This window comes from Gardnerella sp. DNF00571G, from assembly GCF_049262695.1.
GTDB lineage: Bacteria > Actinomycetota > Actinomycetes > Actinomycetales > Bifidobacteriaceae > Bifidobacterium > Bifidobacterium piotii.
Genome location: NZ_CP058396.1, coordinates 1,211,101 through 1,268,771, shown reverse-complemented (window position 1 = coordinate 1,268,771; position 57,671 = coordinate 1,211,101). Strand labels below are relative to the sequence as shown.

At 46.4% G+C, this 57,671-nt stretch carries 32 protein-coding genes, 3 rRNA genes and 1 other RNA gene (1 of these 36 running past the window's edge); 30 read left to right on the top strand and 6 right to left on the bottom strand.

Annotation, left to right across the window (positions count from 1 at the left end; all coding sequences use genetic code 11):
- The 6 genes from HXT30_RS05000 to HXT30_RS04975 all read left to right on the top strand — a co-directional run.
- Window positions 1-6,557 carry the 3' portion of a peptidase gene (locus tag HXT30_RS05000; RefSeq protein WP_422111445.1) on the top strand. It extends 730 nt beyond the left edge of the window, so 6,557 of the gene's 7,287 nt are visible here — the last part of the coding sequence; its start codon lies beyond the left edge, outside the window; its stop codon occupies window positions 6,555-6,557.
- A gap of 1,197 nt (window positions 6,558-7,754) precedes the next feature.
- Window positions 7,755-9,650 carry a molecular chaperone DnaK gene (gene dnaK, locus HXT30_RS04995; protein ID WP_422111444.1) on the top strand — a complete coding sequence of 632 codons (1,896 nt, stop codon included), beginning with the start codon at window positions 7,755-7,757 and terminating at the stop codon, window positions 9,648-9,650.
- A complete protein-coding gene (grpE, locus tag HXT30_RS04990) occupies window positions 9,650-10,393 on the top strand; it encodes a nucleotide exchange factor GrpE (RefSeq protein WP_422111443.1) in 744 nt (247 codons plus the stop codon). Before dnaK ends, grpE begins: the two co-directional genes overlap by 1 nt.
- 234 nt (window positions 10,394-10,627) lie before the next feature.
- The gene (locus tag HXT30_RS04985) at window positions 10,628-11,659 is read left to right on the top strand and encodes a J domain-containing protein (RefSeq protein ID WP_346284457.1); all 1,032 of its coding nucleotides are present in this window, start codon (window positions 10,628-10,630) and stop codon (window positions 11,657-11,659) included.
- A gap of 95 nt (window positions 11,660-11,754) precedes the next feature.
- On the top strand, window positions 11,755-12,363 hold the full coding sequence (locus HXT30_RS04980; RefSeq protein WP_016789920.1) for a heat shock protein transcriptional repressor HspR: 609 nt from the start codon (window positions 11,755-11,757) through the stop codon (window positions 12,361-12,363).
- 132 nt (window positions 12,364-12,495) lie between these two features.
- The gene (locus HXT30_RS04975) at window positions 12,496-13,209 is read left to right on the top strand and encodes an HAD family hydrolase (protein WP_016789918.1); all 714 of its coding nucleotides are present in this window, start codon (window positions 12,496-12,498) and stop codon (window positions 13,207-13,209) included.
- Window positions 13,210-13,285: 76 nt separating this feature from the next.
- On the opposite strand, the gene HXT30_RS04970 is transcribed toward HXT30_RS04975, so the two are convergent.
- Complete coding sequence (locus tag HXT30_RS04970) at window positions 13,286-15,682, bottom strand: transglycosylase domain-containing protein (protein ID WP_422111442.1); 2,397 nt, start codon at window positions 15,680-15,682, stop codon at window positions 13,286-13,288.
- 178 nt (window positions 15,683-15,860) lie between these two features.
- Between HXT30_RS04970 and HXT30_RS04965 the strand changes: the two genes are divergently transcribed.
- Both HXT30_RS04965 and ffs read left to right on the top strand, forming a co-directional pair.
- The gene (locus tag HXT30_RS04965) at window positions 15,861-17,003 is read left to right on the top strand and encodes an inositol-3-phosphate synthase (protein WP_116438774.1); all 1,143 of its coding nucleotides are present in this window, start codon (window positions 15,861-15,863) and stop codon (window positions 17,001-17,003) included.
- Between the two features lie 136 nt (window positions 17,004-17,139).
- Window positions 17,140-17,236: signal recognition particle sRNA small type (ffs, locus tag HXT30_RS04960), an RNA gene on the top strand.
- 258 nt (window positions 17,237-17,494) lie between these two features.
- On the opposite strand, the gene HXT30_RS04955 is transcribed toward ffs, so the two are convergent.
- Window positions 17,495-17,779, bottom strand: a complete 285-nt coding sequence (locus tag HXT30_RS04955; protein WP_422111441.1) for a hypothetical protein — start codon at window positions 17,777-17,779, stop codon at window positions 17,495-17,497.
- A gap of 43 nt (window positions 17,780-17,822) precedes the next feature.
- Between HXT30_RS04955 and HXT30_RS04950 the strand changes: the two genes are divergently transcribed.
- From HXT30_RS04950 to HXT30_RS04920, 7 genes are all read left to right on the top strand, one after another.
- Complete coding sequence (locus tag HXT30_RS04950; protein ID WP_422111440.1) at window positions 17,823-18,515, top strand: phosphatase PAP2 family protein; 693 nt, start codon at window positions 17,823-17,825, stop codon at window positions 18,513-18,515.
- A gap of 192 nt (window positions 18,516-18,707) precedes the next feature.
- On the top strand, window positions 18,708-21,566 hold the full coding sequence (gene topA, locus HXT30_RS04945; protein WP_422111439.1) for a type I DNA topoisomerase: 2,859 nt from the start codon (window positions 18,708-18,710) through the stop codon (window positions 21,564-21,566).
- A 20-nt stretch (window positions 21,567-21,586) separates the two neighbouring features.
- On the top strand, window positions 21,587-22,306 hold the full coding sequence (gene tmk, locus HXT30_RS04940) for a dTMP kinase (RefSeq protein WP_422111438.1): 720 nt from the start codon (window positions 21,587-21,589) through the stop codon (window positions 22,304-22,306).
- A gap of 18 nt (window positions 22,307-22,324) precedes the next feature.
- A complete protein-coding gene (locus tag HXT30_RS04935; protein WP_422111437.1) occupies window positions 22,325-23,512 on the top strand; it encodes a DNA polymerase III subunit delta' in 1,188 nt (395 codons plus the stop codon).
- Window positions 23,513-23,995: 483 nt separating this feature from the next.
- Window positions 23,996-24,547 carry a YbhB/YbcL family Raf kinase inhibitor-like protein gene (locus tag HXT30_RS04930; RefSeq protein WP_009994261.1) on the top strand — a complete coding sequence of 184 codons (552 nt, stop codon included), beginning with the start codon at window positions 23,996-23,998 and terminating at the stop codon, window positions 24,545-24,547.
- A 194-nt stretch (window positions 24,548-24,741) separates the two neighbouring features.
- Window positions 24,742-26,361: a C69 family dipeptidase gene (locus HXT30_RS04925; RefSeq protein WP_422111436.1), complete on the top strand. Its 1,620-nt coding sequence runs from the start codon at window positions 24,742-24,744 to the stop codon at window positions 26,359-26,361.
- Between the two features lie 214 nt (window positions 26,362-26,575).
- Window positions 26,576-28,093: a formate--tetrahydrofolate ligase gene (locus HXT30_RS04920; RefSeq protein WP_415701151.1), complete on the top strand. Its 1,518-nt coding sequence runs from the start codon at window positions 26,576-26,578 to the stop codon at window positions 28,091-28,093.
- A 172-nt stretch (window positions 28,094-28,265) separates the two neighbouring features.
- On the opposite strand, the gene HXT30_RS04915 is transcribed toward HXT30_RS04920, so the two are convergent.
- On the bottom strand, window positions 28,266-29,108 hold the full coding sequence (locus tag HXT30_RS04915; RefSeq protein WP_422111435.1) for an alpha/beta hydrolase: 843 nt from the start codon (window positions 29,106-29,108) through the stop codon (window positions 28,266-28,268).
- Between the two features lie 185 nt (window positions 29,109-29,293).
- Here HXT30_RS04915 and rsmI point away from each other — a divergent pair, with 185 nt between their 5' ends.
- Window positions 29,294-30,199: a 16S rRNA (cytidine(1402)-2'-O)-methyltransferase gene (rsmI, locus tag HXT30_RS04910; RefSeq protein WP_020757443.1), complete on the top strand. Its 906-nt coding sequence runs from the start codon at window positions 29,294-29,296 to the stop codon at window positions 30,197-30,199.
- Window positions 30,200-30,287: 88 nt separating this feature from the next.
- Here rsmI and HXT30_RS04905 read toward each other — a convergent pair whose 3' ends face one another.
- Together HXT30_RS04905 and HXT30_RS04900 are read right to left on the bottom strand one after the other, a co-directional pair.
- The gene (locus tag HXT30_RS04905; RefSeq protein WP_016783934.1) at window positions 30,288-30,578 is read right to left on the bottom strand and encodes a hypothetical protein; all 291 of its coding nucleotides are present in this window, start codon (window positions 30,576-30,578) and stop codon (window positions 30,288-30,290) included.
- Window positions 30,568-31,329, bottom strand: a complete 762-nt coding sequence (locus HXT30_RS04900) for a hypothetical protein (protein ID WP_422111434.1) — start codon at window positions 31,327-31,329, stop codon at window positions 30,568-30,570. The genes HXT30_RS04905 and HXT30_RS04900 overlap by 11 nt, the downstream gene beginning before the upstream one ends.
- Before the next feature lie 415 nt (window positions 31,330-31,744).
- Between HXT30_RS04900 and metG the strand changes: the two genes are divergently transcribed.
- Window positions 31,745-33,610: a methionine--tRNA ligase gene (metG, locus tag HXT30_RS04895; RefSeq protein WP_422111433.1), complete on the top strand. Its 1,866-nt coding sequence runs from the start codon at window positions 31,745-31,747 to the stop codon at window positions 33,608-33,610.
- Window positions 33,611-34,453: 843 nt separating this feature from the next.
- Here the strand turns inward: metG and HXT30_RS04890 are convergent.
- Window positions 34,454-35,908 (bottom strand): aminopeptidase C, encoded by a 1,455-nt coding sequence (locus HXT30_RS04890; RefSeq protein ID WP_422111432.1) that lies wholly within the window; start codon window positions 35,906-35,908, stop codon window positions 34,454-34,456.
- A gap of 464 nt (window positions 35,909-36,372) precedes the next feature.
- Here HXT30_RS04890 and HXT30_RS04885 point away from each other — a divergent pair, with 464 nt between their 5' ends.
- From HXT30_RS04885 to HXT30_RS04825, 13 genes are all read left to right on the top strand, one after another.
- A complete protein-coding gene (locus HXT30_RS04885; protein ID WP_032815600.1) occupies window positions 36,373-37,356 on the top strand; it encodes an ABC transporter permease in 984 nt (327 codons plus the stop codon).
- A gap of 26 nt (window positions 37,357-37,382) precedes the next feature.
- Entirely contained in the window at window positions 37,383-38,330 is a 948-nt protein-coding gene (locus tag HXT30_RS04880; protein WP_422111431.1) for an ABC transporter permease, read from the top strand.
- Window positions 38,331-38,350: 20 nt separating this feature from the next.
- On the top strand, window positions 38,351-40,246 hold the full coding sequence (locus HXT30_RS04875; protein ID WP_116438792.1) for an ABC transporter ATP-binding protein: 1,896 nt from the start codon (window positions 38,351-38,353) through the stop codon (window positions 40,244-40,246).
- 325 nt (window positions 40,247-40,571) lie between these two features.
- Complete coding sequence (locus tag HXT30_RS04870) at window positions 40,572-42,320, top strand: ABC transporter family substrate-binding protein (RefSeq protein WP_415701158.1); 1,749 nt, start codon at window positions 40,572-40,574, stop codon at window positions 42,318-42,320.
- 238 nt (window positions 42,321-42,558) lie between these two features.
- Entirely contained in the window at window positions 42,559-44,385 is a 1,827-nt protein-coding gene (locus HXT30_RS04865; RefSeq protein WP_410310077.1) for an ABC transporter ATP-binding protein, read from the top strand.
- A 1-nt stretch (window position 44,386) separates the two neighbouring features.
- Window positions 44,387-46,183: an ABC transporter ATP-binding protein gene (locus tag HXT30_RS04860; RefSeq protein WP_415680586.1), complete on the top strand. Its 1,797-nt coding sequence runs from the start codon at window positions 44,387-44,389 to the stop codon at window positions 46,181-46,183.
- A gap of 65 nt (window positions 46,184-46,248) precedes the next feature.
- Window positions 46,249-47,229 carry a TatD family hydrolase gene (locus HXT30_RS04855; protein ID WP_422111430.1) on the top strand — a complete coding sequence of 327 codons (981 nt, stop codon included), beginning with the start codon at window positions 46,249-46,251 and terminating at the stop codon, window positions 47,227-47,229.
- Between the two features lie 197 nt (window positions 47,230-47,426).
- Window positions 47,427-49,958: a KUP/HAK/KT family potassium transporter gene (locus tag HXT30_RS04850; RefSeq protein ID WP_020757431.1), complete on the top strand. Its 2,532-nt coding sequence runs from the start codon at window positions 47,427-47,429 to the stop codon at window positions 49,956-49,958.
- Window positions 49,959-50,089: 131 nt separating this feature from the next.
- Complete coding sequence (locus HXT30_RS04845) at window positions 50,090-50,923, top strand: HD domain-containing protein (protein WP_422111429.1); 834 nt, start codon at window positions 50,090-50,092, stop codon at window positions 50,921-50,923.
- Between the two features lie 481 nt (window positions 50,924-51,404).
- Window positions 51,405-52,931, top strand: a 16S ribosomal RNA gene (locus HXT30_RS04840).
- Between the two features lie 372 nt (window positions 52,932-53,303).
- Window positions 53,304-56,362, top strand: a 23S ribosomal RNA gene (locus tag HXT30_RS04835).
- Between the two features lie 167 nt (window positions 56,363-56,529).
- Window positions 56,530-56,646: ribosomal RNA gene (gene rrf / locus HXT30_RS04830) — 5S ribosomal RNA — on the top strand.
- Together the 16S, 23S and 5S rRNA genes form the textbook arrangement of a ribosomal RNA operon.
- A 391-nt stretch (window positions 56,647-57,037) precedes the next feature.
- Complete coding sequence (locus tag HXT30_RS04825; RefSeq protein WP_415701674.1) at window positions 57,038-57,592, top strand: cysteine hydrolase family protein; 555 nt, start codon at window positions 57,038-57,040, stop codon at window positions 57,590-57,592.
- Window positions 57,593-57,671 lie beyond the last annotated feature (79 nt).

The following is a 57,671-nucleotide window of genomic DNA, read 5'->3' as shown; positions in this document are numbered from 1 at the left end:
ATCAACCTTATTCGGGTGAATATGCTTTTGCTACAAACAATGACGGCTCTGCTACTCTTACTGTAAACAAGCTCTATAGAAACAACAATATGCCAGCTGTGGGTTATGCGGCAAACCGTTGCATTTATGTGTACGGAAAAGGTACTGACGGTAAAGAAGTTCTGCTGTATAAGACGAATATTGCACGTGCAGCAACACTTATTCCACCTAAAAAGACTGGCTCGTTTGTTTTAAGATACGATCAAAAGCTTGAAGATAAAACCATTCGTGAAAAGCTTCAGCAAGCCCTTGATGCTCCTACTGCAGGCAAGGATGGTAAGTCGCTCCGCGATCAAATTCAAGTTGCAAGCACAGCTAAAGGCGTTGGCGTGCGTGACAAAGATAACGAAAAGAAGCTTGACACTACGCCAGATACCGCTGAAAACAAGGTAATTATTAACGCTGATCAGGCGTACGACGCTAATCAGTTAGCTACCGTTATTAACAAGGAAACTTCAAAGTCAGGCGAGCCAAAAACATATGTTACGGGCGTGTATAACCTCAAGACATACCTTATTTCCGACCTTGGCTACAAGTCTGACGTGCTGCCTCTTACCATTGCGCGCTACGATACGCGTATTGATAAGCCAACTGTTGAAGACCTGTCCCAGGTATCCGAAGAGGTAAAAACGGATATTAAGAAGAAGCTTGCGCGCCTTAATCATGTGTCGGAAGACAAAGTCACCATTAACGATGACAACACGGTAACTATCAACTTCACTGGCGTTGATGCTGCGGACGCTCCTAAGATTCCTTTGCGCGAACTTGTGTTGAAGAAGATTGCAGAAGCTGATGTTACTGTTCCAACTGGCGATAAAGCAACCTTCGTTTACAACCCACTTGCTTACTCCGATGCGGAAATTAAGAGTATTAAGCAGGCTATTTTTGAAGCCAACAAAGCCAACAAAGATCTTGGTCTTACCAGCGTAGACCAGATTTCACTTTCGTACCTTACAGGCAATCTTACTGCGTCTGGTCATGCAAATCAGGGCATTTCAAATGGTCGGCAAGAGAACGCGATTACCGTTAAGATCAAAACTGATAAAGCGGTTGCCGAGTTTACGTCTGATATAACGAAGAGCAAGCTAACGAAGTTTGTGAATATTCGCGAGGATTACGACGTTTCGTGGAAGAAAAATCAGATTGACGGTCGTGACAGTGATGAGGGTCTCTCTTGGAGCGAAGACCACAAGACCATCATTTACCGCTATGATCCAACCAAGGCTGTGGCGTTCAAGTCTGGCGACGTTACTAAGTTGCTCACAGCTACGCCGAAGACTGGCAAAGAAGGTTTGCGTACACTTACGGGCGGCGAGAATCTCGACCATGAAGGCGCTCCTGGACAAGAAAAGAAATCGCATGTTGGTTACATACTGCAAAATGGTCAGCCAACAGGCGAGCTTACGCTTGGCATTATGAAAAGCGGCTATTGGACTGGTGATCCTCAGATCACAGGCACCGATGTAAATATGGGTGATGTGCTCGCAAAGGCAGATAGCTATACGTGGAACGATGGTGCTGAACCCGTAAAAGTTGCGTCTAAGGACGGCAAGATCTATAGAGCGCGTCTGTTTGTTGCTCCGTATGGCATGGAATCCTACCAGTATGTGTACACACACCCAGATGGAAAGAATCCAAACAATACTTCTAAGGCAATTAACGTTATCTTTGTGCCGCAGACGAATCATAAGACGAAAGAACTTTCGGATTCGATTGGTGAGCACAAGACAACTAAGGTTGACAACACAGACGTTCCTACCGAGTCTAAGTACTACAACGCGTCTAAAGATAAGAAAGATGCGTATGAAAAAGCTCTTGATGCTGCTAAAGAAACACTTAAGAAAGTTGGAACTACAGCTGATGCTGATTTAAGTGAAGACCTTAAGGCTGAGGTTGATAACGCAACGATTAAGCTGAATAAGGCGCGCGCCGAGCTTGATGGTCCTGACACCATCAAGGACGGCTTGGATAAGTCGATAACCGAAGATGGTACGCCTGCTGAAGGTCAACAAGCTACAACTGGTACAAAAGCTAGCGATAAGTACAAGAATGTTACTGAGCCTGACTTTAAGACATCTGATGGCAAGCCTGATACCAAGAAAAATGATGAAGCTAAAGAGGCTAAGAAGGCTTACGACAAGGCTCTCGAAGACGCTAAGACGTTAAAGGAAGACAAGAACGCCACGCAAAAGGCTGTTGACGAAGCCAAGGCTAAGCTCGATGCTGCGCGTAAGGAGCTTGATAAGTACAGCACTAACAAGGACAAGCTTAACGCTGCTATCGCTGAGCATGGCACAGTGAATACGGGCGATGCTACTAAGACTGGCGACGACAAGCTCAAGACTGCCGACCCAACCTACCAGAACTCCACTAAGGAAGAGCGCAAAGCTTACGATGAGGCTGTAAAGAAGGCAAAGGATCTTTCAGCAGATCCAAATGCTTCTCAAAAGGACGTTAACGCTGCAATTACAGCTCTTGAGAATGCTAAGAAGGCACTTGACGCTAAAGCAACAGATAAGTCGCAGCTTATAACTGCTGAAAAGCTCACCTTTGATAATCCTGATAAGGATGATGCAAGCAAGCAGAGTACCTTCTACAAGAATGCGCTTAATAAGAAAGATAACGGCGCAAGCGAGCAAGAAAAACAAGCTGCTAAAACCGCTGTTGAAAACTATGACAATGCGCTGCAGAAGGCTCGTGAGGTTCTTAAGAACGACAAAGCAACTCAAAAAGAAGTTGATGATGCTAAAGATGCATTAACTAAGGCCGAAAAAGTATTGCATGATACTTATGCAACTGACGCTAATGAACTTACGAAAGTTCTTGCGGATAACTTTAGCGGTTACCTGATGCCTGCATACTTTAACGCTTTCGATAAGGCGCAAGCTGGCGACGCTGATGCAAAGAAAGCATTCAAAGATTACAACGATGCTTATCAAAAAGCTAAGGCGCTTAAGAAAAAGCTAGAAGAAGCTAAGACTGGTGGAGATGCTCCAGATCAAAACCAGATTGATGAAGCCAAGAAAGCTCTTGAAAAAGCTCGTACTGTTATTGACAAGTATGCAACTAATACCAGCAGGCTTTCGGCAGCTGTGTTTAATGACCTTGCAATACAACACAGCCCAGCGTATGCGAATGTAAAGGAACTTGCCGATAAGCAGAATCCTAGTGAAGAAGAAAAAGCCCAGGTAGAGGCTGCTAAGAAGGCTAAGGAAGCGTATGAAGCCGCAGTAGCGAAGCTAAACCAGGCGCTTAATAAACAGATGCCTAGGGATAAGCAAGGTAATACAGAAATCCCAACTTCTAATACTCCTGATAAGGACGGCAACCCTGAAGATGGTGCGTACTTGGATAATATTCAGGCACATGCGCAAGGCGAGCCTCTGGATAGGGATGTTGACACAATCCTTAAGGAAATGAACGCCGCTATTGCAGATTTGAACAAGTTTGCAACCAAGACTGACGCTCTGCTTAAGTCTGTTAACGAGGACGCAACCACGCATCCAAGCCCTGCGTTTAAGAACGCGTCGCTGCCAAGCTACAAAAACGATGATGGTTCTGACAATACCGACAAGAACAATGCTGCTAAGAAAGCTGTAGACGAGTATGGTAAAGCTCTTAACACAGCTAAGGATTTGCTGAACAATCCTAACGCTACGCAGAAGGATATCAACGACGCTAAGACCGCCCTCGACAATGCTCGCAAGGCTCTTGACGCCTATAAGACTAATGTCGACAAGCTTCAGGCAAGCGTTGATAAGAACGGTAAAGACGCAGAGGGTGCAAATCCAGCTGTTGAAGGCACAAAGGATTCTGATGCGTATCGCAATGCGTCTGATCCTCACTTCATGAAGGAGCAGGACGGCAAGCTTGTTCCTGATGACACCAAGAACAACGCTGCCGCTGCAGCCAAGAAGGCGTATGACGAAGCTTTGACAAAAGCTCAAGAGCTTTTGAAGAAGCATGGTGATGCAAATACGCCACAAGATGCAAAACCAACACAAAAAGAAATCAATGATGCACTTAATGCTCTTGATACAGCACGCACTAAGCTCGACGAGTACAAGACTGATACCACTGCTTTGAACACAGAAGCTGAGAAGTCTAAGGCAGATACCGAAGGCGCTAGTGTAGATGGCAAGTTCGAGGACTCTCCAGAGTTTAAGAATGCTAAAGCTAAGACGAGCGATGGTAATGAAAATGCAGATGTTACTGCTTACAAGACGGCTCTTGCCAATGCTCGTAAGTTAGTAAATGACGCAAAGGATACAAGCAAGAAGAAGAACAGCGAGCGTCCAACGCAGCAACAGATTAACGATGCGCTTGACACTCTGAAAGCAGCTAAGAAGCAGATTACTGACAACTACAAGACGAATCTTGAGCCGTTGACTTCTGCTAAAGACTTTGCAGATGGCGACTTCAAGAAGACTCCTGAGTATCAAAATGCTGTTGCTAAGAAGACTGCTGGCGACCAAGATGCTATAAAGGACTTAGGTGAAGCTGGACAAGACACAGGCTTCGACAATGTTCTGAAGAACGTTACCGACAAGCTTAATGACGAAGATTGGAAGAAAAAAGCAACTCAAGAGCAAGTAGAGGCTCTGCTTAAACAGTTGCAAGACGCTCAAGACAAGATTACAGATAATTACAAGACCAAAACCGACAAGCTCAAGAACGAAGTCGGCGATAAGGATGACAAGGGCAAGGATGTAATACCTCCGTTTGAGGCGTCTGTTCCATACAAGAACGCGCTTGAAAAGGCGAATGCTGAGTCTGAAGAGGATGCAAAGAAAGATGACTCAGCAACCAAGAAGCTGGAAGCTTACAACAAGGCGCTCAAGGCTGCGCAGGAACTCCTCAACAAGGTGAATAAACCAGATCCAAACGCAAAGCCAGAAGAGCGCCCAACTCAAGCGCAGGTAGATCAGGCTCTGACTGATTTGCAAAATGCTAAAAAGGCAATTGACGAAAAGTTCAAGACCAACGTTGATAAGCTCCAAAATGAAGTTGATGATAAAAACGAGGATGGCACTGCGCGTACTCCAAAGTTTGAAGAATCAACTGAGTATAAAAACCTTCAAGGCAAGACTAAGGATGGCAAAGAACCTGATGATCTAACTGCCTATAAGCAGGCTTTGGCAAAGGCTAAGGAACTCATCGACAAGAACGATGGCAAGGTTGCTGATCCTAAAGATCCAAATAAGCAGATTGACGTTCCAAAGGATCAGCTCCCAACTCAGCAAGAAGTTGACGAGGCTAAGAAGGCTCTTAAGGAGATCAAGGACAAGATTCTTGCTAACTACAAGACCAATCCTCACGACTTGCAAGAAGAAGTTAACAATTCAAAGTACGATGACGATGACAAGCGTGACACCACGTTTGAGAATACGCCTGAGTACCAGAATGCCGATGCTAAGAAGGGTGATGAAGCTGCCAAGAAAGATCTTGACGACTATAACAAGAAGCTCCAGGCTGCTAAGACTCTCCTTGACAAGTTTGATAAGGATGGCAAGCCAAAGAAAGATCTCCCAGCAGGCGAGAAGGCTCCAACTCAGAAAGAGCTTGACGACGCTCTCGATGCATTGCAAGCCGCTAAGAAGAAGATTACTGACGGCTACAAGACTAATAAGTCTGATTTGAACACTGAGGCTGGTAAGGATGGCGACTTTGCAAAGACGCCAGAATTCCAGAACGCTGTAGGAAGCCCAGAAGCAGACGCGTACAAGAAGGCGCTTGATGAAGCGAATAAGGTTCTTGGCGATAAGGACGCAACTCAGGCGCAGGTTGATGAGGCTTTGAAGAAGCTTCAGCAAGCTAAGGAAGACCTTGTAAGCAAGCACAAGACGGATAAGGACAAGCTCTACCAAGAGAAGGGCAATGACCCTGAATTCCGCAAGTCGATTCCGTTCTTGATTGCAGACAATAAGGACATAGCTGAGTACAACAAGGCGTTGAACGATGCAAACGCTGTGCTCAGGGATCCAAACGCTACGCAGGCCCAGGTTGACGAAGCGCTTAGAAAGCTGCAACGCATAAAGCAGAAGATGATTGACTTCTACAACTCGCTTGGTTCGGGTAGTGATGACGATTCCGACAGCAACAACAATGGCAACAATGGCGCGGATAATGCAAATAACGCAAACGCTGTTGATAAGTCAATGTTGCAAGCTGAAGTGAATGGTGCTCTTACAGACATTGCTAACGGTGCCGGCACTAAGGTTGCAAATGGCGTGAATGCAAGCGTTGTTAAGGAGCTTAATGATGCTCTAGAAAACGCTCGCCGCGTGCTTGCTGATCCTAATGCCACTCGCGAGCAGGTTGAAGCTGCGACTATGCGACTTCGTGCAGCTCGTGCTGCCTTTAAGGCTGCAGTGATTGCTCAAAGAGATAAATCTCGCGGAAGCATGGGAGTGCAAACTGGCGTTGATTCCGCAACGCTAAGCGCGTTTGCTGCTGTGTTTGTGGGGCTGGCGGGACTTGGAGTGTCTGCTAAGCGCCGTAAGCACTCAAGTAGATAAAAGTTTGCGCTCTAGTAGCGTTCCTTAAAAAAGCGTTCACATTTTGTTTTGTAGTGTGAACGCACAAAATGGCTTGGATATAATCTCCAAGCCATTTTTGTTTCTCTACGCGCTCCGACCTGCCTTTTCGCTTAAAGCGTAGCGCGAGAGGCGCTTTGACTGAGCTTGAAATTGCATAACGCATTTCAAGCTCCTTCAAAGCGTGATTTGGCTCAAGCATAAAGTCCAGTGGACTTTATGTGCCAAATCAGCCGAGCGGCTACTAATAGCCGCGAGGAATAGAGCGCTGAGCTTGCTCAAGGTTGAAAGCACTGTGTGCTTTCAACGCAAGCGAAGACGTGAGCGCGCTGTAACGCGCGAGCGATATCTCTTATTTGGTGTTGCGCGATTCCTATTTGGTGTGCAGGAGGGCTGGGTGTTTCTTGTCTCACAACGCTCCGCCTCTTACGTGTTGTCTTGTGTTGCGGTTGTTCCGATTTGGCTTTAATTTTTTGTTTTTGGTTGAAGTTTGTTTGTAGGCGTGAATCATTGGATTATTTGGTATCGGCTGCCGCTCTTATACTGTTCGACCAAGAATCACCCAGCCCTCTTACGTGATTGAACAATTGCGTATTGCTTAAACGCCTGAGATTCTCGATTTTTCTTGCTGCTTCAGCGAATCACCATCGGAGGACTGCGAATCGACTTGCATGAGCGCTTAAAGCGTAGCGCGCGAATGCACTTCGATTCGCTGAGCCGCTCAAACGTAAAGTCCAGTGGACTTTACGTGCGGCGAAGACGTTCGCGCGCTCAGACCGCGCGAACGAAACGCTTCATCCGCTGCGAAAAATCTCGAATCTCTACCGCACTTGATGTAGTCAGTGAGAGCGATTTTTCCGCTTTTTGTAGCTCTAAACGGTGTGTCTAACAACAAAAAGCGGAAATAGTTGACGCATTACGCAGCTCGAAGTTGTCGAATCGTAGCGAAAAATCTCGAATCTCTAGCGTGCTCGGCGTAATTTATATAAATAGGTTAAAAACTTGAGTGAGGGAGTGTTAAGTTTTTGCGAAACGCGCGCAAAAATGCTTGACTTTAATAACTTGAGTGTGTTAGACTCAAGTTTTGTAAAAAGAAAAAGCGGCTAGTCGCAAGGCTTGCTGCCAAGAATTTGAGTACATAGATTAAAAGGTACATAGATAAGATAGCTAGGAGATATTATGGGACGCGCAGTAGGTATTGATTTAGGAACAACGAACTCCTGCATTGCAACGCTTGAAGGCGGCAGCCCTACAGTTATTGTTAACGCAGAAGGTGCGCGTACAACACCGTCCGTGGTGGCTTTCAGCAAGTCGGGAGAAATCTTGGTTGGCGAAGTTGCTAAGCGTCAGGCTGTTACAAACGTTGACCGCACGATTAGCTCCGTAAAGCGCCACATGGGCACTGATTGGTCTGTTGAGATTGATGGCAAGAAGTGGACTCCGCAAGAGATTTCTGCACAGGTTTTAATGAAGTTGAAGCGAGATGCAGAAGCCTACCTTGGCGAGCCAGTAACCGATGCCGTTATTACATGCCCAGCATACTTCAACGATGCTCAGCGTCAGGCAACTAAGGATGCAGGTAAGATTGCAGGCTTGAACGTGCTGCGTATTATTAACGAACCAACTGCTGCTGCATTGGCTTATGGCCTCGAAAAAGGCAAGGAAGACGAGCGCATTTTGGTGTTCGACTTGGGCGGCGGTACTTTCGATGTGTCGCTTCTTGAGATTGGTAAGGATGACGACGGCTTCTCCACAATCCAGGTACAGGCCACTAATGGCGATAACCACCTGGGTGGCGACGACTGGGATCAGAAGATTATCGACTGGCTTGTTGGCGAAGTTAAGAACAAGTACGGCGTTGATTTGAGCAAGGATAAGATTGCTTTGCAGCGCTTGAAGGAAGCTGCTGAGCAGGCAAAGAAGGAGCTTAGCTCTTCTACTTCTACCTCGATTTCTATGCAGTACTTGGCAATGACTCCAGACGGCACTCCAGTGCATTTGGATGAGACTTTGACTCGCGCTCACTTTGAGGAGATGACCTCCGACTTGCTCGGTCGCTGCCGTACGCCATTTAACAACGTGCTTTCCGACGCTGGCATCTCTGTAAGCCAGATTGATCACGTGGTGCTTGTTGGTGGTTCTACTCGTATGCCAGCCGTCAAGGAGCTTGTAAAGGAACTTACTGGCGGTAAGGAAGCTAACCAGTCCGTGAATCCAGATGAGGTTGTGGCTGTTGGCGCAGCTGTGCAGTCGGGCGTTATTAAGGGAGACCGTAAAGACGTTCTGCTTATTGATGTAACTCCACTTTCTTTGGGCATTGAAACCAAGGGTGGAATTATGACGAAGCTTATTGAGCGTAATACCGCAATCCCAACTAAGCGATCTGAGGTGTTCTCTACTGCAGAAGACAATCAGCCATCCGTGTTGATTCAGGTATACCAGGGCGAACGCGAGTTTGCGCGCGATAACAAGCCTCTCGGCACTTTTGAGTTGACTGGTATTGCTCCAGCTCCTCGTGGCGTTCCGCAGATCGAAGTGACTTTCGACATTGACGCTAACGGCATTGTGCACGTTTCTGCTAAAGATAAGGGCACAGGCAAGGAACAGTCCATGACGATTACGGGCGGTTCTGGCTTGCCAAAGGACGAGATTGACCGCATGGTTAAAGAGGCGGAAGCTCACGAAGCTGAAGATAAGAAACGTAAGGAAGAAGCGGATACTCGCAACCAGGCAGAATCCTTCGCTTACCAGACTGAAAAGCTTGTAAACGACAATAAGGATAAGCTTTCCGACGAAATCTCCAAGGAAGTTACCGAAAAGGTAAATGCTTTGAAGGAAGCTTTGAAGGGTGATGACGTTGAGAAGATTAAGAGTGCGCAAAGCGAGCTTATGACGTCTGCGCAAAAGATTGGTCAGCAGCTTTACGCTCAGCAGGGTGCCGCTGGTGCTGCAGGTGCAGGTGCTCAGGCTGGTGCTGGTTCTGCATCTGATGCAAATGCAGGTGCCTCTAAAGATGACGACGTGGTTGACGCCGAAGTGGTGGACGACGACAAGGACGATAAGGACAACAAGTAATGTCCGAGTTTAACGCCAACGACTACTTGAGTGGTTTGGAAGACGTGCCGTCGACGGCTGGCGATTCGCGTGCGGCAGATAGCGCTGCGGATAGCGCTGCAGATGGTGTTGCGGCGCATGAGGAAACTCATGAAGCAAAGCACGCGGCTGCTAACACGGATGCTGCTGCTAACACCGATGCGTCCGCTAGCGCAGCCGCCGACGCGGAAAAGTCGCAAGCAACCGCAGATGAATCCAACGCGCGCAAATCTCAAGAAAATGACAATTCTGTAGACGCTCAAAGCAGCGAAGAAGACGATTCCTTAACACCTCTTGGCAAAGCCAAAAAAGAGGCGGCGGATTATTTGGAAGCGTTGCAACGCGAGCGAGCAGAGTTCATTAACTTCCGCAACCGCGCAGCCAAAGAGCAAGACCGATTTAGGCAGCATGGAATAACAGACGTGCTTACGGCTTTATTGCCAGCTTTAGACGACATTGATAGGATTCGCGAGCACGGCGCAATGGACGATTCGTTCAAGGCTGTGGCTGCAAAATTAGACAAGGCGTTTGAAAAGTTTGGCGTAGAAAAGTTTGGCGAAAAGGGCGAAGACTTTGACCCAACAAAGCACGATGCGATTCTACACAAGCCAGATGCGAATGCTACGAAGGAAACGGTTGATGTTGTTGTGGAATCGGGCTACAGGATTGGAGATCGAGTGATTCGCGCTGCAAGAGTCGTAGTGGCGTCTCCAAGCAATGAGTAGTAGCGTGCGCAGTGTAAAACAGTGTGAAACAATGCGTGAAACATCGCTAATGTCAGCGCTTGTTTGGATTGTTTAGCTCGCGCATTTCATCAAATGTTTACTTATGCAAGTCCCATGCCTACTCGTGTTGGCGGTTTAGATTCTAAGCAGCTAGCGCGAGTAGGTTATTTAGATACAAGCTATAGATATAAGTTGTTTAGTAAATGCCAGTGGCTCAAAGAAAAAGGAGCTTAAATGGCTGAGAATGAATGGCTAGCCAAAGATTTTTACAAGGTTCTCGGCGTCTCTAAAGATGCTGACGAAGACACAATCACAAAAGCGTACAGAAAACTCGCTAGAAAATATCACCCAGACTTAAACAAAACTAAAGAAGCAGAAGAAAAATTCAAAGACGTATCCGAAGCGTACGACGTTTTGAAAGATAAGCAGATGCGCGCTCGCTACGATGCGATTCGCCAATTCGGCGCAGGCGGAGCAAGATTCGCTGGCGGCGCGGGCGCAGGCGGATTCGACGCAAGCGGATTCAGCGACATTTTCTCATCAATGTTTGGTGGATCGCCAATGGGCGGCGGCTCACGAGTGCGATTCTCCACAAGCGGCGCGGGTCCAGATATGGGCAATATATTCTCCATGTTTACTGGCGGTGCGGGCGCATCGCAAGCAGGATTTGGCGGAGCAGATTACGAGCAGTACGCCCAATCTGGTCAAGCTGCTACGCAAAACACGCCTGAACGTGGTGAAGACATTACAACGTCTATAAAACTAACGTTTAAGCAGGCGTTTAAAGGCGCTACAGTTTCGCTTCGATCGGGCGGAGAATCGTTCAAAACTCACATTCCTGCAGGCGTAAAAGACGGGCAAAAAATACGCCTAAAGTCAAAAGGCAAGCCAGGAAAGTTTGGCGGCGCTTCTGGAGACATGTATTTGCAAGTGCAAGTGGAAAAGTCGGAGCAATTCTCGATTGAAGGATGCGATTTGGTGGCCACTTTGCCGCTCACTTTAAGTGAAGCTGTGCACGGAGCAAAAGTCACGCTTAAAAACGTAGACGGCGAGCCGATTGTGTTTAAGGTGCCATCTGGAACTTCGGGCGGCAGCAGAATACGCGTAGAAGGCGAAGGCGTGCCAGGCAAAAATGGCGCGTTTGTTGGAATTGCGCAAATACACGTTCCAAAAAAGCCTGGAATGGCGGTAAAACATGCTGCAAAAGAGTTTGAAAAGGCGTGTGGCGCAGATTACGAGCAAGAAGTTAAGGATTTGCGCGAATAGATGCAGATGCAGATGCAGATGATATGCAGATGCTCTTAGCGTTTACGTTTAAGAGTCGCAGATTTGCTTAGCGTTTGCGTGTAGAAAGGAAAGTCATGGCTAGGTTGGATCGCCAAATTAGGGCGCTGTATGAGATGTGTGCAGTGGCGCTAGTGCGCGGAAATGCAACGCTTGATGGCGCGGACGAAGTGGGTTTTAAAATTGACATGCCGATTTTTACCGTGAGTCACGTAGCCAACCTAACCGACACGCATCCGCAAACGCTTAGGCAATACGATAGATTGCGCTTGATTATGCCGCAGCGCACAGAAGGCGGAGCCAGAAGATACTCGCTTAGAGACATAGATAGGCTTGTGCAAACGCAAAAGCTGAGCCAAGAAAACGGCGTGAATCTTGCTGGGATTATGCGGATTTTGGAGCTTCAAGAAGAAAATCGCCAGCTTAAAAGGCAAGTGAGGCGCTTAGTTGACGAGGCGGCGAGTGCGGAGCGAAACATTTTTGCAGCGAGTGCAGACGGGAACATTGTAGAGGTTCAGCGCTCGCAGCGCGCAAAGGATTGGCGCCGAGATATTCGCGTGCCTCAGCGCGAGTTGACGTCGTCTTATGCAAGAGACAATAATGGCGATTCGCAATATAATGATTATGCGAGCAATGATTTAGAAGACGATAGGTCGATTGTTTTGTGGCGCGCGTTTGGTCTATAGCGATTACGCTAACAAGTGCCTATATAAACATTAGTTTAGATTTTTCTAAATACTAGTCAAATGCTTAAATATAAATGTAAATGTAAATATTATAAATATTGCGTATGTAAAGCGACAAAATAAAGGGTATTAATGGCATTAAACACAACAGCAGCGCAAAACGCCACAAATCGCAAGTTGGCAGCAGTTTTTTGGGATATGGACGGCACGCTAATCGACTCAGAGCCGTATTGGCACGAGTCCGAAATCCAAATCGCAAAGAAACACGGCGGCGAGTGGAGCGAAGAGCTTGCATGGCAATACTCGGGCGGCTCTCTAAAAGACGTTGCCGAAGCTATGATTGCGCGCGGAACAAAGATGGGCGTTGAAGAGATTGGCAACGCAATGGTGGACTATGTTGCCGAGCGCGAAAGCGCGGAAGTTCCATGGGTGCCAGACGTTTTGGATCTTTTGCAAAAGCTTGCCGACGCAAAAATCCCTTCGATTTTAGTGAGCAATTCGCCAAGGCGACTTGTTGAAAACATTGTGAACCATGCGCCTAAAGGTGCGTTTGCTGGTTTTGTTTGCGGAGACGATGGGTATGCTACAAAGCCAAGCCCCGAGCCGTATTTGGCTGCAGGTAGGCTGCTTGGCATTAGCGCGCAAAACATGAAGTATTGCATTGCGATTGAGGATTCGTTTGCAGGGCTAAAGTCGGCAGCGGCTTCGGGGGCGACCACTCTTGCGCAAAGAGCGTATTCTAACTTAGACGTTAGCGGCGGGCCGCAGTTTGCAGACTTAGACGGCTACAAAGACCTTACGCCGCAAGCGCTTGAGCGCTACATTATTGATCGCATCGCGCAGTAATATACGTCAACTATTTCCGCTTTTTGTTGTTCGACACGCCGTGAATCGCTACAAAAAGCGGAAGTTTGTAGTGCGATTAATCGCCGCCGCCACTTTGCGTTTGGTTAGCTCCGCCGCTTCCAGAAGATGATGCTGCGCCAGACTCATCGCCAGCGCTTCCGCCGCCTACAGTAGTGCCACTGCCGGCCGAGCCGTTCTCGTTATTCGCGCCATTATCGCCAGACCCATTCGCCCCAGACCCATTTGCGCCATTCGCGCTATCTTCACTACTAGAACTATCTGCCTTATTAGCGCCACTTGCACTATCTGCTTTATCTTTATCTTTATCTTTGCTATCTTCTTTATTTTCGTCGCTATCGTCGTCCGCAAATTCGTGCTTGCTTCCGCCAAGCCCCCAAGTGCCGTCAACGCCGCCAATTTTGCCGTTGTCTTTAGCTTCTGGGAACTTTTCCGCAGCCGTTCCAGCCAGCGCCGCACGCATGTATCGCGTAAACAAATGCGCAGAATACCCAATTCCACCAGGGTACCCGCGGAAAGTTGGCACAGGCAAAGGATTTCCTTGCGCATCTGGGTGCCAAATAGCAAACACAGTCAAAACACTAGGCGTAAATCCAACAAAACTACACGCCGAAGCATCGTTAGCGGTTCCCGACTTTCCAGCAATCGGCTTTCCAACGCCCCTAACCTCTGGCGAAGTACCATATTGAACAACGCCTTGCATGGCCTTAATAGCAAGCGCCATGTCTGCCGCAGCAAACACCTGCTTTCCAACGGTCGGCGCCCTATAAAACTCTTTGCCATCTGGGTTCTTAACGCTAGAAACAATGTGCAAATCTGGCCTGCGCCCCTGGTTTGCAATCGTGGAATACGCGCGCGCAATCTCACTAATATGCACAGGGTCGTTTCCAAGAACAGTAAACGGATTCTTGCCGTTAACGCGCTGCGCATTTAGTCCAGCCAGAACAGCCGTATTTGCCACGCCTTTTTGCCCAAGCTTTTCTTGCAAAGCCATAAATGGCGTGTTTACAGAGTTTGCCGTTGCTTTATAAAGGTTGATTATTCCCCAATTTGTGTTTGCAAAGTTGTTTACTGGCTTGTCGATTCCCTTAAACTTTAGACCAGTATTTCCATTAAACAGCGTGTTTAGGCTTGTTCCAGCCTGAATCGCGCCAATCAGCGCAAACGGCTTCATGGTACTTCCAGGCTCGTAAAGCGCTTGAGTGGCGTTATTTAGCGGCTTAGAAAGGTAGTCGTCGCCTGCATACACAGATATAATCGATCCATCTTTAGGATTTACGCTCATTGCGCCCGTCTGCACTCCTTGCGGCGTAATTCCGCGCGCGCCAGCAGTCGGGCTTGCAACGTTAAACATTAAATCCTGCTTAGCTTTGTCGATTGTTGTAATAATGCGGTATCCGCCCGTGTCTAGGTCTTCTTTTGTAAACGCGCCGCCGCTTGTAAGCTCGCTGCGAACCATTTGCAAAAGGTATCCTTGCGGCCCCGCGTACATGTTTTGCTTGGTTTGATTAATGGTTTGCGGCATTTTTGCGTTTTTGTATTCTTCGCTTGTAATGTACTTGTCTTTAAGCATGATTCTTAGCACGCGCTTGAATCGAATATTCGCCTCTTTAGGCATGATTGCAGGGTCCCAGCTGCTTGGCGCAGGAATTATTCCAGCCAGCATTGCCGCTTGAGATAGCGTAAGATCCTTCGCTTCCACGCCAAAGTACGCTTTTGCTGCCGCCTGGATTCCGTACGCTCCGCGGCCCAGATAAATCGTGTTCATGTAATTGCATAGAACGGTGTTTTTGTCTTGTGTTTGCGCGATTTTTAGAGCAAGAATGGCCTCGTGCAGCTTTCCTAAATACGTTTTTGTTTCACCAAGATAGTAGCGTTCCGCGTATTGTTGCGTAATCGTAGAGCCGCCCCATCTGCCTTTAGACGTTACGTTGTGGATTATTGCGCGCCCAATTCCCTTAAGATCGATTCCGCCGTCTTTGTAGAATGACCTGTTTTCGCTTGCGATTATTGCGTTTCCAACATACGGTTTTAGAACAGAGCAGTTTATGATTTCGCGATTTTGCTCTGCAAAGCTGCCGATTTCCGTCTTTCCGTCCGCGTAGTAAACCTTTGTTTTATCCGCCATTGCGATTTTGTCTGGCTGCGGAATGTCTGTTGTTACGTACATCCACGCAACCGTTAGAATTCCAAGGATTATTGGCGTAAAAACTACGATTAGTGCCCAAAATAGAATCGGGTGTTTTGTTCTAAAGTTTTTTTGGATTCTTCTGTGGCTTCTGCGATTGTATGGTTGATTGTATGGTCGCCTTGCGCTTGCGCCGTTTCTTCCGCCGTTTCTTGCGCCTGCTCTGTTGCCTGCGCCGTTGCCAGCAGTATCGCCAGCGCCCGCGCTTCTTACGGTGCGCCTTGTGCTAGAAGAGTGCGAATTTCGTCTATAACTATTTGCAACCATATAATCCAAGTTAGCGCTTGGCGAGGAACTTTAATCATACTTAACGCGGAACTTTAATCCTACATAACGCGGAATTTTAATCATACTTAATATCGTATGTAATATTTGTAAAAGCTAGTATTATAAAAGTGTATTAGTGCGGCGTTTTTGTGCCGATGATTTTTGTTAAGGAGTTTATATGAGTATCCGCGTTGCCATTGCCGGTGTTGGCAATTGTGCTTCGTCGTTAGTTCAGGGCGTTGAATACTACAAGAATGCCAATGATGGCGATAAAATTCCAGGATTAATGCATGCTGTTTTTGGGCAATATCGCGTGCGAGACATTGAGTTTGTAGCCGCTTTCGATGTTGACGCTTTAAAAGTTGGCCATGACTTAAGCGAGGCGATTTATGCTTCTCAAAACAACACGATTCGCTTTGCAGACGTGCCTAATCTTGGTGTTACAGTGCAGCGCGGCCCTACTTACGATGGCTTGGGCGACTACTACAAGCAAATGATTGAGGAGTCTAATGAAGAGCCTGTAAATGTTGCAGCGGTTTTGCGCGATTTGCACGTAGACGTGCTTGTTTCTTACTTGCCAGTTGGCTCCGAGCAGGCAGATAAGGCGTATGCTACGGCGGCTATGGAAGCTGGATGCGCGTTTGTAAATTGCCTTCCTGTTTTTATTGCTTCCGACCCAGTTTGGGCGCAAAAATTCCGCGATGCAGGCGTTCCGATTATTGGCGACGATATTAAAAGCCAGGTTGGAGCTACGATTACGCACCGAGTTATGGCGCGACTTTTTGAAGATAGAGGAGTGCGTTTGGACCGCACTTACCAGCTTAATGTTGGCGGAAACATGGATTTTATGAACATGTTGCAGCGCTCTAGGCTTGAGTCGAAGAAGATTTCTAAGACGCGCGCGGTTACTTCGATTGTTCCGCACGATATGGATGACCACAACGTGCACATTGGCCCTTCGGATTATGTTGCTTGGCTTGACGACCGCAAGTTTGCGTTTGTGCGCTTGGAGGGAACCACTTTTGGCGATGTTCCGCTTAGCTTGGAGTACAAGCTTGAGGTGTGGGATTCGCCTAATTCTGCAGGCATTGTTATAGACGCTGTGCGCGCGGCGAAGATTGCGCTGGATCGCAAGCTTTCGGGCCCTATTTTGGCTCCTAGCTCTTACTTTATGAAGTCGCCAGCTGTTCAGCACGAAGATAGTGAGGCGCGCGAACTTGTTGAGCGCTATATTGCTGGAGATGTTGAGGCAGACGAGTCGCAGCTTAATGCGGATGTTGAGGATGCAAAGAAGAGCGGTAAAAGCGTGTGGCGCGCCTAGCGGCGTGTCTAACGGTGCGGTTACTTGCGACTTGTGATTGTGTCTAGCGATGCATCTTGTTGCGCGCTCCATCTTCGGTTGCTTGCGACTTGCGCTCGGCTTGCGCTCGACTTTTATCCAGAATCGTGTAATATAGGTAGAGCCTCCGCGTGGCACTACGTCACCCAATCCCCCCAGGGCAGGAATGCAGCAAGGGTAAGTGGCCTCTGGTGGGTGCGCGGAGGTTTTCTGTTAATATCGTTAATATCTTTGTAAATTCTTCCGCTTTTTGTTGTTGATTTTGCTGGTTAGAGCAACATTTTCGGGAAAATTTTCCGCTTTTTGTTGTTGATTTTGTGGTTTAGAGCTACAAAACGCGGAAGTTTTGCGATTTCACGTAGCGCAAGTGCTCTGTAGTACAGAGTGTTGTTTGATAAAATGCTTGGTATGAGTCTATTTGAAGGCAGCCAAAATATTCAAAATAACCAAAACTCTCAAAGCAGCGCAGCTAATCAAGATATTTCTAAGCTCGATCCATTGATGAATCGCCCTAGAATATCAACAATCGTGTTATGCGCTATATTCGCATTGGTTTTTGCTGCATCTGCTGCTCTTGTGTGGCTTCTAGCTGTTAGAACGTCAATCGGCCAATCGTACGAAGAAATGGTAATCAGCACTTTTGGATATAGTGCCATTCCGCCAACGTTCGCCGCGATTTTAGCGCCGCTTAGAAGTTCCATAATCGTTATAGTTTTATCTGCGCTAATTTGCGTTGCGGCATTAATAATATCAATCATAAGAAAGCGATGGCTGCTGCTTGCGCAATGCTGCGCAATATTCGTGCTATCGCTTGCTGCAGAGCAATTAAAACGCATTCTTCCTAGACAAATGCTTGTAAACATTGCTACTCTTGCAAAAAATTCCGCACCTTCTGGCCACACTCTTTTAATGGCTGCCGCTTGCGCAATACTTGTTTGCGCGTCGTCTCGAGCGTTTAGGGCTTGGGCTGCAGCTGGAGCTGCGTTAATAACGTTTTTGCTTGCTGTGGCACTTATGGGAGGTCGCTGGCATAGGCCTGCAGACGTTGTAATGTCGGTACTAATAGTAGGCGCAATCTCTTGTGCTGTAATGGCTTTTACGCGCGGTTCTGCAATGGATTTGCCTGGACGCAGAAAGTCGTCTATAAGCGTGCAAATTGTTGGAACCGCAATGATTACAATGGGCGTTGTTTGCATAGCGTATTTTGCATACATGTTTTATCAAATCATGCCAGGCATTGAGCTGGGCGCAAAATGGGCGATTGGCATTTCGCACGTTTTAACATATTGGGCTGTTGCTGGCGCGTGTAGCATAACGTTCGGCGTTTTAATGGTTATTAAGCAATGCGCGGCTGCTCCTTTAAGTAGGCTCGGATTAGTCGGCGCGCCTCCAACGCCTCCTGCATCTTCAACGTCTCCAGCATCTCCAGCAAAAAGCGATGAGCGAATTAAGCCTGATGAAAGCGATTTGTTGAAGATTCTATCGTCTAATTAAATAAAAAAATAAGTAAAATTGAATAAAAAATAAGTAAAGTGGTATATATAGGAGTATATGCTGATATCTCGCAAAGTTTGATTTTGTTGATTTTGCAGAATTTGCAACGCATATTGCGTTAGAGTTGGCGTGGATTTTAGTAATAAAAGCGCGGAATTGCATATAGAATGCATCTGAATGAAAGGAGAGAGTATGACAGAGCAGAACAAGCTTGTCATTGTGGAGTCTCCCACTAAAGCGCGTAAAATAGGCGGATATCTTGGAAGCGGATACACGGTTATGGCGTCTGTAGGCCATATTCGCGATTTAGCACAGCCAAGCCAGGTGCCAGCCGCTAAAAAGGCGGATTTTGGCAAGTTTGGCGTAGATGTAAACAATGGTTTTGAGCCGTACTACGTTGTTGGTGCGGATAAAAAGAAAACGGTTTCGGACTTAAAAGCTGCGCTGGCAAAGTCTGGCGAATTATTCCTCGCAACTGATGAGGACCGCGAAGGAGAAGCTATTGCGTGGCATCTTGTGCAAGCACTTAAGCCAAAAGTGCCAGTAAAGCGCATGGTGTTTCACGAGATTACAAAAGATGCGATTCAAGCTTCGCTTGCTAACACGCGAGACGTTGACGACCATATGGTTGATGCGCAAGAGACTCGCCGCGTGTTGGATAGATTGTACGGCTACGAGCTTTCGCCAGTTTTGTGGCGCAAAGTGGGGCCAGGTCTTTCGGCTGGTCGAGTGCAATCGGTTGCAACGCGTTTGATTGTTGAGCGCGAGCGCGAGCGAATGGCGTTTAGAAAAGCGAGCTATTGGGATGTTTGCGCGGATTTGAGCGCAAACGGCGTTGATTTCCAAGCGCGAATGACTGCTCTAAACGGATCGCGTTTGGCTGGTTCTAAAGACTTTAATTCGCTTGGTGAGCTTCAAAAAGCTAAGGGCGAATCTGCTTTAGCGCACTATTTGAACGAGGCGGATGCTTGCGCGATTGCGCAAAGCCTTGGCGCGGCTGATTTTGTTGTAAACTCAATGGACACTAAGCCGTATCGCCGCCGCCCGTTGCCTCCGTTTACAACGTCTACTCTTCAACAGACTGCTGGAAACCGCTTGTCTATGAGCTCTCGCCAAACTATGCGCGCGGCTCAATCTTTGTACGAAAACGGTTATATAACCTACATGCGTACGGATTCTGTAACGCTTTCTAAAGAGGCGATTTTTGCGGCTCGAGATTGCGTTAAGTCTAATTTTGGAGACGAGTATTTAGCGGATTCTCCAAAACAGTATGCTACGACTTCTGCAGGCGCTCAAGAAGCGCACGAGTGTATTCGTCCTGCTGGATCTACATTTAGGAATCCTGCGGATTTGGCTGGCGCTCTCCCTGCCGACCAGCTTAAGCTTTACACGCTTATTTGGCAGCGCACGCTTGCATCTCAAATGGCGGATGCTACTGGTTTTACGGCTACAGTTAAGCTGGACGCTTCGGTTGGTAGCTTTGGAACGGCTAATTTCCAGGCTTCTGGAACCGTGATTGAGTTTGCTGGATTTATGAAGGTGTTTGGCGGATTTAGCGAAGACGAGCAGTCCAAAGCTTTGCCTGCTATGGCTAATGGCGATGTTCTTAAAGCTTTGCAAGTTAGCGCGGATGGCCATGAAACTCAGCCGCCAGCGCGATATACGGAAGCGTCTTTAGTTAAAACGCTTGAAGCTAAAGAGATTGGTAGGCCGTCTACTTACGCTAGCATTATTTCTACGATTATTGACCGCGGATATGTGTATGAGCGTGGGCGTGCGTTGATTCCAAGCTGGCTTGCTTTTGCTGTTATTAAGCTTTTGGAATCTAATTTCCCAACTTACGTTGACTACGCGTTTACGGCAGACATGGAAAATGGCTTGGACCGCATTGCGCATGGCGAGGAAGCTGGTAAAGATTGGCTTTACAAGTTTTACTTTGGAGATGATGAGGCGGCGGTTGCTGGCGATTCTGCGGTTGCTGGAGACTTTGCAATGCGCGAAGGCTTGCAAAAGCAGGTTGATCAGCTTGGCGAGATTGACGCTCGAGAGATTAACACGATTGATATTGGCGGCGGATTGCACGTGCGCGTAGGCAGATACGGCCCATATTTGGAAGATACTAAGAATCTAGACGAAGAGGGCAATGCGCGCAGAGCTTCGATTCCAAGCACTTTAGCTCCAGACGAGTTGAGCGAGCAAGTTGCCCGAGATTTGATTGAGAACAACTCTGACGGTCCGCGCGTTTTGGGAACAGATCCGCAAACTGGCGGAAGCGTAGAAGTTAGGAACGGGCGTTTTGGCGCTTACGTTGCGCTTGTTGAGGCTGCAGATGAGGGCGAATCGCAAGCAGCCGATGATTCTGCTAAAACTGGCGCAAAGTCTTCTGCAAAATCTAAAAAGTCTGCTAAAGCTAAGCCAAAAATGGCGTCTTTGTTCAAAACAATGGATCCTGCAACAATAACTTTGCAAGACGCTTTGAAACTTTTGAATTTGCCGCGATTAGTTGGCGTTGTAGAAGAAGTTGACGAGCAGGGCGAGGTTAAGCGCGCAAGGATTGAGGCAAATAATGGTCGATACGGCCCGTATTTGACTAAGACTTATGAGCGCGCGGATTCTGGCGAAACGGCTGCGGATTCTAAGCCAGATAATCGCTCGCTTGCAAGCGAAGACGCGATTTTTAGCGTGACTTTAGACGAAGCTAAGGAGCTGTTTGCGCAACCAAAGTACGGCAAGCGCACGCGTGGAGCTGCAAAACCGCCACTTAGGGAGCTTGGAGAAGACCCAGAAAGCGGCAAGCCAGTGGTTATTAAAGACGGCTTCTACGGAGCTTATATTACGGATGGCGTTACAAATCGCACGCTTCCAAAGCAATACACGCCTGAATCGATTGAGCCACAAGTTGCGTTTGAGCTTTTGGCGCAAAAGCGCGCGGCAGGGCCTGTAAAGCGCAAGAGAGCGGCTGCTAAGAAGACGGCAACAAAGAAGACGGCTGCTAAAAAGCCTGCTGCAAAAAAGAGCACAGCAAAAAAGTCCACGTCTAAAGCCGAGTAAACCTGGTAGAGGTATGCAAAATGGCTATATGTGTTAAAAACAGCGGGATTAGCGGCTTAAACAATGGTCTTAAAGGGCTTAAAGGGCTTTTTATATCTTTTGAAGGTATAGATGGCGTTGGAAAAACCACGCAGGTTGAAGCTTTGCGTGATTTTTTGCAAGCGCGCGGACTCGAGGTTGTTGTTACTAGAGAGCCTGGCGGCACGCAATTAGGAAAACAGTTGCGAGATATTCTTTTGCATGGCGGAGCGATTTCTGCGCGTGCAGAGGCGCTACTTTTTGCGGCAGATCGCGCTCAACATGCTGCGCAAATCATTATTCCAGCGTTGCAGCGCGGTGCGGTTGTTATAACGGATCGCTACATTGATTCTTCGCTAGCGTACCAATCGGGTGGGCGCGAACTCACTATGCAAGACGTGCGTGATTTAAGCGAGTGGGCGTCTAATTGCCTTTGGCCAAATCGCACGTATTTGCTAGATATGAGCGAGAAAGATGCTGCTGTGCGATTGCATGGGCAGGCGGATCGCATGGAAAGTGCAGGGCTTGATTTTGCGCGCCGCACGCGTGAAGCGTTTTTAGATCTTGCTGCAAAAAATGCGCAAAGATTTTGCGTTTTAGACGCCACTTTGCCAGCTTGCGATTTATCGAAGTTGATTGCTAAAGACGTGTGCGAGTTGATGGATAATGCTGGAATAGGTGACGAAAAATCGCCAGAATCGCAAGAAAATCAAGGATTTTAGGACTCTAGGATTTTAGCAATGGACGTTTGGGAATCGGTAGTTGGTCAAGCGCAAGTTGTTGAGCGTCTTAAAAAAGTAGCGCAAGGCGATTCAAGCAAAAACGCGCAATCGTGGCTTATTTGCGGCGCTTCGGGATTTGGATGCGCAAAAGTAGCAAGAGCGTTTGCAGCAGCATTGCAATCGTGCGGAAAAGTCGCAAGCTTCCGCGCCGCTGAAGACTCCCCAACTCAAATAAATGCTCAAATAAATACAGATAAAATCGCGAGTGAAGTATTAGCTGGAACAAGCCCAGACGTAAACATTTTAAGCACAGACAAAGTTACAGTAAGCATTGACGAAGTGCGCGAAATTGTGTCAATTTCCGAACAGATGCCAAGTGTTGCACCGTGGCGAATCATAATCATCGAAGACGTTGGGCGCATGCTTGAGCGAACAACAAACGTTTTGCTAAAAGAAATCGAAGAGCCAGCACCTCGCACAATATGGATTCTTTGCGCTGCAAGCGCGGCAGATGTTTTGCCAACAATTCGTTCCAGGTCTCAAATAGTGAATCTGGTGCAACCAAGCGACCAAGATGTGCAAGAATACGTGCAAAAACGCTCGAACGTGGATGCAAAAACAGCGGAAAATGTGGCTCGCATAGCGCAAGGAAACGTTGATTTGGCAATGCTTTATGCTACAAGCGAGCGTGCTAGAAGCGGGCGGGAAGAGCTTGTTGCTAGCGTTTTGCGCATTAGCAGCGCAATAGATGCGATTATGCTTGCGCAAACGCTAATCGAAGATGCTAAAAGCCAGGCAGAAGACGAAGTGCAAAAGTGCGTGGAAGAAGAGCAAAGCGAGTTTTTGCGCATAAATGGCATTAAACCAACAGATAAAATTCCGCCTAAAATTCGTAGCGCATACAATGCGATTGGCAAAAAAGACGACGTTAAGCGCAAAGTCACTCGCGTAAGCAGAGATGTTCTAAACCGCGCAATAGACGCGATTTGCAGCGTGTACAGAGATGTGCTTGTTGTGCTAAACAATGCGCAATTACAAACGCCACTTGTGAATCAAGAATTTAAAGCAGAGATTATTCAGCTTTCTAAAAAAATTACAGCAGAGCGCGCGCTTAAATGCCTTGATGCGCTTTCGGTGGCTAAAAAGCGGCTTGCTGGCAATGGAAACGCAACGCTTGTTTTTGAAGCGCTTTTATGCTCGCTTTAACGCGCGCGAGTGATTCTCCTATTTGGTGTTGCGCGAGGTTTGAGTATTTCTCTCCTCGCAAGTGACGCGCACTTTTGCGTATAGTTTATGAACGTTAATATTCTAAGGTTTTAGGTTTTAGTACGGCGCTATTTATTGCTCGTAGAGAAATACATCAAACCTTCTGGATATCTAGGACTTTTGCGTAGCTTTTATCGCCGAGATTCTCGATTTTTCTTGCTACTTCAGCGAATCACCACCTTCGGCGCTGAGGTTCGCTTCATCCGCTGCAAAAAATCTCGAATCTCTACCTAGCTTGGCGTAACCGCGCTCGAACGATTTTCCGGGTTTTGTACCAAATTTGTGTGGATTTTGGTACAAAGTGCGGAAAATAACTCCGGGTTTTGTACGTGATTTAGGTCAAATATGGTACAAAGTGCGGAAGTGCATTTGTGTAAAAATGAATTATTTTGTATAGTCACAGCGGTAGTAGATACTTAAATTATGAATATTTCTGCAGATTTCACCACTATTCCAGACAACTTTGCAAAAGCTGCGCCGGAAGAAAACAAGATTAACGGCGTTCCAGTCGTATCTTTTCCATTTTATGTAGACAAGTTGCCTGATTTTGTGCACTACTTGCATTGGCGATTTGTAGACGACGACGCTATACCAGTGTGCGGATTCCAGTGGATTCATTGGGTTGTAGCAAATGTTCCAGTGGAAGCGCTTATGTTTGACTTTAACGACTCGCGCGCTTTGCAAATTCCGCAAGACTTTTCGCGCACAATGCCAACCATGATTCCAGAAGTTGTACAAGGGCGAAACTCGCAAGCTAGCCGATTTGTGGGATGTACGGACCCTGCGATTACAATGCGCTACAATGGCCCGCAGCCGCCAGACAAGGATCACGACTACATGCTAGAAGTGTTCGGCACGCAAAAACCTCTTGCAAATCTTAAAGAGGGCTTTTACCTTAACGAAATGATGAATGAAATCAGGCATTATGATTCGTATGTAGACGTTAACGGATTATATTTGCGAGGAAAAGCTTAGAGCTTAAGATTTAGAGCTTAGAGTTTAGGTTTAGGATTTATATGACTTCGCGCTGGCAAGTCGCAAGCAGCTTACGACTAGATGCGCGTGTGTAAAATAGTCAAAACTAAGCAAAACTAATCTAAACAAACAAAATTATCTAAAATAATCAAATAACCAAAATAATCAAAAATTAGAAAAATGAGGATGCAAATATGGCATGCACAACAATTTTAGTAGGACGCAAAGCGAGCTACGACGGATCCACGCTTATTGCGCGCAACGAAGACTCCGCAAACGGCGAGTTTAACCCAAAGCGCTTAGTGGTAGTAAAGCCACAAGACCAGCCTCGCGTTTATAAGTCCGTGCTTAGCCACGTAACAGTAGAGCTTCCAGATAATCCAATGCAATACACAAGCGTGCCAAACGCAGACTTGCGCGAAGGAATTTGGGGGGAAGCTGGCGTTAACGAAGCAAACGTGGCAATGAGCGCAACTGAAACGCTTACGTCCAACGAGCGCGTGCTGGGTGCCGACCCAATGGTGGAGCTTCAAAAAGCGCAAGGCAAAGATGGAGACGCAAACTACAAGCCAGAAGTGCCAGGCGGAATTGGAGAAGAAGACTTCTTAACGCTTGTTTTGCCTTATATTCGTAGCGCTCGCGAAGGCGTTGAGCGTTTGGGCGCGTTGCTAGAAAAGTACGGCACTTACGAGATGAACGGCGTTGCGTTCTCGGATGTAAACGAGATTTGGTGGATGGAAACTGTTGGCGGACACCACTGGATTGCTAAGCGTGTGCCAGACGAGGCGTATGTTGTTATGCCAAATCAGCTTGGAATTGACGAGTTTGATTTAGAAGACGCTTTGGGAGACCAAGAAGAGCATATATGCTCGGCTGATTTGCTTGAGTTTATTGAAGAAAACCACTTGGATTTGGCGGTGGAAAACGCTTCGCCATTTAATCCTCGAGATGCTTTCGGCTCTCATTCGGACGCTGATCACGTGTACAACACGCCGCGCGCATGGTTTATGGAGCGTTTCTTGAATCCTTATGACGAAGTGTGGGATGGCAAAGACGCGGATCACAAGCCAGATAGCAACGATATTCCGTGGGCGCGTCAGCCTGAGCGCAAAGTGACGGTTGAAGACGTTAAGTATGTGCTTAGCTCGCACTATCAGGGAACTGAGTACGATCCTTACGGCAAGCTTGGCGATGAGCATACGCGTCATCTTTTCCGCCCAATCGGCATTAATCGCCAAAGCCAGCTGGCTGTTATGCAAATCCGCCCTTACGTGCCAGAAGCGTTCCGCACAATTCAGTGGATGGCGTACGGCTCTAACCCGTTTAATGCTTTAGTGCCGTTCTACGCAAATGTAAACGAAACTCCAAAGTATTTGGAAGATACAACTACTCGCGTAACAAGCGAAAACTTCTATTGGGAAAATCGCATTATTGCAGCTCTTGCGGATGCTGCATTTAACGACACTGCAAATGCGATTGAGCGTTACCAAGAAGTTGTTGGTTCTCTTGGTCACGCAATGGTTAAGTCTACGGATGCTGCTGTTGCAAAGATTCTTTGCGTTTCTTTGAAGGATTACGAGCCAGAGTTTGAAGGTTGCGAAGGCGATGAAGGTTGTGAAGGCTATTGCGATTTAGTTCGGAATGTGGATGCCATTATTGCGCAGCTTAGAAACGAAGACGTGCGCGCGGCTTTGGCTAAAGCGAACGAGGGTATGGCTGCAAAGTTGAAGAAAGAAACCGATTCTTTGCTCGATACAGTTCTGTACATAACTAGCATGCGAATGAAGAATGGTTTTAATCGCTCCGATCACTAATCGCAAGCCGTTATAGACGTTACTAATAACGCGCATAGTTTTAATGTAATATTGCTATACCACGCCTATGCAATCGTATAGTATAAAAATTGTTCATTTACATTAGCTATGCGCGTTTATTATTGAGCGCTTATTGAGCATCTGTTATTGAACGTTTGTTGTTGAGTATTTGTTGTTGAGCGTCTATTAGGCGTTTTGCCTGAAAGTGGGGAATATGAGCATTCTTGATTCGTTTACTGCACAATTTGGACTGGTTAAAAAAATCGACGCTTTTGGATTTATGGATTATCTAAAGAAGAATCCAAGCGAGCCAAGAAAGCACGGTAAAGTGTTGCTCGTTACTGCAGATACTCCTCTTAAGGCTTCTAGAGGAGAGGGCAAAACAACCACCACTATTGCGCTTGTAGACGCTTTGCGCGAACGCGGAGTAGATGCGGCGGCTGTTTTAAGGCAGCCAAGCATGGGCATTACTGCGGCGGGTTCTAAAGGCGGCGCTAGCGGTGGCGGAAAGTCATCTCTTGCACACCCAGAGTTGATTGACTGGGGATTGTGCGGAGAAATGGCGGCTATTGAATGTGCGCAGAATTTGCTTGTTTCTTTTGCAGAAAAGGCGATTGACGACGGTATTTTAGACACGATTTTAGTGCCGCGAGTAAGCGAAGTGCCTTCAAGATCTTTGCGTAGTATTGCTGTTGATTTTGGCAAGAGCACGGTTGCAGAGCGCGTTGTATTAACGCCAACTTGCGAACTTATGCAAATCGTAGTGCTTTCTAGAAGCATGGAAGAAATCGCAAATCGCGTTTCTGTAATGATTGCTGGTACAAAAGACGGGAATCCTGTTAAATTTGGCGATTTTGTTGACTTGTGGCGAATCACAAATATTCTTGCTGATGCTGTAAAGCCTGCAAAAACAGAGACGATTAATGGTTCTCCGATTTACGTTCATTGCGGTCCGTTTGCCAACGTTTCGCTTGGTATTCCAAGCCTTGTGAGCGTTGAGATGGCTTGCGCATTGCACGATGTTGTTGTTGTGGAAGCAGGGTATGGCACGGATGCTGGCGCGCAAAAGTGGCTAGATATTGCTGCTCGCGAGTTCGGCGCAAAGTGGCCTGCTGCTGCGGTTGTTGTTACTCGTGCCAGCACTTGGCGAGATGACGAAACGCTTGCGTGGCGCTACCCGTTCCACGTTTCGCGCCTTGAGTCACTTGATATTCCTACTTTCCCTCTTGTTAATTTGTGGGATGGGGAAGATGGACAAGTTCCAGATTTGCTTGAGCAAGCTAAGACTTTGGGATTCCGCAAGCCGATTGTTGGCAATCTTTTCCGAGATGGCGGAGATGGATTGGCAGATCAGCTAGACGATTTTGTGTCTGTGATTACCGCTGATGCAGAAACGAAAGTTCCACAAAGCCGCCGTGGAAAGTCGCTTCGCGAGCGTATTAATCTGCTTTGCTCCGAGGCGTATGGTGTGCCTGCTGAGCGCGTAATCGACAAAGCAGGTTTTGCGGATTCGTTGAAGGAAGCGCAGGATTTGTGCAATAAGGCTGGTGTTGATTTTGATAGCTTGGCTCTTGTTGCTGTAAAGTCGCCAGCAACCATGACGGACGACGACCACGCGCCTGCTGATTCTCGCACTGTAACGCTTAAAAAGGTGGAAGTTCATTCTGGCGCAGGCGTTGTTCAAGTCAACCTTACAGCTTCACTAACAACCCCAATGCCAAAGATTGTGTGATTTTCTGCTGTGAAATCTTCCGCATTTTGTACGTGATTTAGGTCAAATATGGTACAAAGTGCGGAAGGTTTTTCCTGATTTTGTACGTGATTTGGGTCAAATTTGGTACAAAGTGCGGGAAAAGTAAACAAACTCGGGCGCATTCTGGCGCATCCTGGCGCACGAAGTTAAATTATGCAAAAGTGCGGCGCAGCCAGTCGCAAGCAAGATTAATCCATTGCTGAACTTCTGGCTGAACAAACTCAGGCAGCACTGCGCCATTTTCATCGCGCTTAGCTGTTTCTTTAACCGCCAAAGCCAAGCCATGCGGACCCTTAGGGAACAAATGTGCTTCCACGCTTACGCCAGCTTTAACGCAAGCATTAATAAACATAATCGAGTTTTGAACTGGAACCGTCTGGTCTGTAATCGTTTGCCAAACGAACGCAGGCGGAGTTTTAGAATCAACGTGATTTTCAAGCGAAAGCTGCTCCACGAGTTGCGCGCGAGTGCTAGAATCTACGTCTCCAAAAAGACGGTCGAAAGTTGGCTTATGCGCGTAATCGCCAGCAGAAATCACGGGGTAAGCAAGCATAAGAGCGTTTGGGCGCACGCTATTTGCGTTATATCCATTTGCTTCTTCAACATCGTCGCTAACGCTAGTCGCAAGATTTGCGGCAACATGGCCGCCTGCAGAGAATCCAATAATCGCCACTTTTTGCGAATCTACATGCCATTCTTTTGCATTATTGCGAATCAATTGCATAGCTTGCGCGGCTTCCAAAAGCTGAGTAGGGTGTGCGCTAGGCACAAGCGAGTATCGCAAAACAAAAGCGTGGAATCCAGCGGAAGCAAACTTCATAGCAATAGGCTCTGCTTCTCGATTAGAAACGCGCAAGAATCCGCCGCCTGGCAAAATCAGCACTGCTGGTCGCGTTTGATCCCCTTCGCTATCTAAATTATCGTCTAAAACGTATGCAGTTAGAAGCGCGTTACTGCCATCAATGCCTTTAATTTGGCGTTCTATAATCTTCATGGTATCTCTTTTCGTTTTGCGCGATTGCAATTTATGTTAAGCACAAACTTAAGCATAAACTTAAGCATTACTAAGCATAAACTTAAGCATAATTCTAATCAAATATCTTGTTTTTTGGTGTGCATTATGTGCGTTATTTTATAAATTCGTGTAGAGTCTTAAGAGGTTTTATAAGGAGATTTAAGATGAGCAGTGAAGAAGATAATTTAGGAAAAGTTGTTCTTGCGGCCACTCCGATTGGGAATATGGGAGATGCTTCTGCGCGCTTAATTAATCTTCTAGAAACTGCGGATATTGTTGCAGCAGAAGATACGCGCAGGCTTTACGACCTTGCAAATCGCCTTGGCGTGCACGTTTCTGGGCAAGTTGTTGCGTATCACGATCACAATGAGCGCAATAAGGCAGATGGTTTACTAGACAAGGTTGAGCAAGGCAGCACTGTTCTTGTTGTTTCCGACGCTGGCATGCCTACGATTAACGACCCAGGGCTTGCGATTGTTCGCCGCGCAATAGAGCGCGATTTGCCTGTTACTTGCGCGCCTGGCCCGAGTGCCGTATTGGATGCTTTGGCGCTTTCTGGCCTGCCAACGGATCGTTTTTGCTACGAAGGCTTCTTGCCTCGCAAGTCGGGGGAGCGCATGCAGCATTTGCGCTCGCTTCTTTTAGAGAGGCGAACAATCGTGTTTTACGAGGCGCCGCACAGGATTGCGGAGTCAATGGCAGCTCTTCTTGCAGTTTTTGGAGCAGATCGAAAAATGGCGTTGTGCCGCGAGCTTACTAAGGATTTTGAAGAAGTACGTCGTGGAACTATTGAGCAGATTGCAAAAAGCGTAGAAAATGATCCTCCTCGTGGCGAGATTGTGCTTGTACTTTCGGGCGCTAGCGAAAGTGATGTTGCGCAACAAAGCGTTGATTTAAGCGTGGATCAGCTTGCTAAAATGGCTTGCGATCTTTCACAAAACGAGGGCTTGCGAATCAAAGATGCTATAACTCGAGTTGTTTCACAAAATCCTCTTTCAGACGGCTCTTTTGCTAATCGTAAAGAAGTTTATGCAGCTTGCTTAAAAATCAAGGAAAATGTGGACAACTAAGTAGGAAATTAAGCCAAAAATGTGCAAATGTGCAAAAGTCGCATCAATAAAAGCGAAAAATGTGCAAATGTGGAAAATTAAGCAGCAATTAATCCCCATTTTTTGCATATTCGTATGCTTCTAAAAGCACATCTAGACTTTGTTTAACGCCTGGCCCTCCTTGCTGAGATACGTATTCCAGCATTTTTGCGTCCGCGACTGGGTTTGCAACAACCCATTTTCTTAATTCAGGCACGTTCTTGGCAATATGCCATAGCACATCTTTGCTTGTGTTTTCACAGCATGCGACTTGCGCAGTGAGCACAATTGGCGGTTTTGGCGGCATTGCTGTCGGCATTGCGCTCGCTTTATAATTCTTAATATTTTCTTTAATAGTCATAAAGAACGTCATCCTTGTCTATTATGTATTTAATCCACTCTTTTGCCTTCGCAGCTCCTGGAAAATAAGGATTGCTGTCTATGATTTTTTCGCAATCTTTAAAACTGGTGTTGTATTTTTGAGCCAATTCGCACACAGTATCTACTCTTCTTATTTCTTCGTAAATGTTTTTTGATGGCGTTAGTGCAATGTCGCAAATAGTTCGCGCTGGAGAAGTTACGTGCAAGTCTTTAATCACCCTTTGTTCTTTTTTCATTAGTTTTCTTCTAAACACTTGTAGTCGGTGATCGTACGGCTTTATTCGATAATGACTTTTGGATATTATCTCTAGTATGTTTGGGATTTTTCCGCCAAGCCAAATCCAAGATGCTGTAAATGCGCATGCCACTGTTCCGTTTGGAAGCAGATTTTTTAGCACGTTGCATCGTCCTTCTGGGGTTTTTGCGGTAGATTGCGTAAATCCAGTGCGTATTGAAACGTTGTTGAATGCTCCAAAATTGCATAGTTTCTTCATGCTTAGTGGCCCTGGTAGGTGTTTTGTGTCTATAAGAATAGGCAGCTCCTCGTTTTGTTTTTCCGAAAATAAAATCATCTCTTCGTTTTTGTAGTCTTTGTAGTCTTTGTATTCTTTGTATTCTTCGTATTCTTCGCGAGTTTTGTATTCTTTGCGTCTTTTGTAGTCTTTTATTGCTTTTTTATTTTTTTCGTCATTGTGTATTGTGCGTTTTTTGTTCAACGTTGAAGTGCTCATGTTTCTCCTTTCTGCGTAATGTGCTTAATGTGCCAACTTTTTAGTGCTGTAATGTTTTAGTGTTGTAAGGTTGTAATGTTTTAACGCTGTAATGTTCTGCTGCTCTAGGTTTTAATTTTCTAAGTTTTATACACAATATCGTGTTTTACTTTTTTGTCTACGCGATTTTTTGTAATTGTGGAAAAGTGGATTTTTAGTTTTTTACATTAAAAAATGTGACTATATGTGACTAAATCGTATGTGACTAAATGTGGTTGTGTGTGATTGCGCTTTATTACACGTGATTATGCTTGATTTATAGCCTATGCTATGCGATTTTATAGCGATTTTTATAGTGATTTTTATAGCGATTTTTTAGCGTGATTTTTCGGTGTGTTATTTAATGTGTCCTCGCTGAACAAGATAATATTTGGCTATGAGTCATATTTTGGTGAATGTTGCATGGCCTTACGCAAATGGCCCTCGTCATATTGGTCACGTTGCAGGATTTGGTGTACCTTCCGACGTGTACGCGCGTTACGAGCGCATGAAGGGAAACAGCGTGCTTATGGTTTCTGGAACAGACGAACACGGCACGCCGATTTTAGTTGAGGCAGATAAAGAAGGCGTGAGCGCGCAAGAGCTTGCAAACCGCTATAATCGCGTGATTACTAAAGATTTGTGCGATTTGGGTTTAAGCTACGATTTGTTTACGCGCACAACAACGGCAAATCATGAGCATGTTGTTCAAGAGATGTTCCGCCAGTGCCTTAAGAATGGTTATATTTACAAGGGAACTCAAAAGGTTGCGATTTCGCCTTCTACAGGCCGCACTCTTCCAGACCGCTACATTGAGGGCACATGCCCGATTTGCGGCGCGGACGGCGCGCGAGGCGACCAGTGCGATGCTTGTGGAAATGAGCTGGACCCAGACGAGCTTATTAATCCTGTTTCTAAGATTAACGGCGAAACTCCGCGATTTGAAGAAACAGAACATTACTTCCTTGATTTGCCTGCTTTAGCAAACGCAAACTTGGAGTGGCTTAATTCCAGGGATGGTTGGCGTACAAATGTTATTAACTTCTCAATTGGTCTGTTTAAGGAAGTTAAGCCTCGAGCAATTACGCGAGACATTGATTGGGGCATTCCAGTTCCTGTAGAAGGCTGGATTGATAACCCAAATAAGCGCTTGTACGTGTGGTTTGACGCCGTTATTGGCTACTTGTCTGCATCCATTGAGTGGGCGCGTAGGCAGGGCAAGCCAGACGCTTGGCGCGATTGGTGGTGCGATCCTAAGTCTCCTGGCTACTACTTTATGGGCAAAGATAACATTACTTTCCATTCTCAGATTTGGCCTTCAGAGATGCTTGCGTATAACGGCGCTGGCTCTAAAGGTGGGGAAGTTGGCGTTTATGGTCCACTTAACATGCCAGAGCAGGTTGTTGCTTCCGAGTTTATGACCATGGAAGGCAAGAAGTTCAGCTCTTCGCGCGGAATTGTGATTTATGTTAAAGACATTTTGGCGCGCTACCCGGTGGATGCTGTGCGCTACTACATTTCCGTTGCGGGTCCAGAAAATTCCGATGCTGACTTTACTTGGGCAGAGTTCGTTCGCCACAATAACGAAGAGCTTGCTGCAAGTTGGGGCAATCTTGTTAATCGTGTTGCAAATTTGATTCATAAGAATTTTGGCGCTATTCCGCCTTTGGATGAAGATTGCATGACCGATATGGATCGTGCGCTTTTGGATCAAACTTCTAACGCGTTTGAGATTGTTGGAGGCTTGATTGAGCGCCATCATCAAAAGAATGCTCTTAATGAGGCTATGCGCGTTGTGTCGGATATCAACAAGTATATTTCTGCCACGGAGCCTTGGAAGATTAAGGATGACGAGTCTCGTCTTGGAACGGTTTTGCATGTTGCTGCACAAGCTGTTTCGGACGCTAATCATTTGCTTGCTCCATTTTTGCCTCATTCTGCGCAAAAAGTTTGGGAAGCTCTTGGTGGAACAGGAGTGTTCTCGCCGCTTCCAAGAATCGAAGAGGTGAGCGACTTAGATAATCCAGATTTTAAGTACCCGATTATTACTGGCGACTATGAGCTTGGAAAAACTGTTCACCCATGGGAAAGTGAGGAATTGGTTACTGGCACTCCTGTTGCTAAGCCAACCCCGATTTTTGCCAAGATTCCTAAAGAGGCGATTGATGAGGAGCTTGAGCGTTTTGAGTCTGCACTTGCTGCTCGTCGTAAAGCTGACGAAGAAAGATTGGCTGCTGCAAAAAAATCGTTGGAATCTGAGTGATTTTAGCGGAAAATTTTAAGGAAGAGTGACGTATATAACAAAAAATTGGCATACTGCCAGGAATATGAAAAAATTTTCAGGAAATTTTTAGTTTATATGCGTGTTTTGCGAGAAAAATGTGGTTATAATGAATATTGCTGATGGTTCTTCCATCAGTGAGGTTCGTTCGCGAACCCCATAACTGAAACCTTCTTCTCTCTTTCTCTCTGCCCCGGTGGGTTTTCTCTTTCCCACCGGGCTTCTTTTTATCTTTTATCTTTTTCAAGTGTTCGCCGCTTACTCACATTTCACGAAAATGTTGCTCAACACGCCGTGAATCAGGTACAAACGCGGGAAACCGCGCGCTACGCTTTAAGCGCAAAGGCAGGTCGTAGCGCAAACGAACTACATGATTACGCTAAGTGAGGTAGAGATTCGAGATTTTTCGCGGCGGATGAAGCGAACCTCAGCATCTTTGATGGTGATTCGCTGAAGCAGCAAGAAAAATCGAGAATCTCAGGCGATTAAGAGATACGCAATTGTTCAAGCATGTAAGAGGGCTGGGTGATTCTTGGTCGAACAGTATAAGAGCGGCAGCCGATACCAAATAATCCAATGGCACACGCCTACAAACAAACTTCAACCAAAAACAAAATCAAAGCCAAATCGGAACAACCGTAACAACAAACTACACGTAAGAGGCGGAGCGTTGTGAGACAAGAAACACCCAGCCCTCCTACAACACCAAATAGGAAATCGCGCAATACCAAGCGAGGCAAGCGCAATAAAATAAAAAAACGCAGACTGCATTTGTAATTTGCGAATGCAATCTGCGTTTATAAATCAGCTTGTGCTAAATCAAGTTTAGCGGCAGCGCTTTGTAAGCGGCACCCACGGATCAAGCATTACAGGCTCCTGATCCAATATTGCTCGCGTTGCTTCATCAAGATACTTCTTGTTAATAATGATTTCTGTAACGTAGCGGTCAAACCACTGCGCGGATCCAACGTAGTATCCATCTTCGCCGTTATCTTTACCCCAGCTGTTTTCAATCTTCCAGCGGTCTGGCTTGCCATCTTTGTTAAGATTTACGCCAGTAAAGGTCATTGCGTGGTTGCCTGGGCAATCCATGTATTCCAAACCTTTAGCTTTGTCGAATGTAAACTCTACATCAAATAGCTCATCTACGCGCACAACTGCTGGGTCAAAGAAGCCCTCTTGCCTTAGCGAGAATTGCGTGCAATCGCAAGCGAACCAAATTGGGTGTCCGTCTTTTAGCTGATCAACAGCGGCTTTGCGGAACACTTCTAGCGCAACGTTTGCAAACTCCATTTCCTTCGTCTCAGCAACGTTTGTTGTGTACTTGAGTTGGTAGAGCTTGTTGAACGGAGTGCGTTCCATTGGGGAGTTGCACAAGCTTACAAAGTCGTTTACGTCTACTGGCACGTACTTCTTTGCAAACTCGAGTGGCGTAATGCCGTATTCGCAAATCATTGGGCGATCGTCTTTACCGCTCTTTGGCTTTTCGCTGCCTTTATCGTCTTTCTTTTCGTCGCTCTTAGATTCGCTATTTTCGCCGCTCTTCTTATCGTCCTTCTTATCGTCGTCATCTTTAGTGCGTGCAAAGAAGTCGAAACGCTCTGGTGGCTCGCCAAGAGCAATCGCGGTCATGCGGTACACAGTTTCCAAGTCGCGAATCTTCATTTTTCGCAACTCTTCCATAGAAGTGCCATTCTTGTGTGCCTCGCGCAATTCGCATGCAAACTCGCGAAGCTTGCTGTTAATGTATTGCACGAATGCTTCGGAATCGGTAGCGTTTTGCGAATCTGGGTATGCACTCTTTGGCATAAGTCCGTACTTGTTTACCAAGTTAACGAACATTTGCCACCATCCGCCATCGTCAATCGGACCGTAGTTGATGCTCTCAAAAATTCGGCTATCTAATGTTTCATCTAAAGTCGCCAAAACGTTTTCCAAGTATGCGTTTGCTTTTTCAATCTTGTCCCAGAAGAACAAGTAGCTTTCGGAAAACTCAAAGTCTTCTAGATTCCACTTATGCATAAGCTCGTAGCGCAAAGTGTTAAGCGATGCAAACATCCAGCAACGTCCAGAATGCTGTTGGTTTGTTATTGTTCCTTGCTTTAGTTCTATAGAAAATTCGCGTGGAAGTGCGCGCTGACCCTGGTAGCTTGTTGCTGCTTTAAGAACGCCGCTCGATACCGAAGCGTTTGCTGCTACTCGATTTGCTCGCTGTTCGTTAAAATGCTTAGAATATTCGCGCACGTCGTTTAGTGTAACGGCTTTTACGTTTTCAGACATATATCTCCTTTATCTTGTTAAAAACAGTGAATAAGCGTTATTGTAGCTTGCTCAATGCACGAGTCGCGTTTTGCGCGGCTCAAATTGTTCGCGAGTGTTCGCGAGTGTTCGTGTTTCGTTTATGTAAAATATGTATTTTTATGCGTTTGCGGCGATTTGCGAAACTAATTTTCGTAAATTTTAAGTAATTTCGTTAAATATTTTGATATTTTGCCAATTTTATGTATTAATTTTGACTAAGATTACTATTTATTACGTGTTATTACGTGTTTATTTTAGGTAATGTACATAGGTTAGCTAAAAATATACTAATTACACGTCCAAATTATTAGGGCTTACTTAAGTGTGCCTTGAACGCTTATGATTTGCCTTTTTGATTAGTGATTAAATGATGGCAGTGTGCAAGCGTAAGTTTGCAGTTACCAGATGGAGGTAACAATGTTTAGACGTAGAAAAGAGTCACAATGATACGATACATCGTTAAACGATGCCTGAATTATGTTGTGATGCTGTTTGTATCCGTATCCATGACGTATTTCTTGGCAAGTGCATTTATGGATCCGCGATCGAACTATATGTCTAGGCATCCGCATCCGCCAATTCCTTCGATTAACCGTTCTTTGGATTTGGCAAATATTAACGACCAAACTCCAGTTATTACAAGGTATTTGCGTTGGATTACTGGCGTTCTTACTCGTTGGGATTGGGGATTAAGCCCAGAGCAAGCGCCTGTTGGTCCTGCGATTGCTGCGCGAATCGGCGCATCGGTGCAGCTGGTTACTTGCGCAACTGTTCTTGGTATTGTTTTAGGCGTTAGCGTTGGTGTTTATACTGCTATTCGCCAATATAAGTGGCAAGACAGGGTTCTTAACTCTATTGCTACGTTCTTGCTTGTTGTTCCAGCCGCCGTGTTTGGGTTACTTATTGTTTTAGCTGCGATTAGCATTAACAACGCTGCTGGTTCTCGTTTGTTCTTTGTTACTGGATTACATTCCTATCAGGGTTCTAATCCTATTGCTTTTATTCTTGACTTCTTGCAGCATTTGATTTTGCCAACAATTGTTATGACCGTTCCTGGCATGGTTGGCTACCATCTTACGCAGCGCACCTATTTGCTCGATACTATGAATGCTGATTACGTTCGTACTGCTCGCGCTAAGGGTTTGCCTCTAAATGTGGCTATTCGTCGTCACGCTTTGCGTACTTCTTTGATTCCTACTGCCGTAGACGTTGCCTTCTCTATTGCAGGCGTGTTTACGGGCGCTGTGATTACCGAAACCGTGTTTGCAATTAACGGTTTGGGTAGCTACTTCGTACAAACTATTTCTAATAACGATATTAATGGTTCTGTTGCTATTGCTGCGTTCGGAGCCGTGTGTACTTTGGCCGGAGCCTTGTTGGCAGATATCTTCTCCGCTTGGCTTGATCCTCGTATTCGTTTGAGCTAATTGCGCAATAGTGTAGGTGTATTGATATGAGTAAAAAAGATGTATCTTCAAAGTCTCAAGAGTCTGCTGCCGATAAAAAGGCAACTGCTAATTCTTGGGGTAATTTTAAGCGCACAGGCAAAATAACGCTTTATACGCGCCGCTTCTTTAGGCGTCCATCCGCTGTTGTTGGCTTAGTTTTACTTGTTCTCTTGATTCTTCTTGCTTTGTTTGGATCTAAGATTAGCAAGTGGGGCTACGACGAGCCTGATTTTACAGCTCTTGCAACTCCTCCTAGTGCTGAGCATTGGCTTGGAACTACGCCTGGCGGATCAGACATGTATGCAATGGTTGTTCGCGGACTTGGCCGCTCGCTTTCTATTGGTATTGTAAGCTCCATTTCGATTACGATTATTGCTGCTTTGGTTGGTACTGCTATCTCTTACTTTGAAGGTTGGTTTGAGCAGGTTGGTATGTGGCTTCTAGACATGCTTTTGATTGTTCCATCCTTCTTGCTTATTGCTTTGATTGTTAGCTCTGCTACTGGCGGCAACGATTGGTTGTGGCTTGCATTTGGCATGACTTCCTTTGGCTGGATTGGTTACGCTCGTACGCTTAGAACTTTGACTTTGAGCTTGCGTGAACGTGAATATGTGCGTGCCGCTAAGTTTGAAGGCGTTTCTTCGTTCCGCATTATTGTTCGCCATCTTGTTCCAAATCTTGGTTCCGTTTTGATTATTAACACGGTTCTTGGTGTTATCGGCGCAATCAATGGCGAAACAGCATTGAGCTTCTTGGGTCTTGGTATTAAGGCTCCAGATACTTCTTTGGGTACTCTTCTTAACGTTGGTCAAAGTAGCGTTATGACATCTCCTTGGGTTCTTTTGGTTCCTTCTGCGGTTTTGGTTGTTTTGACTTTCTCCGTTCAGCTTATTGGAGATGGCTTGCGCGATGCGATTGATCCATATTCTAGGTCTGTTGGTAAGGCCGAGTAAGGCTTGTTGGAGGTTTAAACATGACTGATATGGGTAATAACGCAAATAAGGAAGACTTTGCAATGGAAAATCAGAACAACGAACCACTTCTTTCTGTACGCAACTTGCAAATTAGCTTTGCTTCGGAAGCTGGTACAGTTCACGCTGTTCGCAATATGAACTTTGATTTGTATCGCGGCAAAACAATTGGTATTGTTGGCGAATCTGGATCTGGTAAGTCTGTTACTTCTTTGGCTGTTATGGGCTTGCTAGATAAGAATGCTTCTGTTAAGGGTTCTGTTGTTTATAAGGGCGAAGAGCTTTTAACAAAGTCTGATGCAGAGATGAGTAAGATTCGCGGTAAGAACATTGCAATGGTGTTCCAGGATCCTCTTTCTGCTTTAACTCCAGTGTTTTCTATTGGAGATCAGCTTAAGGAAGCTTTGGTTATTCATAATCCAAATATGACCGAAGAGCAGATTCGCGATCGCTCTATTGAGCTTCTTAACTTGGTTGGTATTACTAAGCCAGCTGAGCGCTTAAAGGCGTTCCCTCATGAGTTTTCTGGTGGCATGCGTCAGCGCGTTATGATTGCAATGGCAATTGCTAACAACCCAGATATTATTATTGCTGATGAGCCTACTACCGCTTTGGATGTTACGATTCAGGCTCAAGTTTTGGATGTTTTGAAGAAGGCTCAGAAAGAAACTGGCGCCGCAATGATCTTCATTACTCACGATTTGGGCGTTATTGCTGGCGTTGCAGACGAAGTTATTGTTATGTATGCGGGTCATTTGGTTGAGCATAATAGCGTTGAGGAGATTTTTGCTCACCCAACTCAGCCATACACAATCGGTTTGCTTGGCGCTGTTCCGCGCGTTGATCAAAAGCGCACTCGCCGCTTAACTCCAATCTCTAAGCCAACAATGGATATGTTGATTGCAGAAGAAAAGAGTGGAGATACCAGCGATATGATGGGCCTTGAGGCAGAAAGCGAAACTGTTCGCGCGATGCTTCATGCAGAAACCGAAAAAACGATTAAGCCAATGTTTGAAGGCATTCCTCGCGAGGATCGCAAGGTTGTTTTGGATGTTAAGGGCTTAGTTAAAACATTCCCAATTACAGGTGGCGGTTTCTTGCGACGCAAGGTTGGCGAAGTTCGCGCTGTTGATGGCATTGACCTTGAGATTCGCGAAGGCGAAACTGTGGCTCTTGTTGGAGAATCTGGTTCTGGTAAGTCAACTACTTTGATGGAAATCATGAGCTTAAAGAAGCCAGAAGCTGGCTCTATTACCGTCTTCGGCACCGAGCTTAACGATAAGTTGACTAGCGAGCAGCGTCGCGAGCTTCGTTCTAAGATTCAATACGTGTTCCAGGACCCTATGAGCTCCCTTGATCCTCGTATGCTTGTTTACGATATTTTGGCAGAGCCTCTTCATGTTCAAAAGAAGTCGAAGGAAGAGATTCGTCAGCGTATTGCGGAGCTTATGCAGCTTGTTGAGCTGAATCCAGATCAGGTTGATCGCTTCCCAACGCAGTTCTCTGGTGGTCAGCGTCAGCGTATTGCTATTGCTCGTGCTTTGGCTGTAAACCCTAAGCTGCTTCTTCTTGATGAGCCTGTTTCGGCTTTGGATGTTTCTATTCAGGCTGGAATTATTAACTTGCTTGAAGATTTGCAAGATAAGTTGGGTGTTGCTTACTTGTTTGTTGCTCACAACATGGCAGTTGTTCGTCATATTTCTAGCCGAATTGCTGTTATGTACCACGGTCGCATTGTTGAATCTGGCGAGACGGATGAGGTGTTCGATAATCCTAAGCATCCGTACACTAAGGCTTTGATTAGCGCTGTGCCAATTCCAGATCCTGTTATTGAGAAGAATCGCAAGCGTATTATTCTTAACGAAGAAGATTCGTTTGATGACGTTGCAAGCGTCTGATTCTAATCTTTTGTGAATGCGCCTAAACTTTTGTTTAGGGCAAGTTTGATCGCGTGTGTTATGCAAGACACACGCGATTTTTTGTTACGGGCACATAAATTCTAAAAAAAGTAATATATTTTGTTTTTTAATTAAAATAAACTAAAAAATTTTCTGTTTGGCGGTTTTCTGCATTTAATTTTCTTTTTTACGGATTAAATCTTAAGTAACAAAAGCTTAAATTCAGCATTTGTTAAAAAAGTCGTAACACAAAATGTCAAAAGATTAGATATACTCTACACACATACCAGAAAGTGGACATCATTTCTGGGGAATGAGAGGAATCATGAAAAATACTAATGCAGGCAAATTGACTGTATTCGCCGCAGCTGCACTTTCTGTTGCAATGCTGCTTGGCGCTTGTGGTGGTACAACCGCCACTACGGCAGATAAAGCTAAGGGCGGCATGACCGAAGAGCCAGCCGCAGGTGTAGATACTTCCTACACTGGCGCTCTTCCAATGCCTAAGGTTGATAAGCGTTACGACAATCCACAGCCTCGTGACAATGTTAAGGATGGCGGTACTTACACGTTCTCGCTTTCCGACATGGGTCCAAACTGGAACTACGCTTCCAACGATGGTAACACTGCTTACATGGCTACTTTGTGGGGCTTCTACCAACCATCGTTTACTTATTATGACACTGTTAAGGGCGAGAAGGTTAAGTACAACCCTGATTACATTACTTCTGTTAAGAAGGTTAGCGACAAGCCACTCGTAGTTCAGTACGATTTGAACCCAAAGGCTAAGTGGAACGATGGCACAGACATTGATTACACTGCTTTCAAGGCCACTTGGGAAGTTATGAATGGCAAGAACGAAGCATACTCCGTTCCATCTCACGAAGGCTATGATTGCATTGAGTCCGTTGAGCAGGGCGCAAATCCTAAGCAAGTAATCGTTAAGTACAATAAGCCATGCGCAACTTGGGAATTGCTTTTCGCTCCATTGGTTCATCCAAAGGCAACCGATCCAACCGTATTCAACCAGGGTTGGGTAGGTAATCCTCACAACGAGTGGGGTGCAGGTCCATTCGAGATTCAGTCCGCAACCGAAGATCAGGTTGTTTTCGTGCGCAATCCAAAGTGGTGGGGCAAGAAGGCAAAGCTTGACAAGGTTGTTGTAAAGCGTATGGAAGATACCGCTGCAATGAACGCCTTCCAGAACGGCGAAATCGATTCCGTGGATTCCATCTCCACCAAGGATAAGGTTAAGGCTGCTCGTAGCGTTAAGGGCGCTCAGCTCCGTTACGGCTACAGCACCAAGATTCGTGTTATTAACTTAAACGCAAAGGCTGGCGCATTCAAAGACAAGGCCGTGCGTAAGGCCGTTGTCCAGGCATTCGACGTTGCCACCTACAACAAGATTCAGTTCCAGGGTATGAGCTGGAAGAGCGAGCAGCCAGGTTCGGAGCTTCTCTCCATGTTCCAGGCTGGCTACAAGAACAACCTCCCAGCTGATGGTAAGTTCAACGTAGAAAACGCTAAGAAGACTCTTGAGGCCGCTGGCTACAAGATGGGCAAAGACGGTTACTACGCTAAGAATGGTAAGACCGTTCAGTTCACATTCACCTTCTTCGGCGATGACTCTACTCAGGCAGCTCTTGCTAACGCATTCCAGGCCATGATGAAGAAGGCTGGCATGAAGTGCAAGACTGTAAACAAGCCTGCTTCTAAGTTCTCTAAGACTGTAACCTCCTTCGACTTCCAGGTGCTTCCAATGGCTTGGGTTTCCCAATCCCCATTGAGCTTCGTGGGATCCGCTTCCCAGGTCTACGGTTCTAAGAGCGATTCCAACTTTACTGGCACTGGCAACAAGAAGATTGATGCCCTGCTCGCCAAGGTTGGTAAGACTTACGATTACAAGGAACAGACTGCATTGGCCAACAAGGCTGAGTCCATGGCTTTCGCCGAGTATGGTACGCTTCCAGTTTCTGCTCCTCCAACCTATCAGGCATACAAGAAGGGCTTCGCTAACGGCGGTCCTGCTGGATATGCTAACGTTTTTGTTGAAAACATTGGTTGGCAGAAGTGAGTAAATTTGTAGCGATAACTCGCGCAAGTTTACTAAGCTGATTGCTTAACTTATAGCATGTGGCGTGTGGTCTTTGGCTGCACGCCACATGCTTTTGCTGTAATCGCGTGCGTAGTTACGCAGAAAATAATCGCGTAAAAAATAGTCGCGCAAAAATAAACTCAGAAAAATAGTATAAACTTAATAAAACTTAATAAAAAATAAATCGCGAAGTCAAAAATAAGGGAGAATCTAGCGCATGTATGTAAATCCAAGTAAACGCAAAGACGCGAGTAATGTGCGCTGGGTTTTGCAATATTGTAAGCCAGATATGTGGAGAGTAGGCGTATCGCTAGTTCTTTTTACTATAAACGACACAATGGCAATGACAATGCCGCTGCTTTCGGGCTTTATTGTAGACAAAGTCATTATTGGAAAACAGCATGATTTGCTTGCTTTTGTATGCGTGCTAATGGTTGCAATGATGATTATTCGCGTAGGCTCAAGATATATCTACCAGCTTCAAATGGAAAGATTTGGCCAAAACGCCGTGTATCGCCTTGTAAGCGACGAGTACGAGAAGCTGCATTCGCTTGATTTTACATACTTTAATCACACGCGCACAGGCGACATTATGAGCCGCATGACTTCGGATACGGACGCGATTCGCCACATTTTAAGCTGGGTGTCTTATATGGCGCTGGATTGCTTAGTAATGTTTGTGTTTGCGCTAGTTATAATGTTTTCAATCCAATGGCAGCTAGCGTTAGCGCTTATGGCAATTACGCCATTTTTGTTCTGGCTTGCAAAGCTTATGGGCAAGAATGCTAGGCCAAAGTTCCTTGCGATTCGCGAATCGTTTGCACGCATGAATTCAATGGTAGAAGAAAACATTGAAGGCAATCGCGTTGTAAAAGCTTTTGTTCGCGAGCCTTTTGAAACTCAGAAATTCGATAAATGCAATGAAGATTACTTTAATCGCAATATTACGCTTGCAAAAAACACGCAAAAATACATGCCATGGCTTGACGGTATGGGCTTTGCGTTGGAGCTTGTAACAGTAGGATTTGGCGGATGGCTTGTGCTTAATGGAAGCATGACTTTGGGCGCGTTTGTAACGTTTAACAGTTTTCTTTGGATGCTCCACATGCCAGTAAGAATGGTGGGGTGGCTTATTAACGATTGGCAGCGGTTCAATGCAGGATGCGTGAATATTCGTAAGCTGCTTACGCAAGAATCGCATATTGATTTGCCAAGCGCTGCCAAGAAAAACGTTAAAGTTAAGGGCCGCGTAACTTTTGAACACGTTGATTTTGCATTCCCAGACGATCTTGATTCGCCAATTTTAAGCGATATTGATTTAGATGTTCCAGCAGGCACAAAGCTTGGAATCTTAGGCGAAACGGGATCTGGAAAATCAACTCTTGTAAGTCTTATAGCGCGTTTTTATGATCCTACTCGTGGTCGCGTTTTGATTGATGGAAAAGACGTTCGCGAATGGCCTCTAGAAACTGTTAGAAATCAAGTTAGCATAGTCGCGCAAGAAACATTCCTGTTTTCCGATACAATTGCAGGAAATATTAGCTTTGGATTGCCTCAAAACGAGGAAAATTGCAAAGAATTAGATGGCACGATTAGGCGCATGGCAAGAATCGCAGATGCAGACGATTTTATTATGAGCATGCCAGAAGGCTACGAAACTGTTGTAGGAGAACGAGGAGTTGGCCTTTCGGGCGGTCAAAAGCAGCGCTTAAGTCTTGCTCGCGCGCTAGCAAATAATCCCGCAGTCTTAATTATGGACGATACAACTTCTGCAGTAGACATGGAAACTGAGGAGCATATTCAAAAAGAGCTAAAAAAGTTAGACGGCTTACGAACAGTAATCACAATTGCGCACAGAATCTCATCTGTTAAAGACGCAGACATGATTGTTGTGCTAGATCACGGCAAAATCGTAGAGCGCGGAACACACGAGCAGCTTGTTGCGTCGCATGGAAGATATTGGGAAATCTACAAAAAGCAGCTTGGTATGCAAACAGGCAAAGCTTTGGGATTTGAAGATTCACACGAGGCTAAGGGGGAGTAGAATGGCGCAGCGCAACACTTATAGAGAAGACGAAGGCCAAGAAGAGCACGTAAATTTGCACGAGTTGATGCGTGTTCGCAAATACATAAAGCCGTACGCATGGCAGCTAGTCAAAATAGTTTTAGTTGTTATTAGCGGAAGTTGCATTATGACAGTAACTCCAATGATTACAAAAACACTTATAGATGTAGTTTTGCCTAATAAAAACGTTTCTTATTTGTACGCGCTTATTGCATTGTTTGGCGTGCTTATTGTGCTGTATGAGCTTGGGTTAGCCTACAGAACGCTTGCAATTACGCGACTTGGTCAAATGGTAATTAAAGATATGCGTCGCGATATTTTTACGCACGTGCAATCGTTATCGTTTGATTACTTCGATTCGCGCCCACACGGCAAGATTTTGATTCGCATAGTAAACTACATAAACACGCTTTCCGACACGCTTTCTTCTGGTTTAATCAACGTATTTTCCGATGTTTTTGTGCTAATCATTACGCTAATCGCAATGTTTGCTATGGATTGGCGAATGGCGTTGTGGAGTCTTGTATTATTCCCAGTTTTTATAATCTGGACTCGCACTTTGCAAATTTTGCAACGAAAAGCGTCTAAAAAACTATCAAATAAGCAAAGCAATCTTAACGCATATTTGCACGAATCAATCGCAGGCGTAAAAACAACTCAGACTTTTGCGCGCGAATCGGAGCAATACGCTACATTCCAGGAGCAGCAGTCGGGAGTTAGAAAAGCGTGGATGCAAAATGTTAGAGTGCAAATGCTGCTTTGGCCTGGAGCTTCGATTATTGAAAGCGCAGCAATTTCGCTGCTCTACTATGTTGGCATAACAAACGCAAGCAGTATGAACATAAGCACGGGTACTCTTATAGCATTTGTGTGGTATTCGAGCACTTTTTGGGAGCCAGTTGTAAACATTGGTAACTTCTACACGCAACTTGTAACATGCTCAGTGTATTTGGAGCGCATTTTTGAGACTTTAAGTATTAAGCCAAATATTGTAGATAAGCCAGATGCAAAAGAATTGCCGAAAATTAAAGGCAAGGTTGACGTAAACGATGTTGTTTTTCGCTACGAAGAGGGCGGAAAGCCGATTTTGAATTTAGTTGACTTGCATGTTGAGCCTGGAACAACGGTTGCTCTTGTTGGCCCTACTGGAGCGGGTAAAACAACGCTTGTAAGCTTGCTTTCTAGATTCTACGACGTTTCCGAAGGCTCAATCACAATTGACGGCTACGATGTGCGTTCAATAACGTTAGCATCTTTGCGAAAGCAAATGGGCGTTATGCTTCAAGACAGCTTTATATTTAGCGGAACTGTTAAAGAAAACATTCGATACGGCAAGCTTGACGCAACAGACGAAGAGATTGAGGCTGCAGCTCGGGTGGTTCACGCGCACGAGTTTATTGAAGAATTGCCTAATGGCTACGATACTAAGATTGAAGAGCGAGGAGCTACTCTTTCTGCAGGCCAAAGGCAGCTTATATCGTTTGCGCGCGTGCTTTTAGCAGACCCGCGAATTTTAATCCTAGACGAAGCAACAAGCAATATAGATACTCGTACAGAAGAAGCTTTGCAAGCAGGATTAGCTCAATTGCTTAAAAATCGTACTTCTTTTGTGATTGCACACAGGCTTTCTACAATCGAGAATGCGGATTTGATTTGCGTGATTGACCATGGGCAAATCGTGGAGCGAGGAAGCCATGAGCAACTTATGGCGCAAAAAGGTGCGTATTACAGACTTGTGGAATCGCAGTACGCTGCGATTAGTGCTGCGATTCAATAAGCGCAAAAGTCACTTTTTAAGTCACGTTTTAAGTCACGTTAAATCTGCGACTACACTTGTAAATCATGAGTAAGCATCATCGCGAACACAATTGGGCGCCTTCTTTAACAGAGCAGTCTGAAATATGGCAGAATCTAATTAAAGAAGGCATAACAATCGCAGACGACCACACGCATATACTAAGCGTAGTGGATTTTGCAAAAAATCTTAATCAAGAATTAGCGCAAAAAGGTCGAGAACCAATTGCTGAACCAACTGCAGATGACTTAGTAAATAGTGCAAAAGCATCAGGCGTTTCCAAAATGATTGAAGTTGGATGCGAATACCCAGATTGGCAACCAACAATAGACTTTGCGGTAGCTCACGCGGATTGTGTGCGTGCTGCAATAGCGATTCACCCAAACGAAGCGCCTCTACACGGTCATAGGGGAGCAGAAGGGCCAGACGGCTTGCCAGTAGTTTATAAGACGTACCACGATATTTCATTTGACGAAGCAATGCAACGCTTGCGCTCGCTAGTAATAGGGCACCCCAAAGAAGTAGTTGCGATTGGCGAAACGGGATTAGACTATTTTCGCACAGGTGAACGCGCAAGAATTTACCAACGCGACTCATTCCGCGCGCATATAGCACTTGCAAAAGAGCTTAATTTGCCGCTTCAAATTCACGATAGAGATGCGCATAGCGATGTTGTAGAAATTTTGTTAAAAGACGGAGCGCCAGAGCGCACAGTGTTTCACAGCTATTCTGGCGGAAAAGACTTAGCTCAAGTGCTAAAAGAAAACGGATGGTACGCAAGTTTTTCTGGAACGATTAGCTATAAGGGCAACGAGGATTTGCAAGAGTCTGCGCGAATCATTGGCAAAGACCACATAACTGTTGAAACGGATGCGCCGTACCTTACGCCGATGCCTTACAGAGGACGGCCTAACGCGCCTTATATGGTGCCTTACACTCTTGAATCGTTAGCAACCGCGCTTGACTGTTCTTTGAGGGAGGTAGCAAAGTCAACCTTAAAAACAACGCATGAAGTTTATGGTTTTTAAAATTTAGGCATTAATCACGCTTAAATTAGCCCTCATTTTTCAAGGATTCTGCGGCAATTTTGCGCTATATATCTGTTGTTGTATACAATATTTAGGTACAAATAAATAAAACTGTAAGTGGTAAGACCGTATGCGACTTCTTATTATGGCAGATTATTGCCAAGAAGAGGTTTTACTTTTTGGAGGAAAAATCAAGCATGACTAAGTCACGCGTTTCAGCGTTATCTGGTGATAACGCTAAAGATCTTCGTAACGTGGCGAAGGAGTCTGAGAAGGCCGCTAATAAGGGCGTAACAAACCCTAAAGAGGCGATTCTAAAGGCCGCTTCTTTTACAAAAGCGCCAAAGGTTTCTCAGAAAACCACCACTCGCGAAGAGCGAGAGGCGTTGGCGTATCAGCAAGCGAAAGAGGTTAAAGAGGCCGAAAAGCTTGCGGATAGTGCTGTTAGAGGCCCGCTTGGAAGATTGTGGGCAAAGATACAAACCAGCTCCGATAAATTCACTTTGGGAATGTCAATTGTGGCATTGGGCGTTGTTTATGGAGATATTGGAACGTCTCCTTTGTACACTGCTCAAACATTCTTGGCAGGTCAAGGCGGATTGCAAAACATTAGTCGCGAAGCGGTTTATGGCATGCTTTCCCTTGTGTTTTGGTCAATTACGCTAATCACAACAGTAAAATACGTGTTTGTTGCAATGCGAACAGACAACAAGGGCGAAGGCGGAATTTTTGCACTCTACTCGCTTATTAGGCGAAAAGGCGCATGGCTTGCGATTCCAGCAATGATTGGTGGTGCGGCGTTCCTTGCGGATTCTGTTCTAACTCCAGCAGTTTCAATATCTTCTGCAGTAGAAGGCTTGCGCACAATATCTGCATTTAGGCCTATCTTCTTAGAAAACGACAATCTTTCTTTAATGATCACGGTAATTATTATTGTGATTCTGTTTTCTGTTCAACAGCGCGGAACCGAAAGAATTGGAAAAGTTTTCGGCATAGTCGTTATGATTTGGTTCGGATTCCTAGCGCTTGTTGGAATCATGAATATTGGCGAAAATCTGGCGATTTTTGAGGCTTTGAATCCGATTTACGGCCTAAAGTTCTTGTTTAGTTCGCACAATATGCAAGGAATGGCCTTAATGGGCATTATATTCCTTTCTACAACTGGTGCAGAAGCGCTGTATTCTGATATGGGTCACGTTGGTCGTGGAAACGTTTATGTTACTTGGCCGTTTATTAAAGTGGCGCTTATTCTAAACTACTTCGGTCAAGGCAGCTGGATGCTTCAGCATCAAAACAATAAAGCATTGTGGTCTATAGAAGGCTTAAACCCGTTCTTCCAGATGCTAAGCCCGAATTTACGTTACGTTGCCGTTGTGCTTTCTGTAACAGCTGGCATTATTGCATCCCAGGCTTTGATTACTGGTGCTTTTACTATGGTTTCGGAAGCTACAAGCCTTAACTGGATGCCTCATCTTCAAGTGCGATACCCTGCGCGAACTCGCGGTCAGCTTTATATTCCTGTTGTTAATTTTGTGCTCTGTCTTGCAACTCTTACAGTTTTGGCCGTGTTTAAGGATTCTGAGCATATATCTGGAGCGTACGGTCTTGCGCTTACGCTTACCATGATTGCAACAACAATACTTCTTACGGTTCACATGTGGTATCAAAATAAGAAGCTTGGCGCTTTAGTATTTGCTGTAGTCTTCCTGATTATTGAGATTTTGTTCTTTATAGCATCTATGGCAAAGTTTATGCATGGCGGCTGGTTTACCATGCTTCTTGGTGCTTCGATTTTGATTATTATGCTCACTTGGAAAGATGGCACTAAGATTGAGCGCTCGCAGCGATTGCACATGAAGCCTAAGGACTTTTTGCCTGTTCTAGATAAGTTACACAGTGATTTTAGAATCCCTTATTTTGCAGACAATATTGTGTATTTGACTTCCGATAAGGAGATGAAGCGCCTAGATACTGGTATTTTCTTCTCGATTTTTGCGGATCATCCTAAGCGCGCTCGTGCGTGGTGGGCTGTTTCTGTAGAAACTGATGACGCTCCGTTTACTCGCGAATATTGCGTGGAGAATTTTGGAACGGATTATTTGTTCCGCGTTAAAATCAAGCTTGGATTTAAGGTTTCTCCTTCGATTCCTGCATATTTGCATCAAATTATGCACGATTTATCGCATACGGGCGAGCTGCCACAACAGCAGTCTGTGTACCCTAAGGTAGATGCGGATCCAGATATTGGCCCAATTCGTTACGTGCTTTTGCACAAGGCATTAATGCCTGAATCGAATATTTCTTTGCGTGGCGCATTGTCTCTAAAAATGAAGTATGCGATTCGTCATATTGCGGGAACGCCAGTTAAGTGGTTTGGTTTAGCTCCGTACAATCCGATTGTAGAAGTTCAGCCGTTGTTTGTTTCTACTCGTAGACCTCCGCGATTAAAGCGAGAAGAGGTTGCTTCATCTAGAGCTGTTCAGTCTTTGCAAGGCAATGATGTTGCAGCGCAAGCTTCGGTTGATGCTGAGCAAACTGCGATTATGAACGCTAGAGATATTGCTGCAGCGAATGTTTCTGGAGAAGTCAAGTCTGAGAAGTCTGAGAAGTCTGGAAGCAAGTCCGAAAATAAAGAGGCTAAGGATAAAGAGACTAAGGAATCTAAAATATCTAACACTGGCAAAATCGCTAGAATAGATACTGGTCAGATTAAAGCAGTTAAAAAATAATTAAAACCCGAATTATTGCTTTATTGCTAATCGGCCGTTTGCGTTGGCTTGCACATGTGCTTATGTTTGCTTGTGCGCTTGCTTTCAATAACGGCCGTTTTGTGATTTAGGGTTTAAGGAGCGCGATTATTATGCTTGCAGATTTGCCTGATTTTAATAGGATTGAAAAGTTGCATCGCGCTACTGCGCCAAGTGAAGCTGCGTACAATTTGATTCATTGCCATTGTGTTGTTATTGCTACGATTTCTTGGATGCTTGCTAGACACCAAAATCAGCTGTTGGCTTTTAAGCAGCTTGGTAGTATTGAGGATTTTGCGGATAAGTCGCCAGCATCCGTTGAGCAAATTATGCTTCGCCAAATGTCTAAAATCAATGAAGATCTAAAAAACAGGTGTGATTTAGCAAAGTCGTGTCTTAAAAAGTTGATTGACGCAAATCCGCTAGAGCTTCCTAAAGTTAGTGGCGGAATCGCGCCGAAAGATTATGTAGACGAGTATGCGGCGTTTGCTGGCGGATTGTTGCACGATATTGGAACGTATTTTGTTTTAGCTAAAGACGGTTCAAAAGCAGCGAATGGCAAGTTGGAGTTTGACGGGCCGAATTATATTTTGCACGGTTTGCGCGGCTACAACTATTTGATTGATAACGGCTTTAGCGAAGATATTGCGCAATTTGCACGTAATCATACGGGCGTTGGGCTAACTAGCGAGCAAGTTGCCCTGCAAAATTTGCCGCTTCCTGCTGGCGATTATGTTCCGCGTACAGTTGAGCAAGAAATTGTGATGGTTGCTGATAAATACAACAGTAAGTCGATTCCGCCGCGATTTTTAACTGTAGATACGTATAGGCGTAAGGCTGCGCGTTTTGGTGAAGAGAACGCAAAGCGATGGATGTGCTTGGTTAATAAGTATGGCAGAGTGAGCGTTTGCAAGCTTGCAGATTTCTTTGGGCTTAAAGTTGATTAGTTAGCGCGACTATTTATCCTACGACACTCCCGTGTTTTGGTTTTTGGGGGTGTTTTTCTTGTTTTTTTGGGTTGTTTTTGGTTTTGTGTTGGTGGTTGTGGTGGTTTGTTGTGGTTTTAGCCGTGTTTTCAACACGCCGATGTTTTGGCTCTGTTTCAATGGTTTTGGCTTGTTGGCTTGTGTGTGATTTGCTTTTGGGCTTGCTTTGGTGTAAGTTTATCTCTTGCTGCTCAGCGCGGCTGGTTCTCCTCGGTTGAGGTTGATGAGCCGGCTGGTGTGGTGGTGGTTTGAGAACTCAAGAGCGTGTCTGTACTACTTATTAGTTAATTATTGCCAGTTCATTGTCAGCCTCACAGATTGTGGGGTGCCTGAGAGATGGTTAAATGATGGTGAGGTTTTTTGTTGGGATGTTCTTTCCTTAAAGAATGTCTCGTCTTTTTCTTTTATATTGGAGCCTTATGTTGGCTCTTCATTGAAGTTTTTCGTGGAGGGTTCGATTCTGGCTCAGGATGAACGCTGGCGGCGTGCTTAACACATGCAAGTCGAACGGGATCCGACCAGCTTGCTGGTTGGTGAGAGTGGCGAACGGGTGAGTAATGCGTGACCAACCTGCCCCATGCTCCAGAATAGCTCTTGGAAACGGGTGGTAATGCTGGATGCTCCAACTTGACGCATGTCTTGTTGGGAAAGTGTTTAGTGGCATGGGATGGGGTCGCGTCCTATCAGCTTGTAGGCGGGGTAATGGCCCACCTAGGCTTCGACGGGTAGCCGGCCTGAGAGGGCGGACGGCCACATTGGGACTGAGATACGGCCCAGACTCCTACGGGAGGCAGCAGTGGGGAATATTGCGCAATGGGGGAAACCCTGACGCAGCGACGCCGCGTGCGGGATGAAGGCCTTCGGGTTGTAAACCGCTTTTGATTGGGAGCAAGCTTTCGGGTGAGTGTACCTTTCGAATAAGCGCCGGCTAACTACGTGCCAGCAGCCGCGGTAATACGTAGGGCGCAAGCGTTATCCGGAATTATTGGGCGTAAAGAGCTTGTAGGCGGTTCGTCGCGTCTGGTGTGAAAGCCCATCGCTTAACGGTGGGTTTGCGCCGGGTACGGGCGGGCTAGAGTGCAGTAGGGGAGACTGGAATTCCCGGTGTAACGGTGGAATGTGTAGATATCGGGAAGAACACCAATGGCGAAGGCAGGTCTCTGGGCTGTTACTGACGCTGAGAAGCGAAAGCGTGGGGAGCGAACAGGATTAGATACCCTGGTAGTCCACGCCGTAAACGGTGGACGCTGGATGTGGGGCCCATTCCACGGGTTCTGTGTCGGAGCTAACGCGTTAAGCGTCCCGCCTGGGGAGTACGGCCGCAAGGCTAAAACTCAAAGAAATTGACGGGGGCCCGCACAAGCGGCGGAGCATGCGGATTAATTCGATGCAACGCGAAGAACCTTACCTGGGCTTGACATGTGCCTGTCGACTGCAGAGATGTGGTTTCCCTTCGGGGCAGGTTCACAGGTGGTGCATGGTCGTCGTCAGCTCGTGTCGTGAGATGTTGGGTTAAGTCCCGCAACGAGCGCAACCCTCGCCCTGTGTTGCCAGCGGGTTATGCCGGGAACTCACGGGGGACCGCCGGGGTTAACTCGGAGGAAGGTGGGGATGACGTCAGATCATCATGCCCCTTACGTCCAGGGCTTCACGCATGCTACAATGGCCGGTACAACGGGATGCGACATGGTGACATGGAGCGGATCCCTTAAAACCGGTCTCAGTTCGGATCGTAGTCTGCAACTCGACTACGTGAAGGCGGAGTCGCTAGTAATCGCGAATCAGCAACGTCGCGGTGAATGCGTTCCCGGGCCTTGTACACACCGCCCGTCAAGTCATGAAAGTGGGCAGCACCCGAAGCCGGTGGCCTAACCCTTTTGGGATGGAGCCGTCTAAGGTGAGGCTCGTGATTGGGACTAAGTCGTAACAAGGTAGCCGTACCGGAAGGTGCGGCTGGATCACCTCCTTTCTACGGAGTTTTTGTGCACGCTCGGATTGAGTGTGGTTACTGGTGTGGAAAACAATAGTTAACGTTTTGTGAGTGTGTTGGGCATGCTTTTGGGTTCCCGGATTGCCACCCCCCTTTTGTTGGGGTTGCGGTCCTAGCCCTTGGATTACAGGTTGAGGCTTTATTGTTTTTGGCTTGTGTTCTTGGTGTTTGGTGGTTTGAGAACTGGATAGTGGACGCGAGTAAGAATAGTGAGACTGTTTTTTGGTTTTGCTTGTTTTTACTTTTATCAATTTCAACCGGCTCCATTTTGGTGGAGTCGCTTGATCGTTTTGTGATCGTTTAGTGTGATGATTTATTGTCTAGAGAGTTAAGCGATAGGCTTTTTACTGGTGTATCACTGGTAAGGGCGTATGGTGGATGCCTTGGTAGACAGGACCGATGAAGGACGTGACGGGCTGCGATATGCCTCGGGGAGCTGCCGAGTGGGCTTTGATCCGAGGATTTCCGAATGGGGAGACCCGGCCACTGTTATGGGTGGTCACCACAGTTTTTGTGGGGGGTACGCAGGGAAGTGAAACATCTCAGTACCTGCAGGAAAGGATACTCCGTGAGTAGTGGCGAGCGAAAGCGGATCAGGCTAAACCGAGTACGTGTGATAACCGTCAGGTGTTGCGTATTCGGGGTCGTGGGATTGACTGTTCAGCCTCTGACGGGGTTGAGGAGAGTGATAAAACGTCGTGTTATGTGAATGGGATTGAATTCCCAGCCGTAGAGGGTGATGGCCCCGTAGCAGGTCGTGCGATGTCTCTTTATGTTTATTCCCAAGTAGCGCGGGCCTCGTGGAATCCCGCGTGAATCTGCCCAGACCGTTGGGTAAGCCTAAGTATTCCTGTCTGACCGATAGTGTACTAGTACCGTGAGGGAAAGGTGAAAAGCACCCCGGGAGGGGAGTGAAATAGTTCCTGAAACCGTGCGCTTACAATCCGTCGGAGCCTTCTTGTGGGGTGACGGCGTGCCTATCGAAAAATGAGTCTGCGAGTCAGTGGTATGTGGCGAGGCTAACCCGGGTGGGGGAGCCGTAGCGAAAGCGAGTTTTAAAAGGCGTTTTAGTCGCATGTCCTGGACCCGAAGCGGGATGATCTAGCCCTGAGCAGGTTGAAGCGCGGGTAAGACCGTGTGGAGGACCGAACCCACCTAGGTTGAAAACTGGGGGGATGACTTGGGGTTAGGGGTGAAAGGCCAATCAAATTCCGTGATAGCTGGTTCTCTCCGAAATGCATTTAGGTGCAGCGTCATGTTATTGCTTACAGGGGGTAGAGCTACTGGATGCTTGCGGGCCCATACCGGGTACTAATAGCAGCCAAACTCCGAATACCTGTTAGGTTTATCATGGCAGTGAGTCGGCGGGGGATAAGCTCCGTCGTCAAAAGGGAAACAGCCCTGATCGTCGTCTAAGGTCCCGAAGCGCGTGCTAAGTGGGAAAGGATGTGGAGTCGCATAGACAGCCAGGAGGTTGGCTCAGAAGCAGCCATCCTTGAAAGAGTGCGTAACAGCTCACTGGTCTAGTGGTTCCGCGCCGACAATGTAGCGGGGCTTAAGCACGCCACCGAAGACGCGGCTGCGTGATTTTTTCACGCGGGGTAGGAGAGCGTCCTGTATGGGGTGAAGCGGCAGTGTGAACTTGTCGTGGACTATACGGGAGTGAGAATGCAGACATGAGTAGCGAGAGACAGGTGTGAATCCTGTCCGCTGAATGACTAAGGGTTCCGGGGCCACGTTCGTCGTCCCCGGGTGAGTCGAGTCCTAAGGCGAGGCCGACAGGCGTAGTCGAATGGATGAACGGGTTGATATTCCCGTACCGGTGTTACACCGTTCGAACTGAATCTGAGAGTACTAACCTTCGTTATTCTGGTTGATTGCCTTTCGGGGTTTTTGACTGGTTTAGTGTTGGGAGCGTATCGGTAGTAGGTTAGCGTGGGAGTGACGCGGGTAGGTAGCCGGCTGCGGAGGTGGTTTTCCGTGGCTAAGCGTGTGGGCTGTCCTCTAGGTAAATCCGGGGGATGTTTAAGCTGAGGCGTGATGGGTAGGCCGTATGGCTGATTCCGGTGATCCTGCTTGCCGAGAAAAGCTTCAACGTGAGGTGTGATTCCGCTCGTACCCTAAACCGACACTGGTGGTCTGGTAGAGTATACCGAAGCGATCGGGCGAATCCTGGCCAAGGAACTCGGCAAATTACTCCCGTGCCTTCGGCATAAGGGAGACCCTTGATGGTGATGTTTTTTACATGCGGAGCTGTTGGGGGTGGCACAAGCTAGGGGGTAGCGACTGTTTACCAAAAACACAGGAGCGTGCGAAGGCGTAAGCCGCTGTATACGCTCTGACGCCTGCCCGGTGCCGGAAGGTTAAGAGGATCCGTTAGCTTTGGCGAAGCGGTGAATTTAAGCCCCGGTAAACGGCGGTGGTAACTATAACCATCCTAAGGTAGCGAAATTCCTTGTCGGGTAAGTTCCGACCTGCACGAATGGCGTAACGACTTCCCCACTGTCTCGGCCAGGAGCCCGGCGAAATTGCAGTACGAGTAAAGATGCTCGTTAAGCGCAGAAGGACGAAAAGACCCCGGGACCTTTACTATACCTTGGTATTGTCGTTAGGTGTGGATCGTGTAGCATAGGCGGGAGGCTGTGAAGCGTGGGCGCTAGCTTGCGTGGAGTCAACAAGTGAAATACCGCTCTTTCCATATCTGGCGTCTAACCTCGACACGTTATCCGTGTTAGGGACAGTGCCTGGCGGGTAGTTTAACTGGGGCGGTTGCCTCCTAAAGAGTAACGGAGGCGCTCAATGGTCCGCTCAGCCCGGTTGGCAATCGGGTGTTGAGTGTAATCGCACAAGCGGGCTTGACTGTGAGACTGACGGGTCGAGCAGGGACGAAAGTCGGAGATAGTGATCCGGTGCCGGCGTACGGACGTGGCATCGCTCAACGGATAAAAGGTACCCCGGGGATAACAGGCTGATCATTCCCAAGAGTCCATATCGACGGGATGGTTTGGCACCTCGATGTCGGCTCGTCGCATCCTGGGGCTGGAGCAGGTCCCAAGGGTTCGGCTGTTCGCCGATTAAAGCGGCACGCGAGCTGGGTTCAGAACGTCGTGAGACAGTTTGGTCTCTATCCTCTGCGCTCGTTGGAATGTTGAGGAGACCTGCCCATAGTACGAGAGGACCTGGGTGGACGAACCTCTGGTATGCCGGTCGTCACGCCAGTGGCGCTGCCGGTTAGCTACGTTTGGAAGGGATAACCGCTGAAAGCATCTAAGCGGGAAGCCTGCTCCAAGATTAGCATTCCTTGCACTTTGTGTGTGAGCCCCCATGTAGAACACGTGGTTGATAGGCTGGATGTGGAAGCCCTGTAAGGGGTGGAGCTGACCAGTACTAATGGGCGATTGTGATACTACTTGTATTGCTTATCGTTTAATTCTCTTAGATAGTATGGAGTGTTAAGCGATCATGATTATGGTTAAGTTGTTGATTTTGATGATTGTTCTTCTTGTTGCTCGCGTTCATGTCCGGTTCCCAAACCGCCAGCTTGCCACTCGCTTATAGTGAGTGTATAATCTAGTTTTGCGGTGGTCATGGCTCAGGTGAGACGCCCGGTCCCATTCCGAACCCGGAAGCTAAGGCCTGATACGGTGAGGGTACTGCACTCGATAGGGTGTGGGAGACTAACACGCTGCCGCATTATTCTTTCTAGCGGGGAACTTGATTGTTCCCCGCTTTTTTATTATTTAATATGTTGTTTTCCCCGAGAATGTACGTAAAATGAGTGGAATCTGGTACAAAAAGCGGAAAAGATTGACGGGGTTTGTAGTTCTAATCAGCGTGTTGCGTCGTTAGCGAGCGACGAGCTGACTGAGCGCTTTGCTTCAGATTCGTTAGATTTGTCTCATCAATGATGCAAATGTAACGAAAATCAGCTAAAAAACGTTACAAACGTCGCGCGCGTGATGCAAATATAACAAATTTGTAGTGCGATTGCGATGAAACATGTTAGTGTAAAGAATCTTGTTAGAGTAAAGAGTAGTGTGTAAGTGTAGCTTTAACACAATTAAACTGATTAGACGGAAGTATGTATGAAAAAGGCTCTTATTAACATTGATTATACGAATGATTTCGTGGCAAGCGACGGCTCTCTTACAGTAGGTGAGCCTGCACAAAAGCTCGAGAAGCGCATTACAGAGATATCGCAAGAATTCCTCGACGCTGGTGAATTCGTGATTTTTGCAATCGATACGCATCATCTAAACGATCCGTATCATCCTGAAACTAAGCTTTTCCCGCCTCATAATATTGCAGGAACTCATGGCCAGAAGTTATATGGCACGCTTGGCGATTTTTACGAAGCAAATAAAGATAAAAGCAACGTTTATTACATTCACAAGACTCGCTACTCTTCGTTTAATGGCACGGATTTGCTGATTAAGCTTCGCGAACGTCATATTGAGGAGCTGCATTTGGTGGGAGTTTGCACGGATATTTGCGTGCTTCACACTGCTGTTGATGCGTATAATCTTGGATTCAAAATCGTAGTTCACAAAGATGCAGTCGCAAGCTTTGATCCGCAAGGTCACGAGTGGGCGCTTCGTCATTTTAAGACCTGCCTTAATGCAGATATTGTAGAAGGCTAAGATCTTAGTTAAAAAAATTAAAAATTATTAAATAGTTATTGAGAACAATAGACGCTGGTTGCTTTGAGCTGCCAGCGTT

Coding starts and splice junctions, on each gene's coding strand:
- tmk (WP_422111438.1), top strand. CDS start 21,587: ATGGCTATATGTGTTAAAAACAGCGGGATTAGCGGCTTAAACAATGGT.
- HXT30_RS04885 (WP_032815600.1), top strand. CDS start 36,373: ATGATACGATACATCGTTAAACGATGCCTGAATTATGTTGTGATGCTG.
- metG (WP_422111433.1), top strand. CDS start 31,745: ATGAGTCATATTTTGGTGAATGTTGCATGGCCTTACGCAAATGGCCCT.
- HXT30_RS04925 (WP_422111436.1), top strand. CDS start 24,742: ATGGCATGCACAACAATTTTAGTAGGACGCAAAGCGAGCTACGACGGA.
- HXT30_RS04845 (WP_422111429.1), top strand. CDS start 50,090: ATGCTTGCAGATTTGCCTGATTTTAATAGGATTGAAAAGTTGCATCGC.
- HXT30_RS04865 (WP_410310077.1), top strand. CDS start 42,559: ATGTATGTAAATCCAAGTAAACGCAAAGACGCGAGTAATGTGCGCTGG.
- HXT30_RS04855 (WP_422111430.1), top strand. CDS start 46,249: ATGAGTAAGCATCATCGCGAACACAATTGGGCGCCTTCTTTAACAGAG.
- rsmI (WP_020757443.1), top strand. CDS start 29,294: ATGAGCAGTGAAGAAGATAATTTAGGAAAAGTTGTTCTTGCGGCCACT.
- HXT30_RS04955 (WP_422111441.1), bottom strand. CDS start 17,779: ATGATTGATATTATTAATGCCGCAACGCAAATTAGCGCAGATAAAACT.
- HXT30_RS04870 (WP_415701158.1), top strand. CDS start 40,572: ATGAAAAATACTAATGCAGGCAAATTGACTGTATTCGCCGCAGCTGCA.
- HXT30_RS04980 (WP_016789920.1), top strand. CDS start 11,755: ATGGCTAGGTTGGATCGCCAAATTAGGGCGCTGTATGAGATGTGTGCA.
- HXT30_RS04875 (WP_116438792.1), top strand. CDS start 38,351: ATGACTGATATGGGTAATAACGCAAATAAGGAAGACTTTGCAATGGAA.
- HXT30_RS04880 (WP_422111431.1), top strand. CDS start 37,383: ATGAGTAAAAAAGATGTATCTTCAAAGTCTCAAGAGTCTGCTGCCGAT.
- HXT30_RS04975 (WP_016789918.1), top strand. CDS start 12,496: ATGGCATTAAACACAACAGCAGCGCAAAACGCCACAAATCGCAAGTTG.
- HXT30_RS04915 (WP_422111435.1), bottom strand. CDS start 29,108: ATGAAGATTATAGAACGCCAAATTAAAGGCATTGATGGCAGTAACGCG.
- grpE (WP_422111443.1), top strand. CDS start 9,650: ATGTCCGAGTTTAACGCCAACGACTACTTGAGTGGTTTGGAAGACGTG.
- HXT30_RS04905 (WP_016783934.1), bottom strand. CDS start 30,578: ATGACTATTAAAGAAAATATTAAGAATTATAAAGCGAGCGCAATGCCG.
- HXT30_RS04930 (WP_009994261.1), top strand. CDS start 23,996: ATGAATATTTCTGCAGATTTCACCACTATTCCAGACAACTTTGCAAAA.
- HXT30_RS04825 (WP_415701674.1), top strand. CDS start 57,038: ATGAAAAAGGCTCTTATTAACATTGATTATACGAATGATTTCGTGGCA.
- HXT30_RS04860 (WP_415680586.1), top strand. CDS start 44,387: ATGGCGCAGCGCAACACTTATAGAGAAGACGAAGGCCAAGAAGAGCAC.
- HXT30_RS04935 (WP_422111437.1), top strand. CDS start 22,325: ATGGACGTTTGGGAATCGGTAGTTGGTCAAGCGCAAGTTGTTGAGCGT.
- HXT30_RS04900 (WP_422111434.1), bottom strand. CDS start 31,329: ATGAGCACTTCAACGTTGAACAAAAAACGCACAATACACAATGACGAA.
- HXT30_RS04920 (WP_415701151.1), top strand. CDS start 26,576: ATGAGCATTCTTGATTCGTTTACTGCACAATTTGGACTGGTTAAAAAA.
- HXT30_RS04890 (WP_422111432.1), bottom strand. CDS start 35,908: ATGTCTGAAAACGTAAAAGCCGTTACACTAAACGACGTGCGCGAATAT.
- HXT30_RS04965 (WP_116438774.1), top strand. CDS start 15,861: ATGAGTATCCGCGTTGCCATTGCCGGTGTTGGCAATTGTGCTTCGTCG.
- HXT30_RS04850 (WP_020757431.1), top strand. CDS start 47,427: ATGACTAAGTCACGCGTTTCAGCGTTATCTGGTGATAACGCTAAAGAT.
- dnaK (WP_422111444.1), top strand. CDS start 7,755: ATGGGACGCGCAGTAGGTATTGATTTAGGAACAACGAACTCCTGCATT.
- HXT30_RS04970 (WP_422111442.1), bottom strand. CDS start 15,682: ATGGTTGCAAATAGTTATAGACGAAATTCGCACTCTTCTAGCACAAGG.
- topA (WP_422111439.1), top strand. CDS start 18,708: ATGACAGAGCAGAACAAGCTTGTCATTGTGGAGTCTCCCACTAAAGCG.
- HXT30_RS04985 (WP_346284457.1), top strand. CDS start 10,628: ATGGCTGAGAATGAATGGCTAGCCAAAGATTTTTACAAGGTTCTCGGC.